Origin of the sequence: Salipaludibacillus sp. CF4.18, from assembly GCF_051262595.1 — a bacterium.
GTDB lineage: Bacteria > Bacillota > Bacilli > Bacillales > Salisediminibacteriaceae > Salipaludibacillus > Salipaludibacillus neizhouensis.
Genome location: NZ_JBIMEV010000012.1, coordinates 1 through 55476 on the forward strand (window position 1 = coordinate 1; position 55476 = coordinate 55476).

70 protein-coding genes and 1 riboswitch are annotated in these 55476 nt (G+C 35.4%); of the genes, 62 read left to right on the top strand and 8 right to left on the bottom strand.

The annotated features are described in order from the left end of the window. Window positions 1-252 precede the first annotated feature (252 nt). From ACHABW_RS09880 to ACHABW_RS10070, 39 genes are all read left to right on the top strand, one after another. Window positions 253-1221, top strand: a complete 969-nt coding sequence (locus ACHABW_RS09880) for a hypothetical protein (RefSeq protein WP_435755154.1) — start codon at window positions 253-255, stop codon at window positions 1219-1221. 12 nt (window positions 1222-1233) lie between these two features. Then, window positions 1234-1518 carry a hypothetical protein gene (locus ACHABW_RS09885; RefSeq protein WP_435755155.1) on the top strand — a complete coding sequence of 95 codons (285 nt, stop codon included), beginning with the start codon at window positions 1234-1236 and terminating at the stop codon, window positions 1516-1518. 55 nt (window positions 1519-1573) lie between these two features. Continuing rightward, window positions 1574-1828, top strand: a complete 255-nt coding sequence (locus ACHABW_RS09890) for a hypothetical protein (RefSeq protein ID WP_435755156.1) — start codon at window positions 1574-1576, stop codon at window positions 1826-1828. 378 nt (window positions 1829-2206) lie between these two features. Next, entirely contained in the window at window positions 2207-2353 is a 147-nt protein-coding gene (locus ACHABW_RS09895) for a hypothetical protein (RefSeq protein WP_435755157.1), read from the top strand. A 318-nt stretch (window positions 2354-2671) separates the two neighbouring features. After that, complete coding sequence (locus tag ACHABW_RS09900) at window positions 2672-3325, top strand: hypothetical protein (protein ID WP_435755158.1); 654 nt, start codon at window positions 2672-2674, stop codon at window positions 3323-3325. A 311-nt stretch (window positions 3326-3636) separates the two neighbouring features. Continuing rightward, window positions 3637-6423: an RNA dependent RNA polymerase gene (locus ACHABW_RS09905; RefSeq protein ID WP_435755159.1), complete on the top strand. Its 2787-nt coding sequence runs from the start codon at window positions 3637-3639 to the stop codon at window positions 6421-6423. A gap of 429 nt (window positions 6424-6852) precedes the next feature. Then, a complete protein-coding gene (locus tag ACHABW_RS09910) occupies window positions 6853-7401 on the top strand; it encodes an HNH endonuclease (RefSeq protein ID WP_435755160.1) in 549 nt (182 codons plus the stop codon). Window positions 7402-7979: 578 nt separating this feature from the next. After that, window positions 7980-8204 carry a hypothetical protein gene (locus ACHABW_RS09915; RefSeq protein WP_435755161.1) on the top strand — a complete coding sequence of 75 codons (225 nt, stop codon included), beginning with the start codon at window positions 7980-7982 and terminating at the stop codon, window positions 8202-8204. A gap of 736 nt (window positions 8205-8940) precedes the next feature. After that, complete coding sequence (locus tag ACHABW_RS09920; protein ID WP_435755162.1) at window positions 8941-9438, top strand: YfbU family protein; 498 nt, start codon at window positions 8941-8943, stop codon at window positions 9436-9438. A gap of 45 nt (window positions 9439-9483) precedes the next feature. Next, window positions 9484-9873, top strand: a complete 390-nt coding sequence (locus tag ACHABW_RS09925) for a hypothetical protein (protein WP_435755163.1) — start codon at window positions 9484-9486, stop codon at window positions 9871-9873. A 321-nt stretch (window positions 9874-10194) separates the two neighbouring features. Beyond that, window positions 10195-11751 carry a DUF4942 domain-containing protein gene (locus ACHABW_RS09930; protein ID WP_435755253.1) on the top strand — a complete coding sequence of 519 codons (1557 nt, stop codon included), beginning with the start codon at window positions 10195-10197 and terminating at the stop codon, window positions 11749-11751. Between the two features lie 180 nt (window positions 11752-11931). Continuing rightward, entirely contained in the window at window positions 11932-12408 is a 477-nt protein-coding gene (locus tag ACHABW_RS09935; protein ID WP_435755164.1) for a hypothetical protein, read from the top strand. A gap of 207 nt (window positions 12409-12615) precedes the next feature. Beyond that, entirely contained in the window at window positions 12616-12921 is a 306-nt protein-coding gene (locus tag ACHABW_RS09940) for an HNH endonuclease (protein WP_435755165.1), read from the top strand. Further along, complete coding sequence (locus ACHABW_RS09945; protein ID WP_435755166.1) at window positions 12918-13184, top strand: hypothetical protein; 267 nt, start codon at window positions 12918-12920, stop codon at window positions 13182-13184. Before ACHABW_RS09940 ends, ACHABW_RS09945 begins: the two co-directional genes overlap by 4 nt. A gap of 205 nt (window positions 13185-13389) precedes the next feature. Further along, entirely contained in the window at window positions 13390-13743 is a 354-nt protein-coding gene (locus ACHABW_RS09950) for a hypothetical protein (protein ID WP_435755167.1), read from the top strand. Then, window positions 13740-15428 (top strand): terminase large subunit, encoded by a 1689-nt coding sequence (locus ACHABW_RS09955; RefSeq protein ID WP_435755168.1) that lies wholly within the window; start codon window positions 13740-13742, stop codon window positions 15426-15428. The genes ACHABW_RS09950 and ACHABW_RS09955 overlap by 4 nt, the downstream gene beginning before the upstream one ends. Before the next feature lie 11 nt (window positions 15429-15439). Continuing rightward, a complete protein-coding gene (locus ACHABW_RS09960; RefSeq protein WP_435755169.1) occupies window positions 15440-15649 on the top strand; it encodes a hypothetical protein in 210 nt (69 codons plus the stop codon). 35 nt (window positions 15650-15684) lie between these two features. Next, window positions 15685-16938: a phage portal protein gene (locus ACHABW_RS09965; RefSeq protein WP_435755170.1), complete on the top strand. Its 1254-nt coding sequence runs from the start codon at window positions 15685-15687 to the stop codon at window positions 16936-16938. Next, window positions 16916-17563 (top strand): HK97 family phage prohead protease, encoded by a 648-nt coding sequence (locus ACHABW_RS09970; RefSeq protein ID WP_435755171.1) that lies wholly within the window; start codon window positions 16916-16918, stop codon window positions 17561-17563. Before ACHABW_RS09965 ends, ACHABW_RS09970 begins: the two co-directional genes overlap by 23 nt. 145 nt (window positions 17564-17708) lie before the next feature. Beyond that, on the top strand, window positions 17709-18866 hold the full coding sequence (locus ACHABW_RS09975; RefSeq protein WP_435755172.1) for a phage major capsid protein: 1158 nt from the start codon (window positions 17709-17711) through the stop codon (window positions 18864-18866). A 15-nt stretch (window positions 18867-18881) separates the two neighbouring features. Further along, complete coding sequence (locus ACHABW_RS09980; RefSeq protein WP_435755173.1) at window positions 18882-19157, top strand: hypothetical protein; 276 nt, start codon at window positions 18882-18884, stop codon at window positions 19155-19157. Between the two features lie 8 nt (window positions 19158-19165). Further along, window positions 19166-19453: a head-tail connector protein gene (locus ACHABW_RS09985; protein WP_435755254.1), complete on the top strand. Its 288-nt coding sequence runs from the start codon at window positions 19166-19168 to the stop codon at window positions 19451-19453. Next, window positions 19437-19736: a phage head closure protein gene (locus ACHABW_RS09990; protein ID WP_435755174.1), complete on the top strand. Its 300-nt coding sequence runs from the start codon at window positions 19437-19439 to the stop codon at window positions 19734-19736. The genes ACHABW_RS09985 and ACHABW_RS09990 overlap by 17 nt, the downstream gene beginning before the upstream one ends. Beyond that, window positions 19737-20189, top strand: a complete 453-nt coding sequence (locus tag ACHABW_RS09995) for a hypothetical protein (RefSeq protein WP_435755175.1) — start codon at window positions 19737-19739, stop codon at window positions 20187-20189. It abuts the gene before it with no gap. Between the two features lie 12 nt (window positions 20190-20201). Then, window positions 20202-20582, top strand: coding sequence for a tail completion protein gp17 (gene gp17, locus ACHABW_RS10000; protein WP_435755176.1), 381 nt, complete (start codon window positions 20202-20204; stop codon window positions 20580-20582). 5 nt (window positions 20583-20587) lie between these two features. Beyond that, window positions 20588-21088: a hypothetical protein gene (locus ACHABW_RS10005; protein ID WP_435755177.1), complete on the top strand. Its 501-nt coding sequence runs from the start codon at window positions 20588-20590 to the stop codon at window positions 21086-21088. 48 nt (window positions 21089-21136) lie between these two features. Further along, on the top strand, window positions 21137-21466 hold the full coding sequence (locus ACHABW_RS10010; RefSeq protein WP_435755178.1) for a hypothetical protein: 330 nt from the start codon (window positions 21137-21139) through the stop codon (window positions 21464-21466). 56 nt (window positions 21467-21522) lie between these two features. Then, window positions 21523-21765, top strand: coding sequence for a hypothetical protein (locus ACHABW_RS10015; RefSeq protein WP_435755179.1), 243 nt, complete (start codon window positions 21523-21525; stop codon window positions 21763-21765). Between the two features lie 2 nt (window positions 21766-21767). Then, on the top strand, window positions 21768-23849 hold the full coding sequence (locus ACHABW_RS10020; RefSeq protein ID WP_435755180.1) for a hypothetical protein: 2082 nt from the start codon (window positions 21768-21770) through the stop codon (window positions 23847-23849). Then, complete coding sequence (locus ACHABW_RS10025; protein ID WP_435755181.1) at window positions 23850-24704, top strand: phage distal tail protein; 855 nt, start codon at window positions 23850-23852, stop codon at window positions 24702-24704. A gap of 14 nt (window positions 24705-24718) precedes the next feature. After that, on the top strand, window positions 24719-25768 hold the full coding sequence (locus ACHABW_RS10030; protein ID WP_435755182.1) for a hypothetical protein: 1050 nt from the start codon (window positions 24719-24721) through the stop codon (window positions 25766-25768). Continuing rightward, window positions 25765-26031 carry a hypothetical protein gene (locus ACHABW_RS10035; protein WP_435755183.1) on the top strand — a complete coding sequence of 89 codons (267 nt, stop codon included), beginning with the start codon at window positions 25765-25767 and terminating at the stop codon, window positions 26029-26031. Before ACHABW_RS10030 ends, ACHABW_RS10035 begins: the two co-directional genes overlap by 4 nt. Next, on the top strand, window positions 26031-27245 hold the full coding sequence (locus ACHABW_RS10040) for a siphovirus ReqiPepy6 Gp37-like family protein (RefSeq protein ID WP_435755184.1): 1215 nt from the start codon (window positions 26031-26033) through the stop codon (window positions 27243-27245). Before ACHABW_RS10035 ends, ACHABW_RS10040 begins: the two co-directional genes overlap by 1 nt. Before the next feature lie 4 nt (window positions 27246-27249). Then, window positions 27250-27387, top strand: coding sequence for a hypothetical protein (locus ACHABW_RS10045; RefSeq protein WP_435755185.1), 138 nt, complete (start codon window positions 27250-27252; stop codon window positions 27385-27387). Beyond that, window positions 27374-27670 carry a hypothetical protein gene (locus tag ACHABW_RS10050; protein WP_435755186.1) on the top strand — a complete coding sequence of 99 codons (297 nt, stop codon included), beginning with the start codon at window positions 27374-27376 and terminating at the stop codon, window positions 27668-27670. Before ACHABW_RS10045 ends, ACHABW_RS10050 begins: the two co-directional genes overlap by 14 nt. 1 nt (window position 27671) lies before the next feature. After that, entirely contained in the window at window positions 27672-28298 is a 627-nt protein-coding gene (locus ACHABW_RS10055; protein WP_435755187.1) for a hypothetical protein, read from the top strand. A 1-nt stretch (window position 28299) separates the two neighbouring features. Further along, window positions 28300-28503 (top strand): hypothetical protein, encoded by a 204-nt coding sequence (locus tag ACHABW_RS10060; protein ID WP_435755188.1) that lies wholly within the window; start codon window positions 28300-28302, stop codon window positions 28501-28503. 111 nt (window positions 28504-28614) lie between these two features. After that, window positions 28615-29283: a hypothetical protein gene (locus ACHABW_RS10065; protein ID WP_435755189.1), complete on the top strand. Its 669-nt coding sequence runs from the start codon at window positions 28615-28617 to the stop codon at window positions 29281-29283. Between the two features lie 14 nt (window positions 29284-29297). Next, window positions 29298-29453, top strand: a complete 156-nt coding sequence (locus tag ACHABW_RS10070; protein ID WP_435755190.1) for a hypothetical protein — start codon at window positions 29298-29300, stop codon at window positions 29451-29453. Window positions 29454-29504: 51 nt separating this feature from the next. Here ACHABW_RS10070 and ACHABW_RS10075 read toward each other — a convergent pair whose 3' ends face one another. Next, complete coding sequence (locus tag ACHABW_RS10075; protein ID WP_435755191.1) at window positions 29505-30281, bottom strand: hypothetical protein; 777 nt, start codon at window positions 30279-30281, stop codon at window positions 29505-29507. 108 nt (window positions 30282-30389) lie between these two features. Here ACHABW_RS10075 and ACHABW_RS10080 point away from each other — a divergent pair, with 108 nt between their 5' ends. From ACHABW_RS10080 to ACHABW_RS10090, 3 genes are read left to right on the top strand one after another with little or no spacing between them, the layout of a single operon-like run. Beyond that, window positions 30390-30605, top strand: a complete 216-nt coding sequence (locus tag ACHABW_RS10080) for a hemolysin XhlA family protein (protein ID WP_435755192.1) — start codon at window positions 30390-30392, stop codon at window positions 30603-30605. Window position 30606: 1 nt separating this feature from the next. Beyond that, a complete protein-coding gene (locus ACHABW_RS10085; protein WP_435755193.1) occupies window positions 30607-30873 on the top strand; it encodes a holin in 267 nt (88 codons plus the stop codon). Beyond that, window positions 30866-31678, top strand: coding sequence for an N-acetylmuramoyl-L-alanine amidase (locus ACHABW_RS10090; RefSeq protein WP_435755194.1), 813 nt, complete (start codon window positions 30866-30868; stop codon window positions 31676-31678). Before ACHABW_RS10085 ends, ACHABW_RS10090 begins: the two co-directional genes overlap by 8 nt. A gap of 134 nt (window positions 31679-31812) precedes the next feature. Here ACHABW_RS10090 and ACHABW_RS10095 read toward each other — a convergent pair whose 3' ends face one another. Then, window positions 31813-32037 carry a helix-turn-helix transcriptional regulator gene (locus ACHABW_RS10095; protein WP_435755195.1) on the bottom strand — a complete coding sequence of 75 codons (225 nt, stop codon included), beginning with the start codon at window positions 32035-32037 and terminating at the stop codon, window positions 31813-31815. Between the two features lie 186 nt (window positions 32038-32223). On the opposite strand from ACHABW_RS10095, the gene ACHABW_RS10100 reads away from it, so the two are divergent. After that, window positions 32224-32655: a hypothetical protein gene (locus tag ACHABW_RS10100; RefSeq protein ID WP_435755196.1), complete on the top strand. Its 432-nt coding sequence runs from the start codon at window positions 32224-32226 to the stop codon at window positions 32653-32655. 166 nt (window positions 32656-32821) lie between these two features. On the opposite strand, the gene ACHABW_RS10105 is transcribed toward ACHABW_RS10100, so the two are convergent. Further along, a complete protein-coding gene (locus ACHABW_RS10105) occupies window positions 32822-33040 on the bottom strand; it encodes a helix-turn-helix domain-containing protein (protein WP_435755197.1) in 219 nt (72 codons plus the stop codon). 147 nt (window positions 33041-33187) lie between these two features. Between ACHABW_RS10105 and ACHABW_RS10110 the strand changes: the two genes are divergently transcribed. The 8 genes from ACHABW_RS10110 (at window position 33188) to ACHABW_RS10145 (ending at window position 37434) form a co-directional block, all read left to right on the top strand. Further along, window positions 33188-33391: a hypothetical protein gene (locus ACHABW_RS10110; protein ID WP_435755198.1), complete on the top strand. Its 204-nt coding sequence runs from the start codon at window positions 33188-33190 to the stop codon at window positions 33389-33391. A 278-nt stretch (window positions 33392-33669) separates the two neighbouring features. Then, entirely contained in the window at window positions 33670-35331 is a 1662-nt protein-coding gene (locus tag ACHABW_RS10115) for a recombinase family protein (protein WP_435755199.1), read from the top strand. 24 nt (window positions 35332-35355) lie between these two features. Beyond that, a complete protein-coding gene (locus ACHABW_RS10120) occupies window positions 35356-35529 on the top strand; it encodes a hypothetical protein (protein ID WP_435755200.1) in 174 nt (57 codons plus the stop codon). Window positions 35530-35534: 5 nt separating this feature from the next. Next, window positions 35535-35978, top strand: a complete 444-nt coding sequence (gene comGD, locus ACHABW_RS10125) for a competence type IV pilus minor pilin ComGD (RefSeq protein ID WP_110936614.1) — start codon at window positions 35535-35537, stop codon at window positions 35976-35978. After that, window positions 35965-36309: a hypothetical protein gene (locus tag ACHABW_RS10130; protein WP_435755201.1), complete on the top strand. Its 345-nt coding sequence runs from the start codon at window positions 35965-35967 to the stop codon at window positions 36307-36309. Before comGD ends, ACHABW_RS10130 begins: the two co-directional genes overlap by 14 nt. Next, window positions 36269-36766 carry a competence type IV pilus minor pilin ComGF gene (gene comGF / locus ACHABW_RS10135; protein ID WP_435755202.1) on the top strand — a complete coding sequence of 166 codons (498 nt, stop codon included), beginning with the start codon at window positions 36269-36271 and terminating at the stop codon, window positions 36764-36766. The genes ACHABW_RS10130 and comGF overlap by 41 nt, the downstream gene beginning before the upstream one ends. Beyond that, on the top strand, window positions 36763-37143 hold the full coding sequence (comGG, locus tag ACHABW_RS10140; protein WP_435755203.1) for a competence type IV pilus minor pilin ComGG: 381 nt from the start codon (window positions 36763-36765) through the stop codon (window positions 37141-37143). Before comGF ends, comGG begins: the two co-directional genes overlap by 4 nt. An 87-nt stretch (window positions 37144-37230) precedes the next feature. Beyond that, entirely contained in the window at window positions 37231-37434 is a 204-nt protein-coding gene (locus ACHABW_RS10145; RefSeq protein ID WP_435755204.1) for a YqzE family protein, read from the top strand. 170 nt (window positions 37435-37604) lie between these two features. Here the strand turns inward: ACHABW_RS10145 and ACHABW_RS10150 are convergent, their stop codons facing one another. Together ACHABW_RS10150 and ACHABW_RS10155 are read right to left on the bottom strand one after the other, a co-directional pair. Further along, a complete protein-coding gene (locus tag ACHABW_RS10150) occupies window positions 37605-38399 on the bottom strand; it encodes a YqhG family protein (RefSeq protein ID WP_435755205.1) in 795 nt (264 codons plus the stop codon). Continuing rightward, window positions 38386-40062, bottom strand: a complete 1677-nt coding sequence (locus ACHABW_RS10155; protein ID WP_435755206.1) for a DEAD/DEAH box helicase — start codon at window positions 40060-40062, stop codon at window positions 38386-38388. Before ACHABW_RS10155 ends, ACHABW_RS10150 begins: the two co-directional genes overlap by 14 nt. A 187-nt stretch (window positions 40063-40249) precedes the next feature. Then, window positions 40250-40356: riboswitch (glycine riboswitch) on the top strand. Window positions 40357-40555: 199 nt separating this feature from the next. Here ACHABW_RS10155 and gcvT point away from each other — a divergent pair. From gcvT to gcvPB, 3 genes are read left to right on the top strand one after another with little or no spacing between them, the layout of a single operon-like run. Then, entirely contained in the window at window positions 40556-41650 is a 1095-nt protein-coding gene (gcvT, locus tag ACHABW_RS10160) for a glycine cleavage system aminomethyltransferase GcvT (RefSeq protein ID WP_435755207.1), read from the top strand. Between the two features lie 22 nt (window positions 41651-41672). Continuing rightward, the gene (gcvPA, locus tag ACHABW_RS10165; protein ID WP_435755208.1) at window positions 41673-43019 is read left to right on the top strand and encodes an aminomethyl-transferring glycine dehydrogenase subunit GcvPA; all 1347 of its coding nucleotides are present in this window, start codon (window positions 41673-41675) and stop codon (window positions 43017-43019) included. Next, entirely contained in the window at window positions 43016-44503 is a 1488-nt protein-coding gene (gene gcvPB / locus ACHABW_RS10170) for an aminomethyl-transferring glycine dehydrogenase subunit GcvPB (RefSeq protein WP_435755209.1), read from the top strand. The genes gcvPA and gcvPB overlap by 4 nt, the downstream gene beginning before the upstream one ends. A gap of 200 nt (window positions 44504-44703) precedes the next feature. Here gcvPB and ACHABW_RS10175 read toward each other — a convergent pair whose 3' ends face one another. Beyond that, window positions 44704-45078, bottom strand: coding sequence for a rhodanese-like domain-containing protein (locus tag ACHABW_RS10175; RefSeq protein ID WP_110937674.1), 375 nt, complete (start codon window positions 45076-45078; stop codon window positions 44704-44706). 452 nt (window positions 45079-45530) lie between these two features. On the opposite strand from ACHABW_RS10175, the gene ACHABW_RS10180 reads away from it, so the two are divergent. The 3 genes from ACHABW_RS10180 (at window position 45531) to ACHABW_RS10190 (ending at window position 49977) form a co-directional block, all read left to right on the top strand. Then, window positions 45531-48086, top strand: coding sequence for a vitamin B12-dependent ribonucleotide reductase (locus ACHABW_RS10180; RefSeq protein ID WP_435755255.1), 2556 nt, complete (start codon window positions 45531-45533; stop codon window positions 48084-48086). 248 nt (window positions 48087-48334) lie between these two features. Next, the gene (mntR, locus tag ACHABW_RS10185; protein WP_110936605.1) at window positions 48335-48760 is read left to right on the top strand and encodes a transcriptional regulator MntR; all 426 of its coding nucleotides are present in this window, start codon (window positions 48335-48337) and stop codon (window positions 48758-48760) included. Window positions 48761-49086: 326 nt separating this feature from the next. Next, complete coding sequence (locus ACHABW_RS10190; protein WP_435755210.1) at window positions 49087-49977, top strand: patatin-like phospholipase family protein; 891 nt, start codon at window positions 49087-49089, stop codon at window positions 49975-49977. A gap of 23 nt (window positions 49978-50000) precedes the next feature. Here ACHABW_RS10190 and ACHABW_RS10195 read toward each other — a convergent pair whose 3' ends face one another. Together ACHABW_RS10195 and ACHABW_RS10200 are read right to left on the bottom strand one after the other, a co-directional pair. Beyond that, window positions 50001-50810: a hypothetical protein gene (locus tag ACHABW_RS10195; protein WP_435755211.1), complete on the bottom strand. Its 810-nt coding sequence runs from the start codon at window positions 50808-50810 to the stop codon at window positions 50001-50003. A 68-nt stretch (window positions 50811-50878) separates the two neighbouring features. Next, window positions 50879-51262, bottom strand: a complete 384-nt coding sequence (locus ACHABW_RS10200) for an SA1362 family protein (RefSeq protein ID WP_435755212.1) — start codon at window positions 51260-51262, stop codon at window positions 50879-50881. A 249-nt stretch (window positions 51263-51511) separates the two neighbouring features. Here ACHABW_RS10200 and ACHABW_RS10205 point away from each other — a divergent pair, with 249 nt between their 5' ends. The 5 genes from ACHABW_RS10205 to spoIIIAB all read left to right on the top strand — a co-directional run bounded on the left by ACHABW_RS10205 (window position 51512) and on the right by spoIIIAB (window position 55475). After that, entirely contained in the window at window positions 51512-52009 is a 498-nt protein-coding gene (locus ACHABW_RS10205) for a YqhR family membrane protein (RefSeq protein WP_435755213.1), read from the top strand. 126 nt (window positions 52010-52135) lie between these two features. After that, window positions 52136-53206, top strand: a complete 1071-nt coding sequence (locus ACHABW_RS10210) for a M24 family metallopeptidase (RefSeq protein ID WP_435755214.1) — start codon at window positions 52136-52138, stop codon at window positions 53204-53206. Window positions 53207-53229: 23 nt separating this feature from the next. Then, complete coding sequence (efp, locus tag ACHABW_RS10215) at window positions 53230-53787, top strand: elongation factor P (RefSeq protein ID WP_435755215.1); 558 nt, start codon at window positions 53230-53232, stop codon at window positions 53785-53787. Window positions 53788-54051: 264 nt separating this feature from the next. Continuing rightward, window positions 54052-54966 carry a stage III sporulation protein AA gene (spoIIIAA, locus tag ACHABW_RS10220; protein ID WP_110936598.1) on the top strand — a complete coding sequence of 305 codons (915 nt, stop codon included), beginning with the start codon at window positions 54052-54054 and terminating at the stop codon, window positions 54964-54966. Next, window positions 54963-55475 carry a stage III sporulation protein SpoIIIAB gene (gene spoIIIAB / locus ACHABW_RS10225; RefSeq protein ID WP_435755216.1) on the top strand — a complete coding sequence of 171 codons (513 nt, stop codon included), beginning with the start codon at window positions 54963-54965 and terminating at the stop codon, window positions 55473-55475. The genes spoIIIAA and spoIIIAB overlap by 4 nt, the downstream gene beginning before the upstream one ends. The last annotated feature ends 1 nt before the right edge of the window (window position 55476 follow it).

Below are 55476 nucleotides of genomic sequence, written 5' to 3' on the forward strand. Positions count from 1 at the left end.
TTTTACATCTATTTTTGACGATAGTCTTATCATGAATAATTATAAATGTAAGACTTTGATTAACGTTTTATTTAAAGGGGGATGGAGAAGCATTGATATAAATAAGGTCTCATATTACAACTTATTTTATCAGACCCACCAAATTTAACGAAGAATCAGGAAATGGCGAGTAATAAAGGTTGTGACGCAACAATTGATATAGTAAGTAACATAAACAAGTTAAGTTAACGGAGAGCAAAGGGGTAGGCAGCTATGGAGAAACTAAAGCGTGTAGTAGTTAAAGAGGAGTTAGTCGGCCTTACTGGTAAAGTGAATCATGCCATCGTTCTCAATCAGATGGTTTACTGGAGCGAACGTGTGAAAGATGCAAAACAATTTGCTGATGAGGAGGTTAAACGAAAAAAAGAATACACTGATCAATCACCTGAAGAATTAGAGGATTTTGCTCTAAGTTTAAAATCAGGGTGGATATATAAAACTTCGGATCAGATGGTTGAAGAAACAATGAATGTTGTAAGTCGTAAAACAATCGATAGAATTTTTAGCAGCTTAGTTGAATCGGGTTGGCTACTCAGAAGAAAGAATCCTAACTACAAATGGGATAAAACTTACCAATATCGAGTTGATTTGATGAAGATACAACAAGATCTACATAAGCTTGGCTATTCTCTTGAAGGCTATTCACTAATCAATGATGATACTTCCAATGGTCAATCTGACGATTCGGAGAACACAAGCAGAGGTCAGGATAGACCAACGAAGGGACATAATGACGATTCGGTGCGACAACCTGACGATTCACAACGTCATGGCGACCAAGCAATAACAAAGACTATACACAGAGATTACAATTCAGAGATTACAAAAGAATCTATCAATCTATCTCAAATAGAGGAATTAAATGGATTACAACTACCGACCAAGATTAAACAAATACTAAAACAAAATCTTCATAGATTGATAGATGATTCAGTTTCAACTTTGGAAATCGATTTATTTTTTAACTCAAAATCCAATCAATTAGCAGACAATGACTTTGCAATCATGCTTAATAACGTACTTAGCAAGACTAAAGGCAAGATAGGGGATATAAACAGTCTATTAGCTTCGTCTAGCTACAACTACTACATGAATAACATAGTTGCTCAACAGGGTGTAGACGATGAGGAAGATAGTGGTACAACGTATAACATCAATAGTTACGACTGGTTAAATAACTAAGGGGGATTTCAAATGTTTGAACAACTTAGCAATTCAATTAAGGAAACCATTGACCGTGTGGACGGCTACAAAACCGGTACACTCATTGTCGAACGTGACATTGAGAGAGTAAGTATCTTGATTGATGACATCCTAATTCCACTCTCAGACAGTGACTACATCCAGATAAGGAACGATAAGGTATACGAAACCATTACAATCACTCAAGCGTTAGAAACATCAGATAGCGTTGCAGGGTGGCCGTTGTTTGCAGGGTTCTACTGCAGGATGAAAAGGGGGCGGTACAATACTTTTTAAATCAAACTTTACGCTAATAGGAAAAACTGAAAATATTAATGATTTGGAAATTGATATGCTTATTCATGAATTGTATACAGTTTGTAAACATGCAGTTTTAACAAAGCTAGAAGCGATTGGATTTAATAGCTTAGGTAATGCAAATTACTACTTATTCAAAATATACGATGCTGAGTTTGCAGGAATACGAACAACATTATCGATTTTAGATATAGATGTTCACTATCGTGGTGAGAGAATATCTTCAACTTCTTCAGTTATCGAGGGTTTTCTTAATTCACTGGAGCAACAAGAGGAGAGTTTCCGATGAGAGAAGTAGTCATATCAGTATTATCGCAAAAGGGAATTAAAAAGGAATTTGTACAAACAAGCCTAGCATTCAGCTATTTTACAGTTGTGTGTTATCTAATTACAAATGTATTTTAAATAAAACGTTCACAAATTTGTCACATTTAAAAAGAATACTTATTTTTATTCAATAATTTTTAAAAGTGTCCTATAACCCTGGAGCATTTATAGGGACAGTTATAACGTATATTAATATCATATTTATGAATAAGTAATTAAAAACTATAAAGTTTAAATAGTGTTAGAGTACTTATATACCAACGTTTATACTGTTTTTTGTGTTAGTTTCTATATGCATCAAATAAAAAGACACTTTTATTCAGAAATGGAGGTGGAATAAATGTCTGAGTTTCAAAAGGAATTCATAAAAGATTATGAAGAAATGTCTAAAGAGGGTTTCAACCAGCAAACCAAAGTTGAGGGTGATTTTATACATTGTGATTTATCATCATTAGATCACTATGTTAATAGCTTCCTGAAAGATTAATAGTCTTGTAGGTGTATTTACCCTATGTAGGTATTGCAGTTGCTCAGAGCCTACTTGTAATCAAGGATATTCATAAATAATAGCAGTATGAAGGGAGGTGAGAAGATGAATAAAAGTGATCTAGTCTTTGTGTACGATGTGCAGCTACATCGACTATTAAAACATAAGAATGTTGAATACATAACCAGTGCCATTTCAAATCAGAATCGCAGATTTTGGCTCTACTTTAGAACATCAGAGGTCAATTCAATAGTTGAGCAATTTAATAATTAAACACTGTAAACATTTAAGCAATTAAACAAATGAGGGGGAACATAGTTGAGTGATGAAAATAAAAAGAAATTACATGTTCGAATACCTACATACATAGTTCGAAACGAAGAAATTTTTTTATCAAATAATGAATTCTTGTTGTATGCCAGATTGTGCTTTCTGTATTTCAGAAACTACAAAGAGGAAGAGATAGTTATAGATCATAAAAAACTAATGAATTTCATAAATGTGTCTGATACCAGGACATTTAAGAGCAGGTTAAATAAACTACATAAGATTAACTTAATTAAAAACAAGGTCGATAAGTTGCCGACCAAAGGAAGTCTAACAATTGAATTTAACTCTGATGCCTACGATAAAGGTCATTTTACCATGTTGGATTCAGATGTATTTAATTATTATAAGAATGAAAAGATCGATACATATGCTTTTAGACAATTATTTTTATTTAAAAGTTACATAAACATGAGTGATAAAGAGAGAGACAGGAGTTTTTGTTTTGTCGGTGTAAATACGATTTCTAGCAAATTTAAAATATCCAAGACATCGGTAACAGATGCTAATGAACAATTGAGAAAGGCTAAACTTATAAAAATTGTTAAGCACAAATTGAACACGGAATATGAGTATGACGAGAATTCCGAGATTGTGTTTGACCGATGGAATAACCATTATTACGTACATAGATCACTACATTGAAAACGTTGATAAAACAAGCTTTTAACCTAAGTACAGAATTTGCAGAGGTAGATTTCAAATTGCAGAGGTGGGTACAGAATTTGCAGAGGTAGATTTCAAATTGCAGAGGCAAAGTACAGTTATTGTCGGCAATGGGAGTACAGTATATAGTAATTACTTAATATAAATATACAGTTTAAAGATACAGTTAAAAATACAAGTAAAGATACAGTATTTTAGAAAAACGAAAAACCCACTTCGTTTTTTCTACATAAGATTAGTTTTAGTTGTAAGGATGAGTTAAACATTTAAACAAAATGAGGAGTGGTTATTTGACTAGCAATCTGAGTAAGCAAGTATACATATATTCATTAACAACACATAGTTTTTACAATGAAACAGAGAGTGGCATGAATAATGAAAAGCAGAGTATCAGCAGAGGTAAGGAATACTGTAAAAATGCAATTAGTAAATTACATAATAAAAAAGTGATTAAGCAAAAGGATATAGATGAATATTATAAAAGTTTATCATTCGGACAATTAGCATATAAATTTGATGATGGGTTGGCTGGATTTGTTTTAAGATACATTGATCAGGAAATTGAGAGTGAGTTAATTAACCTCATAGTAAATGATCGAAAGAAAGTAAAAGAAATCAATAATCTAAAGTCAAAACTATTCAAAAAAGCATCTGACAGAACAAAACAGCTTGAGGCCATGTTGGATAATGAAGCTGATAATTATAATGGCCCTAGAAAATTGACAGTAGATAGCATTAAAGATTCTAATAAAGTATCTCAATTTGATTCTGTGCTATCGAGATCTCTTGATATTGATAAAAGCAATACCACAGATGATATTTTCATGATTAAAACATATCGCTATAAGATATTTAAGCAAATGATGGATGAAGGGTTTACTTACAACAATAAGACTTACAAGTATTTCACATCTTCTGCTGGAGCAATACGAAATAAAAAATGTATCTTTATCGAAGAAGATAAATTCACTGATATTGAAAATAAAATGTTTGCAGGTTTAACAAGAAAGAAGATCAATGACAAAGATTCTCTTAATCCTAATAAATTTAACGCATATACAGCTTTAACCATGACAGCATCTATACCATGGGAAGGGTTTGATATTGACCGGTGTGTTGTAGTTGATGATTTTGAAACGAATGTAAATAGCTGGGTTGATCATATTGACTCAGATACATATGAGGTTAAACCTGTTAAGAAAGATGTAACTATTCCTCATACAGATGGAGCTGGGATGTGCTTACCTGGTATAAGTGATAAGAGTCTTCAATTCAGAATGCCATTCTTTAAAGGGTTATTGATTCCGTTTGAGTATGATAAATTTATTAGTAGACACAAGAATTCCAGTCCATTTATTACTGACATTTGGGGAGAAACATATGATGTTATTAAAGATGACATACAGATTATTTTTACGAAAAGTCAATTTAAAGCTGCTAAGTTTTTCGATAGTTGGATGGAGTACAAAGTTGCTTTTCGAGACTATGAGTGTGAATCGTCTATAGTGTCTGTCGAAATGGATGAAAGTAAGTTTGAAGATAAAACACTTTCGTACCAGGTGCTTCAAACGCTCACTAGTGCCACAGATGAGGAATTGAATAAGATAACCTCTCATACAGTCAATAACATTAATAGCATAGCAAATAACGCTGATACAATGCTCTCTGTTGTAGGCGCTACCGATGACAATGAAAATAAGAATAGTTTACAACAAGCCTTGAGCATTTACCCTAATTTATTGAATGATAATCATAGTAAAAAGGTTATTAAGGATACGAAAACATCATTGGTCAAACGTGCTAAGTCAGGGAAGCTAATACTGGAAGGGAGCAAGAGAGCATTTATAGCACCTGATTTATACGCATTTTGCGAGTGGTTATTCATTGGGTATAAGAACCCTATAGGATTGTTAGCTAACGGTGAGGTCTACTCTGGACTGTATAAAAACGGTGAAAAATTGGATGTGTTGAGAAACCCCCACTGCTATAAAGAGCACGCTGTAAGAGAAAATATAGTAAATGAAGATACAAAAGAATGGTTTATTTCAAATTGCATCTATACAAGTACACATGATCTAATATCGAAAATACTACAGTTTGATGTTGATGGAGATGAAGCAATTATCTGTAATGATGAAACATTGGTAAATATTGCTGAGAGGGAAATGAAAGACGTTTTACCTTTGGACTACGAACTATCCTCAGCAGAGGCTAAAGAGATCACAAACAATAATTTATACAATAGCTTAAAATCAGCCTATAAGATGAACATTGGAGAATCAAGTAATAAAATCACAAAATGTTTCAATGCAGATGTTGTGGAAGAAGAAGCAATGAAAGTTGCTAAGTGGCTAACATTTGAGAACAATGCCACAATTGACTATGCTAAAACGTTGTGGATGCCGAAAAGACCTCCTTATGTTGATAAGATTATAAAAGAGTACACTGGTGCAAAACTACCTTATTTTTTCTTGGATGCAAAAGATAAAAAGGAAACACAAGTTGAGGGAAGAAATGACAGTGTAGTAAATAGAATTAGTAAAATTATCGATGATCAGAACAAGAGGATTTACTTTAAAAAAGTGGTTGGGGAAGTTGATTTTAAACAATTGTTGTATAATCAGAGCATTGACATTGAGACGGATTTAGCAAAAGAAATTATCGCAACATATAATAAATTAAATGCAACGAAACACTTCAACATGAAAAAACAGGTCAAAGAAAACAAAAACACTACAAAGAAAATTAAGTTTTACATTATCAAAAAAATAGGTGAAGTACTAGAAGAGGTGGGGAAAGATCCTGTTTATGTAACAGATGTATTGGTCAAATACTTATATAGTAAGGGCAGTGTTAATAAAGATACTTTGTGGGATGTGTTTGGTCATATTATTGTATCTAATTTAAAGCGGAATGTGCTGGGATTAGTTGATTGTATAGAGTGTAGTAAAGAGATTGATAAGACAAAACAACGACAAATTAGATGTAAAGAGTGCCAAGGTAAAAGAAATAAACGAAATAATAAAATTAGACAACAAAAAAAGAGACAAGAAGAAAAACTTGTCACGATGAGTTAATAGTTACATATTTATAAGCGCTTAGACTTGCCTGTAAACAGGTGAAAACTAAGCGCTTTTTATTTATGGAGATAAACCTCTCTAGTGGAAAGAGAACGATACAAGGAAAGCTAATAGATCAAACAAAGCAAGAGAAATCGTTTTCTTTCTAAAATTAATTTATACGGTTCCGTAATTATACTATATCAAGAAAAATTAAATTAGTCAAATATATTTTTTAATAAGCATTCAAGCGGCAATATAACAGGTGATAGCGTTGCGTTGTTTGTGAGCTTATTAAAGGATATACGGACAGTGCCGATGTGGGCACTTTAAGAGTACACATGACTACCTCCAGTTTAGTTGAGATGAGCAAATAAGGAGCCACCACCTGTTAAAGGTTGAAGGGGGTTTTTTGCTTTGCCATAAAAATAAGGGGGAGTTTATGAAATGGAAAATGTAATGGAAAAGGAATCGGTATTAGTGCCAATTCCAGGGTTTAAAGATTATAAGGCAGATGTAATAAATGGCAAGGTTTATTCGTCCAGGTGTAAACAAGGTAGATGGTTAAATCCTAAAGCAAGCAAACGTTTTAAATATGTAATAACAACTCTGACAGATAGTCAAGGAAAGGCAAAAGCTCAATCATTGCATGCATTGATCATGAGTGCTCATTTAGGGGTTAATCCAAGTTGGTGGATAAATCAAGGATTGGAAATCGATCATTTAGATGGAAACAAATCGAATAATGGAATACATAATTTAAAGTTAAAAACAAGAAAAGAACAATATAATGAAGGTGTAATAGCGTCAATTACTACTGGAAGAACAAGATTAAAAGAATCAGATGTTCTTTTAATTCTAGAACAGTGGAAAACATGGGAAGAGGATGGAAAGCGGAAGAGTACATTTTGTAATATGATGTCAGAGGCGTACGAAAAGACATATAGCTGCATTGAGAATATAGTAAATAAAAAGACGTTTAAGAAATTAATATAGACTTTTACATACGTACGCTATCTTTAAATGAGCAAGATAAAGTTGACCGAAGGAGTGAGATAGTTGCAAAAATTAAATAGTGAGATCATAGGTTACATAGGTGGACTGTTATTTTTATTGATTATGTGGTTATTTCTAAGTATTAGTGGAGTTCAAGCAGTTGTTATGTTTGTTGTTTATACAGCAACTTTTCTTACTATATCGACTATTGGGTATTTTAATAAAAGGAAGATAATTAAGTAAGTAAAAATCTATTAAGTCGTATAAATAAATACATTGCTTGCCGTCCTACCGTCAAGGAAAAACCGGAGAGTTTAACCCTGACTCAGTAAAATTAACTATCTAGGATAAGATCGATAATGTTTTCTAACATACTCAAGACTACCGTGACGGAATCTTTTGTATGATCGGACAAAAACAGACTTATGCATCATAAGCTTTCACCTCCGTCAATTAAGACGATAGGACAACAAGTAAATTATACCATAATTTTGTAGATTAATAGAAAAAATTAACATAAATTAAGGAAAAAACCTCTTTATCTGTTAAAATGAGTAGGCAGATGGGAGGTGGAAAATATGAAAATTGAATTTAGAAATGCAGATGGTGGAGATGTTTTTCATAGAATTGAGAAAGAAGATGTTGAATCATTTTTATCATTTCTAAAACAAATTGATGAAATAAATTTATACATTGCTGATGACTATTTTTTGCATGGTAAAATTTCATCGACCATGTATGAGGTAGTTTTCCCTGTTGACGAAGAACCAGAAGAAGTTTTACAAGTATTTATCCAAAAATAGAATGAAATCTAGAAAGCCGCTCATTTGAGTGGCTTTTTCTTTTTGATAAATAAGGGAGGGTGAATGATGTATAAAACCATGATAAAGCTTACTATTATATTGTTTTGTAACCATTATAAAGAAATAAGTCATTTGTCACTTTTGAAGAGGTTGAAGAGTACTTATAAATTTACAAAAGAAGATATATTTAATCTGAATAAAGGCAATATCACAAATAAGTATTTTGAAGATTTATCTGAAAGATGGAATACTATGTTAAGTAATCCATCGAGTACAGTTGGAGATATAGTGAAACTTGAGAGAGAATATTATAGGCATAAACCATTAATAAATGCAGGGATCAGATTGTCCAATAATTTAATTTCAGTAAATAGATAGTTCAGTCACTCATTCGAGTGGCTATTTTTTATGCGTAAATTTAAAACAAAACAAGGAGGGAGTATAAACGAATATGGAAGAAATTTTATTTTTTACATTGACTATATTATCAATCTCATTGCTTTTAAACTTAATAAATTTAACGGATTATCTCATGGCCAAAAGGAGAGAAAGAAAAACATTTACTCAATCTTATTTTATACCTGAATTTAAGTCTGATTCACCAGAATCAGTAAAGCCATTAACAAATAAATGTATTTGTTGTTTAAATAATGATTGAAGCACAATAGAATAATTTGTAAGAAAAGAAGGAATAACCTTCCAATATGTAGAAAGTTGGTATATTGGGGGTGATAATATGAAACTAACTAAACTTGAGCGTCTAAATTTGATAAATCAATATCAGATATTAGAAAAGCTAGATCCAAATGAAAACTATTCTTCTTTTATAAAGGCTTTACAGGAAGGGTATGAAGCACACTATTCAGATTTAGTGGAATGGTTGTATGATGACTTTCCTAAAGATAAGTCAGACTTTGTAGTTGACGTGTTGGAAATGTATAGAAGAATCATTTTTTCTTACAACGCCTTAGACGATAAAGGCGATTTAAATGAGAGTAGAATTAAATTTCATGGATTCGATGGCAATAATGAAAGTAGTTATTTAGGCTATGCAAGCTATTTTATTAACGATTTAGGAAGATATGATGAAATAAGAAACAACACGGAATTTAGGGATTTAAATAGCCATAGACCCATGATAGATAATTATATGAGGAAGCTAAGTGTGTGGAAATCCTCTTTAGACGTTGACAACCTTACTTTAGAAGAAATCCAAAACATATTAAACACTTAAGTTAAAACATCCTTCGGGGGTATAGAAAAAAGGGAATGATTTGATATGGAAAGAATGAATAGAAAAAGCTCATTTCACTTTAATGTAAACACTGAACAATATAACTTTGCTCTAAGCTATGAATTTAATACTGAAGTCAAAAAGTTTGATGTATTTGTATTGGGAAATGGCATGGTTAGTATGGAAGTGAATCAAATATTTGAAGTTAAGGGAGATCCAGACTTAGAGTGGCATGAAAAACAAGATGAGAAAGGTCACGAAATAGCAGAGTTGATGTATAAAGAATTTATTAATTCTGATCTCTATAAACTTAATGAGGATAAAATTAGAAAGCCGTACTCTATTTATGATGATGTCAAAGAAAAAGAAAATCTAAATTCACTATTTGAAAAGTGGATGTTAAAGCATGCTGATAAATTTGTTTTTATAAAATAAGTACGATACAAGGCACTCACTAGGTGGGTGTCTTTTCTTATGAAAGTATAAGGGAGCGTGTGAATAATGGCAGACAATGAGTCAAGCGAAGATAAGATAACAACACTTGAATGCATGGTATGTGGTTATAGAGAGGTATTCACAAAACGTCAATTTAAATTTACTGATGGATTATCTTGCTATGTTTGTGATAGTCCAGTTAACTCAACTATGACTAGACCAGGTGAGAAGATTAGAAATAGACGAATGAAATAAACAGCATCCATTAAATTGGGTGTTTTTATTTTTGTCTAAATAAGGAAGTGATTGTATTTGTTTAATGTGGACTTTTATCCGACACCCAATGAATTAATAAAGGAATTATTAGCTTTAAGTATAAAAGGTAATTTACCTAATATGAAAGGAATTAATCGGTTTACATTGAGAGGTCGTGTGCTTGAACCATCAGCAGGTAAAGGGAATATCGTTAATTACATTCGTGATAACGGTAGATTGATAAAAATAGATACAATCGAAAATGATCCCGAACTAGCAGGTTTTTTAACGGCTGCAGGACACGCAGTTGTTTGGTCGGATTTTTTAACCTTTGAAACATTTCGAGAATACGATTCTGTTGTCATGAATCCTCCGTTTAGCGCTGGTGATAAGCATTTATTACACGCACTAAAGCTGTCTAGTAAGCAGATCACGAAAGACTGTGAAATATACGCAATAATTAACGCAGAGACTATTAGGAATCCGTTTAGTACGACTCGTAAAGAGTTGGTGAGACTACTAGATATACATAACGCAAGAATAAAGTTTGTTGACAATGCCTTTAGTGATGCCGAACGAAAGACTAATGTTGAAGTAGCGCTTATTTACTTAAAAGTTTGTCGAGATGATTTTAGTGAGGACTTGTACAGGCGTACAGTTGATTCAGTAAAGGGAACAAATAAAAAACACGAACAAGCTAATGAAATAACTAATGCTTTAAGCACGTTTGTTAAAAAACAAGAGGTGCGAGAGCGTGTAGACGATATTACACGGCTAATAAGTGAATACGAGGAGGCTATTAAGTTAGTCCGTAAATCATACGAAATAAACAAGCGAAAGACGGATTTTTTGAATTATGTTTCTAACGTGAATAATGGTAAGTTGTTCGTTTCAAGTGAATATCCATCAAAAGATTATGAAGAAGATTTACAACGACTACGTATAACGTATTGGGGATTAATACTTCAAACAGATAAATTCATGGAGATGTTAACGACTGAGGCAAGGGAGAAATTAAACAGACAACTTGATTCAGCTTCGGAATTGGAAATTAATTCGACTAACATTTACATGCTACTACATGCTATTATGGCCAATTCTTCTGATATGTTGATTAGTAGCGTGGTGAGTATGTTCGAAAAGATAACCTCTTATAGTCGCCGTGATTTTTCAACGAATATTCATTACTACAACGGGTGGAATACGAATGATGCGTATAAGATAGGCAAGAAAGTCATATACCCGTTCTTTACAACATTTGAAGATTGGGATATGGGTACACGAAATGACAGTTTTGGGGGCGTTGACTACCGGATAAAAGGATTTATATTCGACTTGTTAAAGGCATTTGAACCGTTTCGAGATGTAGATTACGACTTTGAAATGATAGGAAAAGGTGAGTTTGCGACCGATATATTGCGTTTTAAAATATTCAAGAAAGGTACTGTTCATGTTTGGTTTAAAGACTTAGAAACGCTTAACAAGATTAACTATGTTTGCGGTCAAAAGTTTAACTGGTTGCCAACAGAAGAAGAGTTACGTAAAGACCCGAAAGCTCGTGAGTTTATTGCTGAAGAGTTTGGTGATATTGTAACAGATGTTGGCCAATTGCTGAGCGCATAGTGAAGAGTTTATAGCGTATAGATACATAGTTTGGATATCGACTCAGTTAGTCCAATTTAAGCGTGAGAATGGACTAGGTGTTCGGTGGTTTAGGGACTCTCACAATTTTATAAAATATTTTTCAGTCTTTGGACTCCTAATATGTTAACCTTTTAATAGGACATGTTAGGAGGTTATTTATTGGAAGTTACAACTGATCATATTCAAGGGTTATTTACTGGTGCAATCATCCCGATTTTACTATTTGTAATTCTTCACTACTTTATTGATAAAGGTAAGTTAAACATTAATAAAAAAGAGTATTATATAAGAGCTTACGAGTCCGACGGTGGTGGAGGTTATATTGAAACAGAGTTTTCTAAGCGCGAAAATGCCTTTGTGAAGATTAAATTAACCCTTAAACTTCTTCTCAGTAATAGCGGTAAACGTAAGCTTTCAATTAATACTTTTCAAATTGAGAGTGATAAGCTAGATCAGCCAATTATACTTACTGCTGATATTGTTGAACTGGATGTAGGTGTAAGTAAACCTGTATCATTAGAAATACTTGTAAGTTATTATGAAGCCAATATCATAATAGACAATAATTCAACATTAGTAACTGTAGACAACAAAGGTAATAAAAAGAAAATTAAATTAGGTGAAGCGACTACTTAACCCATCCAACTAGGATGGGTTTTTATTTTGTCTAATAAAGGAGGAATGAGATTGCTAATAACTTTTAAAATACTGTTGATGGTAATTATATTATTGTTCTCAATGGGAGCGATTGGATCACGAACGAGTGAAGGTAGGATTCAGTGTACTGCTATTACTATAGCGAGTATATTGAGCATGAGTTTCTTGTTGTGGACAGGAAACTAAATGGCTAAGGAATATGCAATCAAATTTTATAATTCTAACGCTTGGCGCAAATGTCGTCAGGCTTATTTTCTGTCTCATTATGGATTATGTGAACGGTGTTCTAACTCAGGGAAGATAGTTCATCATGTGGTTTATATTAGTCCTGCTAACATTAATGATCCAAGTATCACATTGAACCATGAGAACCTAGAGCTGTTGTGCCAAGACTGTCACAACCGTGAACACCATGGGAGTGGTGAGGAATTAATAAGGGATGATGTGATGTTTGATAGTGAGGGTAATTTAATTGAGAGGTTGGTGGAGTGATGGATAAACAATGCAATCACAAGTGGATAGACATGGAAGATGGTAGCCTAGATACATTCTGTGTTCGATGTAGAAAGAAGGGTATGCAATCGGTAATGGTTATGCCTGTTGAATGTGAATCAATTGTACCTAATGCTATTCCTATTATGAGAGAGACAATGAGCGTACATACTCCAGTAGGAATGATGGAAGTAGACAAAGAGAATTTGGTAAAAGAATTTCAAAAGGATATGAGAATAGGAATGCAAAATAATATTTTATAGATAGAAATGATTTTAAGGAAGGTGATACCAATCATCTTTCTATTTTTGTGGAGAGAAAAGAAATGTTATGAGTGTGCGTGTTGATCCCCCCCGAGTTGTGTCAGAATCAAACACAATTAGAATACCGATGGGAACTTTTGCGTAATAAATTTGAATTTTTTGTATAACCCCACCCCTAAAATAAATATGAAAGCAGGTGAATGAATTGAAAGAATTAACAGAAACAGAAAAACAAATAAAGAAAGAAGTAAGTAGACTCAAACGAAATTTTAAAGAATTAGAAAAAGATAAAAAAGATGGGATGGAATCTCTTATTCATGAAGCTGCTTTCATGAGGGTGACGCTGGGTATACTCAAAGATGATATTAATTCTAATGGTGCTGTTGATGAAATGACTCAAGGCGACTATACAATTATGCGTGAGAGTCCGGCAGTTAAAACCTACAACACAATGATACAAAGATACACTGCCGCTATGAAAGAATTGAATAGTTTTCTTCCAAAGTCCTCACCTAAAACAGTTGATGACGGCTTCAATGAGTTCGTGAATAACAGATGAGAGTACAATATCCTTTAGCCTACAATCCAATCATAGACTACTACAATCAGATTCTATCAGGTGAAGTTACTGTAGGCGATAAAGTTAAACGTGTCTATAAAAAATTAGTTGATGATGTTTATGATAAGACTTCTGAATATGAATTCAGTGTCAAAAAATCAAATCATGTTATTGAATTTATCGAAAACTACTGTAAACACTCAAAGGGTAAGTGGGGCGGTCAACCAATTGATTTAGAGTTGTGGCAGAAAGCTTTTCTTGCTGCAAGTTTTGGATTTATACATAAGATTGATCAAATAAGAAAATACCAAAATATATTCTTAGTTGTATCAAGGAAGAATGGGAAATCAACGATAGCTAGTGGAATAGGATTGTATTTACAAGTTGGTGATGGAGAACCTGGTGCAGAGATTTATGCTGTTTCTACTAAAAAAGATGCGGCTAAAATTGTTTGGTCGGAAGCTAAACGTATGGTCAAAAAATCACCTGTATTGTTGAAACGAATAAAACCATTGGTTGCTGAACTTGTTTCTGAATGGAATGATAGCTCATTCAGACCACTTGGAAGTGACAGCGATACACTTGATGGACTCAATGTTGCTGGTGCAATTTTAGACGAGGTTGGAGCATGGAAAGATCAAAACCTAATGGACGTTATCGTAGATGGAACATCGTCACGAGAACAACCAATGATATTTCAGATTTCTACTGCTGGAACAGTTAGGGAATCTGTATATGATCAAAAATATGAAGAAGCAGAGATGTTATTAAATGGTTTCGATGATCCTAATGGTTATAAAGATGATAGATTCTTACCAATAATCTATGAATTAGATTCAAGAAAAGAGTGGACAGATTCTAAGATGTGGCAAAAGGCATCTCCAGGATTGGGTACGATAAAAAAACTTGATCAACTTGAAACGAAAGTAAACAAAGCAAAAGCTAATTCAATGTTACTTAAGAATTTATTAACCAAAGAATTTAATGTTAGGGAAACGAGTTCTGAATCATGGTTGTCATTTGAGCAAATTAACAATGAAGCAATGTTTGATCTAGCGAAACTAAAACCTAGATATGGAGTGGGTGGAGCAGACCTGTCTTCTACTACAGACCTTACAGCCGCTAAGGTTCTTTTTATGGTTCCAAATGATGAAAACATTTATGTTCTACAAATGTATTGGTTACCAGAAGATTTGTTAGAACGAAGGACAATAGAAGATAAAATCCCTTATGACAAATGGAATGACTTAGGATTATTACGAACAACCCCTGGAAATAAAGTACACCACAAATATGTAACAGAATGGTTTGTAGAAGTACAAAAAGACTTTGATATTTACATTCCTTGGGTTGGATATGATAGTTGGTCTGCAACTTATTGGGTTGAAGAAATGAAAGGTATCTATGGCAAGGATTCGATGATACCAGTTATCCAAAATAAGAAAACTTTATCATCTCCTATGCGTTCGCTTGGTGCAGATTTAGAAGTAAATAAAATCAAATACAACAATAATTCAATCGACAAGTGGTGTCTATCCAATACATCTGTTGATGTGGATAAAAACGATAACATTCAACCAGCAAAAGGAAAACAACAACGGAAACGTATCGATGGAACCGCTGCTTTATTGAACGCTTATATCGTGATGCAGGACAATATGAATGACTATCAAAACTTAATTTAGGAGGGAATCACATGAAATTATTTATACAAAAAGAAAATGTAAATGTGGAAGTTAGAGAAATTCAATCTCTTAGCAAAGACTCAGAAATTCTATTTTTCTTTTTAAACGGAAATATCAGACCTCAAGAAATTGATGCATTAGAACAAAGTTTATCTTTAAAAACAGGTAAAAAAGTTATTGTACTTCCATCCATACTGAAAGAAACCATTAAAAGTTTATAAAACTACATTCAGTTTTAAGGGGGAGGTGAATAATTTTGAGAGAGAAAAGATCAATGTATCAACGAATTTTCGGAAAGAAGAATATAGATCATATTAATGCTACCCAATTACAAATGTTGAATGGATTTAATGCAACATTTAATACATTCTCAGGGGATTCTTATGATTCGGACGTTGTTCGTTCGGTAATAGATTCGATTGCTAGGAATGGTGCAAAGCTAACTCCGAAGCATATGTTTGATAAAAAAACTACAACCAGTAAACCAACAGACGTTGAAAAGTTACTGAAGTACCAACCCAATCAATATATGGACGCTTATTCGTTTTTCTATAAAATAATAACGGCATTGTACGTAAAAAATAACGCATTTATCTTTATAGACAAGGATAAGTTTGGTACTGCTAAAGCATTTTATCCCGTGGATTCGTCAAGTGTAGAGTTTGTTGAAGCAGAATTAGAAGGTCAGACAGAAATATTTGCTCGTTTTAGATTCTTAGGTGGAAAAGAAGTGACATTACCCTATAGTGATTTGATTCATTTGCGAAGATTCTTTTATAAGAATGACCTATATGGTGAGACATCTGATAAAGCATTGAACCCAACACTCCAATTAATCCAAACAACTGATGATGGAATAGCCAATGCTGTTCAATCATCAGCTTATTTGCGTGGATTATTAGTCTTTGAAGGTCAAATAAGACCAGAAGACTTAAAGACACAAGCAGACGAATTTAAGAAGAGTTTTATGAGCATAAGTAACAGTGGTGGTGTAGCTGCAACTGATGCTAAAGCAAAATTCCAAGAATTAAACAACGATCCTAAAATGGTCGATGGGGAACAGATGAAACTGATTCAAGAGAAAGTTTATAAGTACTATGGAATAAATGAAAACATTGTGAAATCAGACTACACTGAACAACAGTTTAATTCTTTCTATGAATCAATCCTTGAACCATTAGCCATTCAATTATCTTTAACTTTCACCAACGCTTTGTTTACTAGAAAAGAGAAAGATGCTGGTCATCACATAGTATTCAGCACAGATAGAATACAATATGCTTCTACTCAAACTAAGCTAAAAATGGTAGAAATTTTAACTGACAGAGGATTGCTGACTGATAACGAAGCAAGAGAAATATTTAACATGTCTCCTCTTCCCAACGGTGATAGGAAAATAGTGTCCTTAAATTATATTGATAAGGACTTAGCTTCCAATTATCAAATGGGTCGAGCACATATTAAAGATAATTCTAACGGAAAGGAGAGTGACGAAACCGATGACGATTGAAAAATTAAAAGATAAAGAAGTTCGTAGATTTGCAGAGTTTGAATTACGAGCAGTGGCAGAAAACTTAGCACAAGATGAGAAAGAAGAATTGTATGTAGAAGGTTATGCTGCAACATTTAATTCACCAACTGTACTATATGAGGTAGATGGAATTGAACATTTTGAAAAAATTGATGATAAAGCATTTGATGAAGCAGATATGTCAGATGTTATTTTTAATTATAATCATCAAGGTAAAGTAATGGCTAGAACGAGAAACAAAACATTACAAATAACTACTGATGATAAAGGTTTATACATACGTGCAAGGTTAGACGGTACTGACGAGGGTAGGAAATTATATGAAGAAATCAACGGTGGTTATCTTGATCGTATGAGTTTTTCTTTTATTACTCGTGAAGATAGTTATGATATGGCAAACCATACACGAACTATTCAAAAGGTAAAAAAATTATATGACGTGTCTAGTGTGGATATCCCAGCTTACGATGACACTTCAATTAGCGCAAGGAGCTTATTTGAAGCTCAACAAGAACTAGTAGAACAAGAGCAAAAACTAATAGATGATCAAAAACAGATGGAACAGGAACACCGTAAAAAGTTAATACTTATGACTTATTTGTAAACAAAGTATCTGGTTAGATGCTTTTTTATTTTGTCTAAGTTTAGTTGGACTGGATAGAACAACATCACGCTGGATAGTGTGCGACTTGCAATAGACAAAAGTATAGAATTAAAAATTTTAACAAAAAAACAGGAGGCTATTAAAAATGAACAGACTAAACGAAATTGAAACACGAAAAGCAGAGATTAAAGGACTATTGGAAAACGGTGGCGAGGTTAATTTAGAGGAAATGGAAACTGAAATCAGAGGTTTGAATGAAGAAAAAGAACAAATTGAGAAACGTACAAAGATGGCCGAAGCAATTACAGCTCGAACAGTTGAGACAAAAGAAGTAGAAGGTGCTACAAATCCAGAAAAAGAGGAGCGAGAGAAAATGGAAAAGCAATCAGCAGAACAGCGTGGAAAAGAGTTAATGGAAAACAGAAGTGTAACAGTAGGTTCAAGCGATATTGTATTACCTAAGCATCAAGCAACAGATATTAAACGTACATTTAATGAGGTTTCTACACTAATTGACCGAGTACATGTTAAAAACTTAATTGGTGGAGAGTCATTTACACAACCATACTTAAAAGGTTATGGAGAAGGCGACCATGTATTAGAAGGAGCAGATTATGCTACTGCTGAACCAGTATTCGGTTATGCAGACATTGGTAAGTCAAAAGTAACTGCTTATGCAGAAGACAGCGAAGAAACTACTAAACTTCCAGCGGCAGATTATGATGCAGTGGTAGTAGACGGTATTACAGTTGCTACTCGTAAGAAATTGACTAAAGAAATCCTAGTAGGAACAGGTGCAACTAACCGTTTAACAGGTATTTTCTCGGCTAATGCAACGGCAATTGATCCCCTAACTGACAAGGGTATTGAAGTTATCGATGAGACTACACTTGATGAGATTGTTTATTCTTACGGTGGGGACGAGGATGTTGAAGACGTAGCAGTTTTAATCCTTAACAAAAAAGACTTGAAGAAATTTGCAACATTACGTGATGCTGATGGAGACAAAGTATATGACGTAGTTAATAACGGTAACACAGGTACTATTGATGGAGTTCCTTTTATCCTTAACAGTGCATGTAAAGCTATTTCTGACTCAGCTACAGTTGATGGCGAATATGCAATGGCTTATGGTTCACTATCTAATTACACAATGGCTGTATTCAGTCAGATGGATGTTCAACGTTCTAGTGACTTCAAATTTAAGCAAGGAATGATTGCACACAAAGGTGTAGTATTTTCTGGTGGTAATGTAACTGCTATGAATGGTTTCCTACGTGTATCTAAAGTAGTACCAGTTTAATAGGAGTTGATGTAAATGTCTAAAGTAATAAAACCGTTTACAGATAAATGCACACGTAAACGTTATCCAATAGGTTCGGAGTACGAGGGATCATCCTCTCGTACTTTTGAGCTTCATTCATTAGGATTTATTGAGAAAGAAGTAGAACAAGAAAAAGTTTTTGTTAAAGAAAACACGAAAAAAGAAACACCTAAGTTAAATCACTTGGGTAGTGGTTACTATCTTTTGCCGAATGGTGAAAAAGTCAGAGGTAAAAAGAAGGCAATCGCACGAATGGAAAGTGGTGAGTGACTATGGCTATGATTGAGAAAGTCAAAACAAATTTACGTATTAGTTCCAGTGTATTTGATGCTGATGAAATTCAAGAATTGATTGATAGCGCTCGTGATGATTTAAAACTTGCTGGTGTTAGTCCTGAGAAGGCTGATGCGGAATATCCAGATAGTCTAATAAAGCGAGCAATTATAACTTATTGTAAAGCTAATTTTGGATATGATAATCCAGACGCTGAAAGATTTGAGCAGTCTTATTTGATGCTTAAGCAACATCTAACGTTAGCAGGTGATTATCGTGACACGGTGGGGTGAACAAGTTGATCTTATTACAACTACGTACACAGAAAATGCTATGGGTGACTCAATTGAAGCTGAAACATCTCGGACTGTTTTTGCAAATAAGAAATCAATTCGTCAATCGGAATTTTATCAAGCTGCTATGAGTGATTTACGGCCTGAACTAATGTTTGAGATTAGAGCCGAGGAATATGCAGATGAAACAAAGTTAAAGTTTAATTATAAAACCTATGACATCATTCGAGCGTATTCAAAAAATGGCGAGATAGCTGAATTAACCTGTCAGGGGTTGGTTTAGATGCCGATGCCTAAAACAGTTACAAAGGTAACAAAAGATGGCGTTAAATTTACATCAAATGTGGATAAGATTCAGTACTCTCTAAAAGAATTGAAACGAGCAGCATTGAGAGATTGTGCCAAACTAATTAGAAAACGTATGATCCAAAAGTTAAAGAAACTACCTGGCATGAAAAAGTCTAAACGTATCTATAAATCCACTCAATATTGGGTTCGAAAGCGTGAAAATGATCTTTTAATAGGTTTTCGTCATGATGCTTGGTATGGTGCTAAAAGTGAATTAGGAGAAAAGGGACAACCTGCAAGAGGAATACTAAGAGGGACTGCATTTGAAAATATAGATGAGATGCAGAGGATTCAAGGAAAATATTTATCAGCAATTGAAAATGAGAACAAAGTAAAAGGTTTGATAGATGAAGATGAGTACACAAGCAATGACAAAGCTGAAAAGTGAGGATGCTAGACAATGATAAAAGTTATAGAACTAAGAAAAATAATCAAAACGGCTCTCAAGTCTATCCATCCTCACGTACATTATCAGTCTGCACCGGATGGATCAGACTTCCCTTATTTGGTTTATGATTTGCCGAATAGTATTGATGATGGAAGCCTGGAACAATTTGTTTTAGATGTAGATGCATGGGATGTACCAGCAAATGGTGATACAACAGCGATTGAAACATTAATAGATAGTGCTGATAAAGCCTTACATCGTAAAACGATTACTGTAAACAATGAATTATCTGTTACGTTTTACCGAGAAAATAGGTTGCCGCTAACAGACGATGATCCAAAAATTAAACGAATAAAATATACATATGAAGCACGAACATTCGAAAGGAGATAGTTAAAATGAATGACATTATTTTAGGTGATGGCGTATTTAGTATTGGTGTTACAGATGTAGGACTAACAAGAGGTGGCGGTATGCTTACCATTGAACGAGAGTACCGTAACATAGAAGCAGATGGGGATTACGGGCCAGTTAAGGGACGTATTCGAAAAATTAGAAGTGTTGCTAAATTATCGATGAACTCTTTAGAAATCTTAGCATCGACCCTTCCAAAAATGTATCCAGCCGTAGAAAACACCACAGACCTTACCACAGATACGATCACAGCCAAAACAGACATAGAAGATGCAGATTACAACGACACAATCACATGGACAGGTAAAACAACCTCTGGACGTAGTGTTGTAATTACTCTCGAGAATGCACTTAATCTAGAAAGTATTGAGTGGGATCTTAAAGATAAAGAAGAAGTTGTACCTGAGACAACGTACACGGCAACGTATTTAGAAGGAACAACAGATGTAGAACCATGGAAGATCGTATTTACAGACGCAGTATAAGAGTCCTTTAATTAGGGCTCTTTATTTTATTATATGGAGGTATAAATCATGTTAAAAACTAAGCATTTTTTTCCGTTTATCAAAATGGTGAAGGCACTTGATATCAAAAATGAACTGAAGGAATTTTATCAAAAGACTCAAGGGAAATCAGAAAAGGAATTGGAACAACTCGATGATACGGAAAGCTTCGATTACTTATACATTTTTATTGAAAAACTACCAAATGCAGAAAAAGAAGTGATGTCTTTTCTCGGTATATTCTTAGAAAAGAAACAAAAAGAAATTGATGACATGGAAATCTTAGAAATGTTTAATGTCTTAAAAGACGTTATTAAAGACCCTAGTTTCAAAACTTTTTTTCAAACGGCTGTGAAGTAAACCCTGTTGAACTTTATGATCTATTACTTCACAGATACAACGATATGAGTTTTATTATGTCTCTAGATGTCGATGATTTTTTGAGTTTGATAAAGAAAGCATTTGAAAAACAAGAAGAAGATAGAGCTCGAAATATGTGGCTGATGAGGTATCAAAATATGGACGATAAAACGTTTATACCATTTAGTCAGTTTTTCAAACTGCAAACAGAACCGGATAACATTCGACCAAAAGAAGACATTTTACAAGAAGTTGAAGAAATAAGGGCTAAAATCCGCGACAAGAAAGGCGGTGAATAAATATGGAATTGTTCAAATTGATGGGATCTATCCTTGTCGATAATGATAAAGCCGATAAAAGCATTGCAAATACAAGCAAGAAAGCAGATGGTTTATCCAAAAAGTTAGGAAAAGGAATCAAAGTAGCAGCTAAATGGGGCGCCGGATTGCTTGCCGGAGCTGGTGCTGCAATCGGTGGGATGGTAGCACTTGGTGTAAAAGTAGGAAATACCGCCGATGAAATACTAGATTTAAATTCTACAACTGGGATGACAACAGACTCTTTACAAGAATGGCGAAAGGTAACAGAAGAAGCAGGTGTTGCCACTGATGCAGTTGCCGATGCTTCATTAAAGCTTACAAAAAACCTAGATACAATGAGCGTAGAAGGGCACAAGGGGCAAGAAGCACTTGGTAAGTTAGGTTTATCACTTAGCGAAATTGAAAACATGAGTGCTGATGAACGAATGGATGTACTCACTAAAGCTTTATCAGGTGTTGAGGATAAAACAGATAGAGCTAAAATAGGGACAGACTTGTTTGGTGGCAGTTGGAAAGAGTTGGCTCCAGTTGTTGATTTAGGCGCTGAAGCGATGGACAACGCAAAAGATAAAGCAAACATAATTTCAGAGGATAATCTTAAGAAAGCTAATGACTTCAGAATAAAAGTGGAAGATATGAAAGAGAAATTAAGCTTTTTTGTAACAGAGATTGGATTAAAAGTGCTACCAATTTTAACAGTAATGTTTGACTGGTTCGAAAGTCAGATGCCCAAAATACAGGCGTTTGGAGAAAATGCTTTCAATCTAATCGAAACGGCTATGAGTAATGTAAGCAGTTTTGTTACAACTCATATTTTACCTAAATTTCAGGAATTGCATGGTTGGGCACAAACTCAACTACCCAAAATAAAAGAGTTTTTCTTGAATGCCTTTGAAAGTGCAAGAGAAGTTCTTGTTAATTTATGGGAGTGGATAGAGCCTAATCTACCACTAATTCGAGAGTATTTTGAAACAGCTTTCAATAAAATTGTCGAAATATTACAAACGTTTAATGACATAATACAAGATAAAATACTTCCGGCGCTTTTGGAATTTTGGGAATGGCTGGAGCCACATTTACCAATGATCAAAGAAGCCTTTGAAACAGCTTTTGATAAAATAAAGGATTTGTTTCAAAATGTTATCGATATTGTAGGTGAGTTAGCAGACAAAATCGAGGAACATTGGGCGTTCGTACAGCCTATTATTATTGCTTATGCAGCGTTAATCGCTACTAGTTTGATTATCCAATGGATAAAATTAGGGATACAAGCTACCATATCTGCGGTAAAACAAGTTGCAGCATGGGTAATGACACAAGTCGCTGCACTCTCAGCTAGAGTTACAATGGTAGTAACGGCAGCGTTAATGGTTGCGAAATGGGTTTGGATGGGCGCACAAGCTATGATTCAAGCAGCACGAATGGCGGCAGCTTGGTTTATTGCTATGGGGCCTGTTGGCTGGGTGATTGGGGCAATAGTAGGATTAGTCGCTCTCATCATTTTAAACTGGGATAAAATTGTAGCTGCTACACAGTGGCTAGGTGATAAATTGACAGAAATATGGAAGACAACCGTTGAATGGGTAAAAGGGAAAGTAGATGACCTTGTAACTTTCTTTGGAGGTTTAAAGTCAAAATTTACTACCGCAGCATCAGGAATGTGGGACGGTTTAAAAGATGCTTTTAAATCGGCTGTTAACTGGATCATTGGAAAGTGGAATGATCTACAGCTAACAATTGGCGGTGCGAATATAAAAATCCCATTTGGGCCTGACTTTAGCGTACCTTCTGTTTCTTTGAAAACACCAAACATTCCGATGTTTAAAGACGGAGTAAGAAATTTTGCTGGTGGTGCTGCAATTGTCGGTGAAGCAGGGCCGGAATTAGTTAATTTGCCAAAAGGTTCAAACGTGTATTCGAACGGAGAAACAAAGGATATGTTCGGCGGTGGTGGAATCACACAAAACATTACAATTAACAGTCCACAAGCCTTATCGCCAAGCGAAATAAAAAGAAAACAATTACAAGCAAGCCGTCAATTGGCTATGGAATGGGGGGTATAAATGGAGAAATTAACATTCACAAATAACCGAGGTCAAGCTATTGAATTTTCACATAAACCCCCATTTCTTCTCCAATTTATAGATGGGATGGGTGGTTCAGAAACAAATATACAGACACAAAAAAGCCCGTATCAAGACGGTGAAACCTTTATAGATACAATGTTGGAGGGTAAAGCGTTAGATATTAGAGTTGCTATCATGGGAAATATTACAGAAAAAAGAAGTTATATGTTAAACGTCCTTAACCCTAAGCTGGGTGAGGGCGTTTTGCGTTATGAAAACGATGATGTAATTAGAGATTTAAAGTGTGTTGTGGATCAAACTCCTTCTTTCCCAAGTGGAAATGATAATAGGTCGGTAGATTTTCAGCAGGCTTTCTTCTCTATCTATGCGTCTAATCCTTATTGGCAATCAATAGAGAAAATAACAAAACCATTAGCAGCATTTATTCCTAAATTTTCTTTTCCTTTTTCTTTTCCGGTCAAGTTCGGTGAGCGTGGATCAGAAGCTACTCTATATAATGACGGTCATGTACCTTGCCCAATTGAGATCGAGTTTAATGGGCCGGCAACAAATCCAATTGTGACGAGCCTTACTACAGGCGAGTTTATTAGAGTGAAACGTGAATTATTTGAGGGTGACAAACTCATCATTAACACAGCTTTTGGTAATGAGAGAAAAGTAGTTACTGTGGATCAAAATGGAAATGAAAAGAGTGAGTGGGGATATATCGACATTTGGGAATCAACTTTTCTCCAATTGGATGTCGGGGAGAATGTTATATCATACAACGCAACAGCGGGTGGCACTGCATTAGTAAATATTAGTTTTAAAAAATTATATACAGGAGTTTAGAAAGGAGTGAGAACATGGCAGAATTAGGACGTTTTTTTGATGGTGGTGGTGATTATGGTGCGCAAGACTTCGCACAGTTTTTTTCCAACTTTTTAGAAACGGGTTATTTTAGCGGATTAAAGGTTACTGCAAATGACACGATGGAAGTAAGTGTGTCGATAGGAAGCGCTTTTTTGGAAGGTTACGAGTATCGCAATACATCAGCCTTAAATAAAACAGTAGATACAGCTAATGCAACAAACGATAGGATTGATAGACTCGTTGTGAGACTAGATAAGTCTCCCGATGCAACGAATCCTGTAGAGACATTGATTAGATTAGGCACAGCTTCAACTACTCCAGTTGCACCAACGCTAATAAGAGACACATCTATTTATGAGATTAGTTTGGCACAAATATTAGTAACAGCGGGTAAATCATTTATAGATTCTACTCAAATCACAGACGAACGTGAGAACCTAGATGTTTGTGGTCCAGCCTTACCTAACGGGACACTTAAAAAAGACGATGCCTTAACCGAAACATCCACGTTAGAAGGCTATGACTTTGGTGTATCAGTCATGCGAATAAATAATTGGCAAGGTATGGAATATGGTGTCGTTACGACTATAAGAGCCATACAAACAACAGGGTTTCAAATACTTAAAAATACTGGTTCCCCTACTAGCCGGATGTTAGTAAGACATACGAGTTTAGGAGTTTGGCAGGGTTGGGTAAACATGGTTTCCGAAGAAGGAAGCAATACAAACGGTTCTTATAGAAAAAGTGGAAATAAGACGTTAGAATGTTGGCACAAAGGGACAGCAACGTTTGTAAGTGCATCGTCTTTAGAATTCAACTGGACTTTCCCAGCCGAGTTTGTAGACAGTAATATTGTCATAACCCCAAACAGAGGGAATGCCACAGCAACCAATTTAAGCAACTCGCAAATTTTAAACGGCTACCCTACTCCAAACACAAAAAGTGGAGTTACAATAATAATAAACCGGATACAAGGTATGTCTGACTTTGTTTCGGGCGATACAGCAACAGTACACCTTCTAGCAAGGGGGAAACACGCATGATGATATTCCTTAGTCCTTCTAACTCAAACAAAGAAATAGATTACAGTTATGATGGATTTAACGTCACTTGTATGCTAGATGGCGAGTTATGGGGCACATTCGATGCGAGAGACTACTTAAATGTTTCTCCATTTAGTCCTGATAACGACACTCCATTTTTATCGGTTAAAGAAATCGATGGAGTATATCATGTGGAGCTGATTAATTACATTAGCGATAATGCAAAAGAATCAGAAAAGTATCCTGATTGGATTGAGGTCTAATGAAAACAGTAAAAATACTCTCTAAAGATTTAGAACCATTAGGAGATACAAGCGACTATTTAAGCATGATTTACACCAACTCTTGGCACACATTAGGTGATTTTGAGTTAGTTATACATAGAGAATCGAACGGGACATCCAAAATAAAAAAAGGGTGTCTCATAGCTTTGTCTAAAGAGAAAATAGGTATCGTTAGAAAGCGAGAAATTCAGCTTGATCAGAATGGAAAGGCTTCGGAAAATTGGTTATTTACAGGTCACTCGTTAAAGGGTTTAGTTTCACAACGTGTTACCTTGCCTCCAACTGGTACGGTTTATGACAATATATCAGGTGATGCTGAAACGGTAATGAAACATTTTATCAATAATAACCTAGTCAACCCAGCTGATCCAAGTAGGGCTATTCCAAATCTTGTAATCGCACCTAATCAAAACAGAGGTGAATCTATCAGTTGGAAATCACGCTATAAAAAGTTAGATGAAGAACTTGAAGAGATTAGCCTTATCAGTGGATTAGGTTGGGATATTACTCTAGATACAGTAAATAATCAATTTGTGTTTGATGTGTATGAGGGAAAAGATTTAAGTGTAAATCAAACTGAAAACAGTCCCGTTTATTTTGCTCCAGAGTTTGGCAATGTTAAATCACAGTCATTTAGTGATAGTGATATCGATATGAAAAATGTTGGTTATGTGGCTGGACAAGGTGAAGGTGCAGATAGGCTAGTTGTTGAATCGGGTGAAAGTACTGGAGTAGACCGCTATGAAACGTTTGTGGATGCAAGAGACATAGGCGATGAAATTTTAACAGAACAAGAAGAAATAGAGTTACTTAAAATAAGGGGTACACAGAAAATGAAAGAGCTAAAAAATGAATTATATTTTGAAGCTGAGATTATGAACCCTTTAACAAAAACTACATATGAAGATGAGTTTGAATCGTTCGTCAGTCATTTACAACCAACTTTTAAGCGAACAAAGAAAACCGAAATGGTTGGGCCGTTTGTTTATGAAAAGGATTATAACCTGGGAGATATAACAACCCAGATGAATCGTGAGTGGGGAGTAATTGTAGATCAGAGAATTACAGAATTTACAGAAGTTTATGAGGCTAGTGGATTTAATCTTGAAGTCATATTCGGTCAAAAACGACCTACTCTCATAACTAAGATTAAAGATGAATTTAAACAATATGAGAACGAATTGAAGAGGTGATGTCATGAACAAAGTCAAAATTCTTACATATGAAAGAAAGGCAATCGGTCAAGTTGTGAGGATTCAATCAAATTACACGTTCTTGTCACATTTTCAAGTATTAGAAGAAAATAAGGAGCGTGGTTCAAATGTTGTATCTTAAACAGAATGATACAGGGTTAGGATTAAAGTTTGAACTATCCACAGAAAATGGAGTGTTAACGACCACTGATGTTGATAGAATACATTTTATCATGAGTGATCACACGATAGATACAGACATAATTGATGGTAATGTGCTTGTCACATTTAACAAAATCCACACGGAAAAGGTGGGTTTTTTTAATTGCGAATTTAAAGTGTTTTACATAGATGGTCGGATCGAAACATTTCCGAATGAGGGTTATTTAAAAGTCAACATTGCAAGAGAATTGAGGAGGGATTAGATTGGCACAAAATATAGCAGCAGATTTGATACTAGCTAACGGTAAACCAGCACCGCAATACTTTAATCCAGATACAGGGGAATTTGAAGTTGTTACAAAAAGCATGATGGAAGAAATCATTGCTAAAGAAGTACAGGGAAATGTAAATGTCAGTGATGTAAATGCTACATCAAGATTGCAAGCAATCGAGGATAAACTCAATGGAACGCTGGATACAAACTCCACGCTAACTGGGAGTATTGTTGAGTATGCGTGGGAACAAAGTAACCTAGATTTCTTCCTGACAATGGCTGCTGGGTTTTTCGGGCAAAATCAAACTCAATCAACAAACAGCGTGATTCCGATTGACGTTAGTGGTTATAATAAAAGAAGTATCTATATTAAAAATAATCACGATGTAGCGATTGATATCAGAGGTATAAAATTATATGAAAAATCGAGTGGTGGCCACATGTTAGATTACAACATTACTGCGGGGACGATTGCGATTCCGTCTGGTGCTTCTAGAATAATAACAGACGCTGATATACCTCAATTAAATTCATTAATTAAATACATGGCAATTTATTTACAAGCAAGTAATGCAACAACAGGCAGTTTCAACTTCAAAATTATTGGAGGTAGGTAATATGTTATCTTTTTTAAAATCTTTAAATGTATTGGACATTATTAGTCTACCTGGTGGAAGCAGTGTTCCTGTTAGTGTTTTTAAAGATATTTTTAAAAATGTTCCTGAAATCCCTACTTATGAAAATTTCATGGAAATTGATAATGAAAAGAAGGGATACAAGTTGTTTTTTGAACAATGTAGGGAACAAGGCATAATCAACTAACGGATGTCTATAGTTTTATTTCCCATGCTAACTGAACAGCGTTAGTTTGGGAAACTAAATACTTTAAATTCTGTTAAGATGGGGGTATAAAAAGACTAAGGAGATGGAAATATGTCCAGACAAATCGTTGTAAAGCATTTATCAGTTAATCATAATCTTAGTGTTAATAAATTCCCCCATCAATGTGGTTTATGCCACAAAAATATAGACCCGATTTTTATCTCATCTGTTTTTGTTAGAGGTGGTAGTAAAACGAATTTTATGGAGTCTTCGTTTCAATGCACCAATCTAGATTGTCACAGTTTAATAATTGGATACTATACAAGAAATTCCCCGGCAGAAATGTTTTCACTTGAAAAAACAGCTCCAAATAAACCTATTGCAAATGAATTTAGTGAGGAAATAAAAGAGGTATCGCCATACTTTGTTAATATATACAATCAATCGTTTGAAGCAGAACAAAATGAATTAACTTTAATTTCTGGGATAGGTTATAGAAAGGCGTTAGAGTTTTTGATTAAGGATTACTTAACTTATCTAAATTCAGACGAAGATGAGAAGTATACTAGAATGCCTTTAGGTCAATGTTTGAATCAACTAGATAACACTAATATAAAAGAAATGGCCAAAAGAGCAAGTTGGATTGGAAACGACGAAGCTCACTATACTAGGAAGTGGGAAGATAAAGATGTAACTGATCTAAAAAGACTAATTGAAGTAACTGTTTATTATATTTCTATGGAGGTATCGTCTAACAAGTATTTAGAAGAAATGAAATAGAAAGGAGGGCGGGTATGAGATCTCCTTGTAAAAAAGCTGAGATGATTGAAGTTATAAAGTTAAGAGTGGTTAAAGGTAATGGAAATGATGTTAACGATCCTATTAAAGAAAAAGTTCAATACTGGTCAAAGGATGGAATATTTTTATTTGAAGAAGATGAAAATTCATAAGAAAAAAGAGCTCACAGATCATTCTGAGGGCTCTTTGTTAGTTATGGCTATTTATCTATCACTTTGCAATTCTCTATCTAATTCGTTAAATTTATCTAATAATTTATCACGATTGCAAATATATTCTTGAAGAGGTTTTTCTATATTTTCTTCTTTTTGAATTGCTTCAAATCTTTTTATTAGATCAGGGGTCAATTTGTTTAAATGAAAAAATCTATTTAGTTTATCAATATTGACACCAGACAAAAGACCGTAAAAAGGGGCTAAATAATGTGAGTAATTTAAGGAGTCATGATCTTCTATAAGTCTGTTTGTGACTTTCGCATCTAAGTGAGAGGCGGATTTTACATATCGGCGATAAAGTTCTAAAAGTTTTAAACAGGTTCCTAACTCTTGGTTTTGTGATTTTTTTAGGTTACTAATCCAATAAGCGAGAGGATTCTCGTTAATATAGAGTATCGTCTTGTATGTATTAGAAGGTAGAACTTCAACTGGATCTTCAGATATAGTTATAGCTGGGGAGTAATTTACTTTTTCTTTGAGGTTTTGGAGAAATATATTTGCTTCTCTAGTGCACTCCCTTTCAATTTGTTTTTTTCTGTCTTTACTTTGGAGTTTCCAAATAATAACGCCTACTATTATCCCAGTGAAGACACCAGATATTATTCCTGAAAATAAATTCGAATAAAAATTCACATTAAAATCTAACCATCTACTTTCAGGGATGAACGGACTATATAAGGTAGTATAAAGTAATATTTTAATCACCACTTTCCATTGACTAATTACATTGTAATACAAATTTTGTATTATTTTATCATGTAACATCAAAAGAAATTATTAATTATTAGAATTAGAAGGTGCAAGTACACAAAAGTATTTTTAAGCTCGCCAATCGGTGGGTTTTTTGTTATGTCAAAGAGTTGGAGGTTCAACATGGAAAATAATGATTTCATTTCGCGAAAGGAGTTTAATCAACTAGACAGTCGTGTCGATGATTTAGCAAATAGGCAGACTCGTACTGAAACAAGGACAGATCATCTAGAACAAAAACTAGATAAAATTGATAGTAATACTACATGGATACTGCGCCTTATCATAGGCGCTTTTATTATGGCAATTTTAACATTTTTACTACAAGGAGGTATGTGAAATGGAACAAATATTAATTTTAGCAACTGTCATTGCACCGATAGCAACAGGTTTAGTACAGGCTGTTAAAAAGTCAATTAACATAAAGAAAGAATACATGCCAATGATTGCAGTTGTTATTGGCTTGGCCTTAGGTGCAGCCTCATTTCCATTTGCTGATATCGGATTAGCAGAAAGACTGTGGGCTGGTGGAGTCTCAGGTTTATCATCAGTAGGACTATTTGAGTTGGGAAAGAAAAAGAAGATTGAGGTGGAAGATAATGAGTAAACATTTAATAATTGCAGGTCACGGATTACAACCGAATGGAAAAGTTGATCCAGGTGCACACGGAAGTGGGACAAACGAATCTGAATTTTTAAGAGAGAAGTTTATTCCGGCTATGAAGAAATTTGCACCTGATAATATGGATTTTCATACGAAAAATAATTTCTATGGTCATCAATTAGCACCGAGTTTAAAAGGTTACGACCAAGTAACAGAATTACACTTAGATTGGGCAAAGAACGCTTCTGGAGGTCATGTGATCATTTATAAAGATTATTCTCCAGATGACATAGACAAAACTATTCGTGATGTTGTAAAAAATAATGTAGGTTTACGCAGCGGTGATGGTTTTAGCTATCGAAGTGATCTATACAATTTAAATACATTTGCAAGTCGCAACATTACATACAGGTTAATAGAGTTAGGATTTATTAACAATGCTGATGACATGCAAAAGATTAAAGAAAATGTGGACGAATATGCAATACAGTTAGTCGAGGCAATTACTGGTAAGGAAGTTAAAGCATCTTCTAAATCAAGTAAAAAAAATACAAGACCTTCACCGTCTGACGAAGGCAGATACCGATTACGTACAGGATACTTTGACAGTGCCGAAAAATATAATAGTGCAATCAAAGAACTAGAAGCAAAATATTCGTGGATACTGCACGAAAAAGCTAGTCACACTGACTTCAACCCTCGCTATCGCATCGTGACAGGGTTGTTTACTGGTAAGAATGTTGCAGAGTTCTACGCTAAAGAGTTGAAAAAAGAGTTCGGCTGGTTGATCCATATTGATAAACAATAATTAATATGTTTGGATAAAGATGGACAGACTACCAATAATCCAAGAAAGTAATAAAAAGAGCAGGGGCGATATGTCTCTGCTTTACTTATTGTCTGACCAACTTTTCCCCTCTAAATACTTTTCTTGTAACATTCTCAATCATTCACCTCTTCATAAATATCATCCAACTCACAGCCTAAGACACGAATCATCTTTAATACATAACCCACAGACGGCTGAGAGACAACAACGCCATTTTCATTCTTACTCCAATTGTTCACTTGAGCACGACTCGCACCGATCCGTTCAGCAAGCCACGCTTTTGAAGTTCCTCTACTATCTAAATATTCATTTATTTTACTTTTGGACTTTGCCTTCATTGTTATCACTCCAAACTTCAACTATATGTAGCACCTCCTTGTATTATCACTTATTTATTATAGTAAAACAACTAATATAAAATAAACAAATTATTGTTATAAAATATGATAATTAGTTTGAATAAAAACAACACCTCTTAAATACAATTTATTAGGTGACACCACCAAGTTTCAGAGGGGGGAATTATGTACCGACCAACTGTAAGGATGGATGATGTTTACAGAGATTGGGTTGAATCTGTTCAAGAATCAACTGGGTTAGATCGTGCTCAAATTATTAGACTCGCTATTTATGCAGCACCATTTTCTGATGTGTTTAAAGAACAGATCAGTCAAAGGAAACAAGGTGACACCACCCTCCCTCCTCCCGCATGGGAAAGGGTTTCAGACGGTGGAGCGTGGCGGAATAGCACCTGGAAAAGAGAAGAGAGGGAGGGTGACACCAGTGAATCTAACAAAGCAGGAACAAGAATTAATAAAGAATTTAGCTATGAAGTTGAGCGAACAACCAAAGGTGACACCACCAAAATTCAGAGACGAGAAAGGACGATTCACCAGCCGAAAATCTTTAAGCCAGGATCAACCCAAAAAGGTGGAATCAAAATTAACTTCGGTTGAGTTTCTTCCTATGAAGGATAAGCCGAATATTTTGGAAAGGAAAAATGTGTGGACGAATGAAGCGAAGGATATTTTAATATTTGTGGTGTTTGTTTTCCTTTTAGCAATCGTCACATAAAAATAAAGCAGGGTATAAAAACCTCTGCTTTATTTTTTAGACTCATGATTATTCCTTCTTACTATCTTTTTCCACTATTTCTAATAAATCTTCAATTTTACAATCTAAAGCTATACATAGTTTTTCTAGCGTATCGAATCTTATCCCTTCAACCTTTTGATGATATAGATTTGATGCACCATTACGATGTAAACCTGTCTTTGTAGCTATTTCTGCAATATTTACTTTTTTTTCTTCCATGATTCTAGCTAGATGTAATTTAATCATTATTATTCCACCTTTTTCTACAAATTGTTAAATATGTATTGACTTTAGCATAGTTTACTGTGTATTATTAGAAGTAGGAAATGCACACCATACTATATATTAATACCACAACATGACGTGTAAATAAACCTTTGGGGGAAATTGATTATGAAAAAGCACACAGTATCATTGGAGTTAAAGTTAGATGTAGAGATTGATTCAGAAGGAAAAAACAATACAGAGTCTGCATTAAATGCTAGTGCAGAAATGGATATGCTAAAAGAAGGTAAGATAGTTTTGAAAAAAGAAAACGGTGAAGAAGTAGAATTGTATATTCACCATATAGAACATAAAATAGGTGAGTTAGTTTAATAACTGCCACGTGGCATATTACATATATCTACTCTTAGCCTACTTAATTGTTGGGCTATTTTTTCTTTTTTCAGGTGACATAAGCGTTACTTGAAAGGTGCTTCACGGCATTCTAATGTCTTTGAATATAAATACACCTGAAAGACATTAGAATTCTGTTAAGTATTGTTTGACTCTAGATATTTGGCTTAAACATGATATTTATAATTAAAATGGTTGATTACATAGGCAAGTTAAAATGGTATAATTGTTTTATCTATTAAAATGAGGTGGATTAAGTGGGAAAAGTAAAAGTAGCAGTATATACGAGGGTAAGCACTACACATAAAGACCAGTTAACATCTTTTGAAAATCAAGCAGATTACTACCGAAAATATTGTGATAGAAAAGGATATAATTTATTCAATTTATATGCTGACAAAGGATTAAGTGCTACAAGCCCAAAAAGAAAGCGTTTCTTGGACATGCTCGAAGATTCTGGTTTAGATGTAAATAAAAATCCAAATACAGGAAAATTAACTTTTGATATATCTTCAAGAGAACCAAAGTTTAAGTACATAATTTGCAAAGACCCTTCACGTTTTGCGAGAAACATTGATGCTATGAGTATTGCTAAAATGCTTGAAGAAAAGAAGGTCTATTTGGTATTTGAAAATGCTGATTTTACTACCGAAATGTCCGATTGGGAAATGAGATTGTCCATGATGCTTGTGTTTACACAGCAAGAGTCCTTAGATAGATCCAAAAAGGTGAGTTGGAGCTATTTACAAAGAGCAGACAAAGGCATATTTCATATGTCTAGGCCATTGTACGGTTACGTCTATGACGAAGAATCCAAGGGATATGTGATCAATGAGGATGAAGCCATAATAATAAGAAAAATATTTGATATGTATGTTAATAAAAATATGGGTTGCCGAATAATTGCAGATGAGCTAAGAAATAAAAACATCCCAACTAGGTCAGGGATAGATTGGCGAGCAGATGCGATAAGAAGGATCGTAACCAATGAAAAATATAAGGGGCAACTTGTTGCAAATAGGTACGGTAAAACAAGTGTAACTTCATCTAATCGCAGAATTATAAAAGATCGATCTGAATGGATCGTCAAGGATGATGTTATTCCTGCAATTGTTGATAAAGAATTGTTTGACAAAGTTGATATTTTAATGAAAGACAGAACTAATCAAAATGGCAATAAGAATAAATACGGAGCAAAAATAGTTCAAAATGTTTTTCACCAAAAAATCCAGTGTGGTAAGTGTGGTTCTGATTTTATAAGAGTATCAGGCAGCAAAGTTAGAGGTGGGGAAAAAATAACCGAGTACAACTATTTTTGTAAAAATCGTAGGCATTATAAAAGTTGTGACATGAGAGGTATTTCACACGGTGTTTTAATGCGTTTAATGGATAAATTTATGGAAGGTGAGCTTCATGAATTAATTAATATAAACATGAATAAAGAAAAGAAATATTCTGCAATGATATTTGAGGAGTTAAATAATAAGAGGGAAAATGCTGAAAAAATCATCTCTGAAATCGATGAAAAAATAGAAAAATTAGAAAATGAAATAAACTCATTAGTCAAAGGATTTCTTTCAGGAAATCAAGATAAAACAGTTGTGGATATCATGAGTGAGCAAGTCAAAAAGTTGGGCGAAGATAAAAAGCAATTAGAGTCAGAAAAATTACAATATGATTTGTTAGAAATAGAAAAAGTAGAAGATGAAATGAAAGGGAAATTATTACAAATGGAAAAATTATCAAAAAAGAAAACATTTACTTTTGATGAAACGTTAAATCAGATTATTTCAATTACTAAAACTAAATCAAGAGAAGTTGAAGTGAGCATACAAGCTCCGACTGTTATTATATACGCATTACAGGGTGGAGACTTAGCCACACAATACACTCAAAAATTTTTTAAATATCCATATTAATTACTCAAATAAAAAGACTTGCTATTGTCGCTAACAATTGAGCTTCTTAAAACGCAAGTTGTTGCTTATGAAATTGAACACAATAAACGTCCAACGTCGTTAAACGATCTACAAACCGAGAACTATGTAAAGAGTGTAACTTGCCCTGATGGTACTAGTCTAACATTAAATGGTGACGAAATTACGAGAGATGAATAGGTGAAATGGTATATAATTCGATGAAAAATGGTTTTACATTCATAGAAATGCTCATTGTCTTAGTGATCATATCGCTTTTACTTTTAATAAGCTTGCCAACTTTTCAAGGAGCTATGGAGGAAACTGAATTTGAGTATTTCCTAAAGGAAATGGAACAAGATCTTCATTACTACCAAATGTATGCCATGACAAATGGAAAGGGCATTCGCTTTAATTTTGCAACCGATGGTTCAACTTATCAAGTCATGGACGGGTTAAATGTCTTATTTAAAAAAGAAACTCCTGATGGAACAGCCTTTCTACCTCGAACTTTATTGTTAAATGAACTAAGATTTCTGCCTAATGGAAATATTTCGAAAGCAGGAATAATTGAGATTCAGTTTAATGATGAAAGGTGCCATCTGATTTTTCAACTAGTTCGAGGGAGGTTCTATTTTGAAAAATTCTAGTAAGGGATTTCTGCTTTATGAGGGAATGATCGCACTTCTGATTCTGATGGTAATTACGATTTGTTTTCTTCCTTATTTTGTTATTGTTCAACACGAGAGATTAACAATTAGAGAACAGCAAGAGGCGATGATGCTATTGCAAGAATTTGCATTTCTTCATATGTATGAGGATGCCTCAACTTTTCCATCTCAAATAACGAGTGAGCAGCAAGAATATACGCTCTCGGTTACTGCATCGAACTATGGTAACGCTAAAGATCTTTGTCTTTCTTGGGAGGGGAGTAATCATCGTGAGCAAAATTGGTGTATTTCAACGCCAAATAAGGAATAAAAGTGGTTTTACATTGATTGGTACGTTGATTAGTCTAAGTATTTTTCTGCTAATAGTATCACTGGTCCCTCCTATTTCAGGATTGTGGGCTGATACAATACCAGATCAGAACTCATTTTCTTATGAGGAATTCGTAATATTCACTACCCAACTGCAAGTAGACTTTAGAAAAAGTACAGTTTTCTCATTAAATAACCAAGGCAACAAAATTTACTTTGACCGTCCTGAAGATCAAAATATTGTACATTATGAACAGTATCAAGATAAAATCCGTCGTCGGGTAAGTGAGGGGGGGCATGAAGTTTTTTTACAGCGAATCAACTCCTTTCATGTTCAGGAGATACCATATGGAGTGATCATTGAAATTGAAGCAAATGAAAATACGTATAAAAAAGTTTTAACTCATCCGTCTACATATATTCCGATGGTTACTTATGAAGAGGGGGAAAAACAGTGAACGAAAGAGGTTTTTCACTCTTCCTTGTATTAATGGTTCTTTCTTTATCGTCAATGTTATTTATTCATTTTTTGGTGTTATATGAGAATGAAAAAAGATTTCTAGAGATGGAACAAGATCAATATAGAATGGAGCAGTTAATTTTCAATGGCGTGGTGGAGATTCAGAAACAGATTGATGAAGTTGAGGAAGTAACACTAATGAAAGGCGAGCTTTCTTATTTAGAGGGGGTGGTTAAGTATGAAATAGAAGGAAGCAACACAAATATGGAAATTATACTTGAAGTAATTACTAACAGAAGTCGACAAAAAAGAGTGAAGTATAATTATGATAGGAATACTAAAAATATTAGCGGCTGGATAGAAGGAAATATTTAAAAACACTTTTATTAGATGCCACAGTAAGAATAAAATGTTTGAAGTTCGTCTATCCTAAAGCTAAGTATGGATAGAGAGGAAAATTCGATGAAAACTAATGATTACGTAAAGTACATGACAGAGCAATTGGTTTCTTATGTTGATCAACCAAGAGATGTACGCAAAGCGATAAAAGCGGAAAAAAAAGAATACAAAGCTCCCATGTCATTTCGATTATTTGGGTTGATACCCATCGCTTTCAGTATAGCTAAAGAACGGAGAAGAAGCATCAAGGGTGAAAAACACTCATGATGCTTTTTTTTAGCATAAGAAAGCATAAGATGACAGACCTCTTAAGCCACGCGCATAAAAGGAAGGGTAGCACTTCCAGTTTGAGTAGGCACCTACACGCAATTTAAAGGTGCTACTCCGGGTTGCGAAGAGCACGCTTTAGTTAAGAAAAAAAGTGAATAGTATTTCGGTTAGTTTAATGGATGACTGTTTAAGTAAAACATGGCGCCATTTTCAATGGATAAAGTGACATAGGGCTGAAATTGTTCACTAATCGTTTGTTTTTCTTTCTCATAGGTTTCATTACTTGATGTTTCACTAGTGTAAAATTGTTCAAGAAGTTTTAAATCAACATTCATTTTTGTTATGGCCTCATCTGCCCAATGATGTGTTTCTTTTTCGACACTGGACACAAGATAGTGCTGTATTCGCTCAATGCCAGAAGATTCTTTAACCAAAGGTGATAAAGTAAATGTGTAATGAGGCAACTGACTGTCAATTTTCCAATTCTGAACTAGATCATGAAAGTCGTTTAACATTTCTCCCGTAATTAAACTTAATCCGATGGAAAAAAAACGATTTTTTTTGAGATGGCTGTGATAGTTGATAAATCCGTTCAAACAAAGCCACGGTTTCAAAGGAACAGACTGTTGTTCCGGCTGCACTTGTTCATAGAAACGGCCAAATTTCCCCTTTTGGATGGCAAGTGTGAATAGCTGTCTAAGCCTAGGGGAGCCATAATGTATAAATTCAGTTTTTTTATCATCGTTCATTTTTGAGGAATCAGTTTCAATCTTTAGTTTAAAAGGACTCGGTTGACCGTTCATTTTTTCAATGTAATGCCAGTAAAAAGGACGATTCATTATTTCTTTATCAATTTCATTCGATAACTGCACCTCAAAAGCTGTGGAGGAGAGGGGCTGAATGGAGCATCTGTTTTCTTGAAAAAAGTCAGATAAAAATAAATGGATATCAGCTTGTTGCATGGCGATTCTCTCCTTCATTTTTTTCTAGCATTAAAGAAGCAAGATGTTCCATCTTTATCCGTATTTCTCCTTCCGTCTCGGAGGAAGAAAAGGTAGATGAAAGGTACTCTTGAACACTTTGCTGATTAAACTTCTCTAAAATATGATCTAATTCTCCAATAACACCTTCGAATAATCCAATTTTTTTGTACAGTAACTGTAAAATATGATTTTCTATCGTATTTTGGATGGCAAGATGGTAAATGTATACATCACTCTCTTGTCCTAAACGGTGTAACCTTCCTATTCTTTGTTCAATTCTCATCGGATTCCATGGGAGATCGTAATTAATAATTCGGTGGCAAAATTGAAGATTGATCCCTTCTCCACCGGCTTCTGTTGCAATTAAAACTCTTGCATGGTTTTTAAAGAGTTGTTTCATCCAGTCTTTTTTCCCTCTTTTAAAACCACCCCGGAACGGCACAGAAGTGATACCATTTTGCGATAAATACCATTGAAGATACAGTTGCGTAGCTCGATATTCCGTGAAAATGACGACTTTTTCATCCTCTTCCCATGAGTTAATTAAATCAACGACTTTTACTGCTTTAGGGTGAGCCGGAAGCTCATGTAAAGCGACCATGATGGATTGCATTTCTTCTACAATAGTTGGCGAAGGAGAATCCATTTTTTCTAGTGTTTGTTTGAGTGTCATAAAAGCAGCCTCTCTACTTGAACAGAGTTCCCTTTGCATCGTTAACGTGAGCAAACCACCCTGTAGCGGATTGGATTCTTCTTTTAACGGTGTTTTCAAATTCGTAATCGAGTCATAAACCTTTCTTTCTGCTTCGGAAAATTCAATAGGGATTGTTTTTACAATACGTTTTGTCCACTTCATATTGGTTGTTTCACGTCTGTTACGTACCATTACTTTCTGAATAAGCTGCTGGAGCTCATCATTTTTATTGCCAGATTTATAAAGAGAAGAAAACGTTTCTTCGGAACCTAAATAACCTGGTTTTAACAAAGAGATCAAATAGTAAATTTCCGACAATTTATTTTGAATCGGAGTTGCTGTTAACAATAGGCAGAATTTATTATTCAGTTGCCTGGCAAATTGGTAATTTTTTGTGCGTTTATTTTTCAACTTATGAGCTTCATCAATAATAATCATATCGTAATCAATTGTTTTGATCGTTTCAGCATGTGGTTCCTTTTTCGCTGTGTCGATAGACGTCACCATAACATCTACGGATTCCCACTGAGGTTTCTTACGTTGCTCCACAGCAGGAATGAAAAATTTTTCATTTAATTCCTGACACCATTGTGTCACAAGGGAGGCTGGAGAGAGAATGAGTACCTTTGATACTAGTCCTCGAATCATATATTCTTTAAGAATTAAGCCAGCTTCAATTGTTTTTCCTAACCCTACTTCATCAGCAAGAATAGCTTTTCCATGCATCTCTTCCATCACTTTTTTGGCAGTCTCCATTTGATAGTCATGAAAAGTAACATGAGGAAGGTGCTTTGGAGTAACTAATCCTTTGAAATCGGAAATAACCATTTCTTTCATTACTTGTACTCCCATATTATAGTGTTTCCAAGTAGAAAGTGACCCTGGCTGAGAAAGGGCTTCAGAAAATTGTTCGCCCCATTGATTGTCTCGCTGTATCATTACGTCCATAGTAATCTTCCTTTCTCATATAAAGTACCTATTTAAATGTGGTGAAAAATTGTAATATTATAATGACTATTGCCATGAAAAAAAGAAAAGTGTTAATATAGAGTAAAGTTATTGAAAGAAAGATGTCTGTTTCCTAGTATGAACAAAATGTGTTTGTTTCATGAATCATACAATCCAATAATTGCGAATGAAAATATGGGGAGAGAATGTTCCGTACGTAAATGAACGGACCATCGCCGAAGGAGCAAGCGTCTTTGACGTGAATCTCTCAGGCAAAAAGACTCTTATTGGACGCAGCTCTGGAAAGAATCTGCTCAAGGCAGAACACCCATGGGGACACTTTTATAAGCCGTGTGCTAGTACGTTTCTAGCACACAGCATATTAAATAAAACGAAACTCTCAGGTACACAAGACAGGGACATGTTGCTAACTGGCATGTTTCTGTCTTTTTTTGTATGTTTAAATTTTAAGAATTAAATGGAGGTGCTAGCATTGGCAGGAAAACAAACGCCGCTATTTGCGGTGTATAAAGAATCAAATGGAAAGACAATTGATTTTGGGGGATGGGATCTTCCAGTTCAATTTTCCAGTATTAAAGAAGAGCATCATGCGGTGCGTTCAAAGGCTGGTCTTTTCGACGTTTCTCATATGGGAGAGATTCGCGTCACAGGAAAAGGAACCATGGACTATTTGCAAACAATCTTAACGAATAATGTGAAAAGAGCGAAAATTGGTGCTTGTCAGTATAATGCCATGTGTTATGAAGATGGTGGGACGGTAGATGACCTTGTTATCTATAAGTTTTCCGAGGAAGAAGTTCTGCTCGTTGTGAATGCTTCTAATATTGAGAAAGATTTTGAGTGGCTGAAGCAACATGCTAACACTGATGTAAAGGTGGAAAATGAATCAGAGCAATTTGCCCAGTTAGCGATTCAAGGGCCACTCGCAGAAAATGTTGCTCAAAAGTTAACAAAGACGGATTTATCCGAGATAACATTTTTTAGGTTTAAGTCAGAAGTAAGTTTTGCTAATAAATTAGTTTTGATCTCCAGAACCGGCTACACAGGTGAAGATGGATTTGAAATCTATTGTTCTCCAAGTGATGCCGTCCACTTATGGAGGAGTATTCTAAGCGCCGGGGAGTCAGAAGGGCTTTTACCTTGTGGACTTGGAGCTCGGGATACATTGCGTTTTGAAGCAAAGCTTGCACTATATGGTCAAGAATTATCGAAATCGATCACGCCTGTAGAAGCTGGAATAGGTTTTGCAGTGAAAACAGATAAAGAGGAAAACTTTCTCGGTAAAAACGTATTGAAAAGGCAGAAAGAGCTAGGTGCTAAAAGAAAACTGGTTGGACTTGAGATGATGGATAAAGGAATTCCAAGAACGGACTATGAGGTATTTTATAAGGATAAAAAGATTGGTTTTATTACAACTGGAACACAATCTCCAACGCTTCAGAAAAATATCGGCTTAGCCTTGATTGACTCTGAATATAAAGAATTAGGCACAGAAGTGGAAGTACAAGTAAGGAAGCGTCGTTTAAAGGCTAAAGTTGTAAGTACGCCGTTTTATAAACGGTCTTAATATAACGAAGGGGGATAAGAAGATGGAAAAATTTCGTTATTTACCAATGACGGAGAAGGATCAGCGCGACATGCTTGATACAATCGGTGTTAGTCAAGTGGAAGAACTTTTTCAAGATATACCGGTAGAAGTGCGATTTAAAGGTGATTTAAACATTGAAAAAGGCTTGGATGAAACAAGTTTAATCAAAGAAATGACAAGATTGGCAACTAAGAATTTAAATATAAAAGAATATCCATCTTTTTTAGGAGCAGGCGTATATGAGCATTATATTCCGACCGTCGTTAACCATATGCTCCTTCGCTCCGAATTCTATACTGCTTACACACCATATCAGCCGGAAATTTCACAGGGAGAACTTCAAGGGATTTTTGAGTTTCAAACGATGATTTGTGAGTTAACGGGCATGGAGGTGGCGAATTCATCGATGTATGACGGCCCAACAGCTTTAGCTGAAGCGGCGATGATGAGTGCAGCGCAAACAAAAAAGAAGAAAATACTTGTTTCTAAAACCGTTCATCCCGAAGCACGTCAAGTGTTAAAGACAAGTGCAAAAGGACAAAACCTTGAAGTAATTGAAATTGATGACAAGGACGGAATGACGGATTTAGAGCATCTAAAAGCAGAATATAATGACGATACTGCATCAGTGATTGTCCAATATCCCAACTTCTTTGGGCAAATAGAAGATCTTGAAACGATTGAAAAGATTAGTCACCAGAAAAAGGCATTGTTTGTTGTTTCTTCCAATCCATTAAGCTTAGGTGTTCTTCAGCCGCCTGGCAACTACAGCGCGGATGTTGTTGTAGGGGATGCACAACCGTTCGGAATTCCAACACAATTAGGTGGTCCTCATTGTGGATATTTTGCGGTAACAAAGAAATTAATGAGGAAAGTTCCTGGGAGATTAGTCGGTCAAACAACGGATGATCACGGGCAACGTGGTTTTGTACTTACCTTACAGGCTAGAGAGCAGCATATAAGACGTGATAAAGCGACAAGTAACATTTGTTCAAACCAAGCATTAAATGCGCTTGGAGCTTCGATAGCAATGAGTGCAATCGGAAAAAAAGGAATCAAACATATGGCGACTCAGAATGTTCAAAAAGCCCACTATGCTAAAAATAAGTTGCAAGAAGAGGGAGTTGAGGTGATAACAGACCAACCTTTCTTCAATGAGTTTGTAATTAAGCTACCAAAAGCCATAAAAGACGTAAACAAAGAACTTCTTGATCACGGTATCATCGGTGGTTTGGACTTATCCAGGTTCTATAAAGAGAAAGAAAACTTGATGTTGGTGGCTGTTACAGAGTTAAGAACGAAAGAGGAAATGGATCAATTTGCGTCAGTATTGGGGGGAGTCAAATGAACAACAAAAATCAAGCATTGATTTTTGAATTAAGTAAAGAGGACAGAATTGGGTACAGTCTACCCGAGCTTGACATTGAAGATATAGAACTCGATAAACTCATACCTCAAAAATTTCAACGGCAAGAAAGTCCTGAATTGCCTGAGGTTTCCGAGCTGCAAATTGTTAGACATTATACAGCACTTTCGAAACGAAATCACGGGTTGGATTCAGGTTTTTATCCACTAGGATCATGCACAATGAAGTATAATCCTAAAATTAATGAAGATGTAGCCAGGTTCCCAGGGTTTGCACATTTACATCCATATCAGGATGAGTCTACAATACAAGGTGCATTAGAACTCATGTACAAGCTCCAACGCTCCTTAGAAGAGATTACAGGCATGGATCAGGTGACATTACAACCAGCAGCAGGTGCTCATGGTGAATGGACAGGTTTAATGCTCATTAGGGCTTATCATGAAGCTAATGGCGATCATAAACGGACAAAAGTCATTGTACCTGATTCTGCCCATGGTACAAATCCTGCTTCAGCAGTAGTGGCTGGATTTGAATCGGTCACAGTAAAATCTAATGATCAAGGTCTTGTAGATTTGGATCATTTACGAGAATTGGCTGGGGATGATACTGCCGCCCTGATGCTTACTAATCCTAATACGCTTGGATTGTTTGAAGAACAAATCGTTGAAATGACAGGAATCATTCACGACGTAGGCGGTAAAATTTATTACGATGGGGCAAACTCGAATGCTATTTTAGGAATAACACGACCAGGTGATATGGGATTTGATGTCGTACATTTAAATCTTCATAAAACGTTCACTACACCTCATGGGGGTGGTGGTCCGGGATCAGGCCCAGTGGGAGTTAAAAGCGATCTCGTTCCTTATCTGCCAACACCATTAGTAATGAAAGATGGGGAAACATATCGTTTGGAGTTTGACATTCCTGAGTCGATCGGGAGGGTGAAACCATTCTATGGTAATTTTGGAATTAATGTTCGTGCCTATACGTATATCCGGACGATGGGACCTATAGGATTAAGAAAGGTATCTGAATATGCGGTTCTTAACGCAAATTATATGCTTCGAAGACTTGAACCTTATTTTGAGACGCCGTATAAGCAACATTGTAAACATGAATTTGTTATATCTGGTAAGCGTCAGAAAAAACTAGGCGTAAGGACGTTAGATATCGCTAAAAGATTGTTGGATTTCGGATATCACCCACCAACTATCTACTTTCCGCTTAACGTGGAAGAGTGCATGATGATCGAACCTACCGAAACGGAATCGAAAGAAACACTGGACGAATTTTGTGATGCAATGATCCAAATTACAAAAGAAGTTGAAGAAACGCCGGAAGTCGTTCAAGAAGCTCCACATCATACAGTCATTGATCGTTTGGATGAAACAACAGCAGCAAGAAAACCAATTTTGAGATATACCACTGAAGCTTGGAGAAGTAATAGTCAGGAATTTTAGAGCGGGAAGCTCAAACAACAACTGAATGTTTCGGTGGATGGTCGATTCAGCGTCGATGGCGGGGGGAAGAGACATGGCCTTTTCCCGAGGAATCTAAAGAGTCCCTCTGTTTGAAGGAGTATATACGCTATTCTATTAAAAAAGACCGGCTACCTGGAGCTTTAGCACCTTGAGTAGCCGATCTTTATATAAGCCGGAAGTTATTTTTTAATTTTTCCGGTCCATTGACGAAATCCACCTTTTAATTGGTTGATATCTTCTGCTCCACGTTTTTTACGGATAATTTTTGCTGCTTGAGCTGTTCTCGTTCCATTCTGACAATAAAGGTATACTGGTTTATCAGGACGAATCTCCGTTACTCTTTGACGCATTTGGGACAGTGGAATATTTCTTGCGCCCAATATGTGTCCGCCTAGAAATTCTTTCTCTTCCCGGACGTCAATTAATTGCGCTTTTCGATAGTTTTCTCTAAATTTTTCTTGATCGAGCGTTTTTAGGTACTTCGGTTTCTTAGTACGAAGCACTATGATTACTACTAGTACAACAGTTACTGCAATTAATAGCCAAATACTCATATCCATGTTAAAATTGCCACTCCTTTTAGTTCGCTGGATGGTTTCCTTTATAAATGATAAACGTAATTTGGTGAATTGGCAAACGATTCCGTTTGATTTTAAGAAAAAGAATAAAAGTATAACTTGTTAGAAGGTAAAAGAATGCAAACCCCAAATATTTTGGTTATTGTCATATTATCGAATATTATGTCTCGATAGCTTAAGTTTCCTCTTTTTTATAGAGTTTTATAAAGTTGACAAAATGAATATAACAAACCCTTACGTCTATATATGGTGTTGTCTATAAATTAAACCACACTATATATTGATAAAATAAAGATGCTATGATATATTGAAAAAAGCAAAGAACGAGGTATCTGATTCTGGATACCTCGTTCTTGATTGAAGTAAACATCTAGATGTATACATACATTGCATTATATATAAAGGAGCGAAAGCCTGTGACAACATTTATGTCGAACAAAGGGATTAATGTGGAGGAATTGAACCGTGATATCGAGCAATTTCCACAAGTTTTCCCAATTACCCCTGACATGAAATTAAAACAAAGCGGTGTCTCACGTTTAGTCATGTTAGATCGTTACACATTCAAAGATACAGAGAAAAAGACGTTGAAAGTAGGAGATTTTGTTGTTTTAACAGTGAAAGCAGATCCAAAGTTTCCAGCAAGAGGTTATGGATATGTTGTCGAGTTAAACTGGGAAGAAAGCCGAGCTAAAATTGCAGTTGAAGAAGAATTTTTAGGTGTCTTAGATGAGGAAGAAAAACAAACCGGAATTGTGGACAGGTCGTTAGATACGATTGATAAACCATTGGAAGTATATTATGAACAAATAGCTAAGAGAAATGCGCGCGGCCTCTCTAATGTAGAAGTCGATCCTCAAAAACGGGATGAATCCTTTGAAAAGTTTTATTACGAGTTAGTAAATATGAATTTTGTTCCAGCAGGCAGAGTTTTGTATGGTGCAGGATCTGGCACAGATGTAACTTACTTTAATTGTTACGTTATGCCATTTGTAGCGGATTCAAGAGAAGGTATTTCTGAACACCGGAAACAAGTGATGGAGATTATGAGTCGCGGAGGCGGGGTTGGGACGAATGGTTCCACATTGCGCCCTCGTAATACATTGGCCAGAGGGGTAAATGGAAAATCTTCAGGATCAGTCTCATGGTTAGATGATATCGCTAAGCTGACACACCTTGTTGAACAAGGTGGAAGCAGACGTGGAGCTCAAATGATCATGTTGTCTGATTGGCACCCGGATATATTGGAATTTATTATCTCTAAGATGCAAAATCCACGGATTTTACGTTATTTGTCTGAAAATAGTGAAGATGTGCAAATAAAACGTCTGATTCAAGAAAAATTAAAATTCACACCTTTATCCGAAATAGAAGAAGCGATGTATCAAAGTATTGCTAATTATAAAAATATCGAAGGCCAAGGTGGTTTCGACCGTAAAATAATTGCTGAAGCTGAATCAAAGCTGCGCGCAGGCGGGAACTACTCGGTGAACAATTCCGAATTCCTGACAGGTGCAAATATTTCTGTTTGTATTACAAAAGAATTCATGAAAGCTGTTGAGAATGATCAGGAATATGAACTGCGTTTTCCTGACGTAGAAAATTATACTAAAGATGAGATGGAAGCCTATAATCGTGATTGGCATGAATATGGTGATGTTAGAGAGTGGGAAGCATTAGGTTTTGGTGTTCGTACGTACCGAAAAATTAAAGCAAAAGAGCTTTGGAATCTAATTAACATTTGTGCCACTTATTCTGCAGAACCGGGAATATTCTTTATTGATAACGCCAATGAAATGACAAATGCACAGGCATACGGGCAAAAGGTAGTCGCTACTAATCCATGCGGAGAGCAACCACTTGCTCCATATTCCGTGTGTAACCTTGCAGCTGTGAACCTTGCAGAGATGGCCGATATAGATCAAAAAGTTGTCGATTTCAAGAAACTTGAACAAACAGTAGCTACTGGAGTTCGAATTCAAGACAACGTGATTGATGCAACCCCTTATTTTTTAGAGGATAATACAAAGCAAGCTAAAGGTGAGCGTCGTGTTGGTCTAGGGGTAATGGGGCTTCATGATTTACTTATCAATACGGAAACAGTTTACGGTTCAGAAGAAGGTAATGCTTTGGTTGATAAAGTTTTTGAAACAATTGCTACCACTGCTTATCGGACAAGTATCGAGCTTGCAAAAGAAAAAGGAAGCTTTCCGTTTTTAGAAGGTTCTTCTGAAAATGAAACGAACTTTTTACGGCAAAAGTATACTCAAACTGGCTACATGAAAAAAATGCCAGAAGATATTCTTGAAGGGGTTAAAGAGCATGGAATTAGAAATTCTCATCTTTTGACAGTAGCTCCAACTGGATCAACAGGAACGATGGTCGGAGTATCAACTGGACTGGAGCCATATTTCTCTTTCTCCTATTTCCGAAGTGGACGTTTAGGAAAGTTTATTGAGGTAAAAGCAAAAATTCTTGAAGATTATTTAGATAGACATCCGGAGGTGGACCCAAACAATTTACCGGAATGGTTTATTTCCAGTATGGAATTGAGTCCCGAAGCCCACGCGGATGTTCAGTGTATCATTCAGAAATGGGTCGATAGTTCATTAAGTAAAACAGTAAATGCGCCTAAGGGTTACACTGTTGATCAAGTGAAAAGTGTTTATGAACGACTTTATAAAGGCGGAGCAAAAGGTGGTACTGTATACGTGGATGGTAGCCGAGATTCACAAGTGCTGACTTTAAAAGCTGAGGATAACGATGATTATACAGTTGATCTCACTGGTGGCGAAGCTGAAGATGAACAACATAAAAAACCGGTTGTTTTAGTAGAAACAATCTCTGATTTACGATCTACTTCTGTAACATTTGGAAGTGAAGTCGGGGATACTTGTCCCGTATGCCGTAAAGGGACAGTAGAAGACATCGGCGGTTGTAATACGTGTACGAATTGTTCGGCTCAACTCAAGTGTGGATTATAAGGAAAAAATAAAGGTTCTAAGGGTTAAATAAAACCCTTGGGACTTTTTTTTGCTAGAATTCTTTCAAACCTTAATAATTACAAAAACAACAGAATAGATAAAAAAATTCATCACGTGTATTTATTATGTATTCTCTAGCAACGTGAAAAGCACCTTTTTAGGGGTTTGTATGGAGAGTCCGTTTTATTTATAGTATAATTATCTTAGCTTTAGAGTATATCGCAACTTAAGATTTTGGAGGGACCTTAATGCCAACGCCTAGTATGGAAGATTATTTAGAACGAATATATATACTAATAGAAGAAAAAGGATATGCTCGAGTGTCCGATATAGCAGATGCCCTTCAGGTTCATCCTTCGTCGGTAACGAAGATGGTGCAAAAATTAGATCTCAACGAGTATTTGATCTATGAAAAATACCGAGGATTGGTGCTGACTGCTAAAGGAAAAAAAATCGGCAAACGCCTTGTGTACCGCCACGAACTATTAGAGGATTTCATGCGGGTTATCGGTGTGGATGAAAAAAACATTTATGGCGACGTAGAAGGAATTGAACATCATCTAAGTTGGGATGCTATTGACCGTATTGGAGACTTAGTACAATATTTTGAAGAAAAGTCAAAGCGGGTAGATGATTTAAGAAGCATTGAAAAACAAAATAATGAGATTAAATAACGAGACTGGACTTATTGAAGTGAAACATTCAATAGTCCAGTTTTTTTGAATGATAAGAATTTGTAAGTTGACAGCTATCTTTACGCCACAAGCATCAAGGGAAGTTCGCCTCTTTTCGAGTAGCACCTACACGCACTACGTAGGTGCTACTCGGGGTGGCTTTAAAGATCACGCTGTATTTAAGAAAAGACGGCTTTGCCGGTTTTTTTAATTTCTAACGAGATGTTGTACCAATTCAAATTTAAAATTGCATTAGGAACCTCAAGTTTTTTTGTCATATTATTCACTTAATAAAATACACTTAAACTAAAAGGAGGAATCCTCCAATGACTCAAGTAGACGCAGTTTTTGCTGGTGGCGGTATAAAAGCAATGGCTTTTGTTGGTGCATTAGGTACATTAGAACAGAAGGGGATACACATAAATCGGGTTGCTGGAACTAGTGCAGGTGCTCTAACAGCAGCGTTTATTAAAGCTAATTATACAAATGATGAAATGTATCAGCTCTTTACCCAATTGGATATGAACCAATTTCTTGACCAAAATCCTATTAGCACCGTCTTTCCATTTCTACGGTGGATTCAGTTATACAAACGTATGGGTCTATATAAAGGGAAAGTATTTGAAGACTGGGTCGCTAGTGCTTTATATGAGAAAGGAATTAGAACTTTCGGTGATCTGCCATCGGGAACTTTGAAGTTGGTTGCCTCTGATTTAACAAATGGAAGATTTATCGTTTTGCCAGATGATTTGCCGCGTTACGGGATAGACCCGGTAACGTTTTCTATTGCAAAAGCTGTGAGAATGAGCTGTAGTCTGCCTTTCTTTTTCGAACCAGTTAAACTAAAAGGAGAAGACGGAAAAGAATCGTTAATTGTAGACGGAGGAGTATTAAGTAATTTTCCGTTATGGTTATTCGTGAGGAAAGGGAAGAAAGCTGAACGACCTGTATTAGGCATGAAACTTTCTCCTGAATTTGATCAGTCGCCACCTAAAGAAATACCAAACGGTCTATCTATGCTGACTTCAATGTTTGATACGATGAGAACGGCCCATGATCAACGATATGTTTCTAAGTTTCATGCAAAAGATATTATATTTATCCCGGTCAATGAAATAACGGCAACACAATTTAAAATGTCCGATGAAGAAAAAGACAGGTTAATTCAGCTTGGAGCTGAATCAACCCGAAAATTTCTGGCTAAATGGTCGTATTAGAAGAAATCAGTTTATAAAAAGGCTTAGGCAGTATCTCCTCTCTTACTTTGCTGTCCGTAAAGTTTTGTGCTAAAAAGGAGGAGTGGAATGAGAAAAGTTATCCATAATCCTGCTAGAAAACCTAAGAGTGAATAATACAAAGTGAAAATAACAGGATTGAATATAAAAAATAAGTGAGACAAAATCAAACCTGATGATCCAATCATTAACGCAATCAGTTTGCTCATCCCTGAACTGGTTGTAATGCTAATTCTTAATTTATATTGTTCCAGAGCAATCCCGATGCCCGACCCAAGAAGTAAACCGGGTAATATAAGAAAATCATTCTGCGGATAAATCAGGATACCTATAAAGATAGGAACAATAATAGCGAACCCAAAAACATATCGTTCAGGCATTGCTTCTATCCAATCAAAACTTCGGTAATACATATAACTAATAAAACCGCCTATTAATATTCCTCCTACAATGGAGAACACTGGAGTACCTTGAAGAAGCAAATAGATGACACTAATGAACAAAGGTGGTATTAAACACATAATTATCTCCACTTGTCTTCTCACTAGTGGAATAAATATCGAGAATAATGTCATAACTGCTTGTATGTGCGGGTGAGTTAACGGGAGTAATTGGTCATTAGTATACAAGTAAGGGAGATACATCGTGATGATATAACCCAGCGAAAGCGAGAATATAGTTAAATATAAGGCTTGAAAACCGATCTTTTTACTTATTGTCCAATATATAATACCTACCAGTACAAGAAAACTAATCAATAACCACTCAGACCAGACACTGTGAATTAAAAAAGGGCTTGAAAATGGAGGAATCATTTATCCCAGTCCCCTTTCCAATAATAATTTGCGAAAAAATGAAAAATGATAAAGAAAAAAACCAAGCATTAAAATAAAGCTCGGCTCTTTTTTTTGTTCTTTTTACCTTCAATAACAGTTAACTTAACATCAGACTGACGTTTAACTAACGGGCGAGAGATGGACTTTTTCTTTTCTTTTTGCTTCTTCTTGAAGGACGCAGTTGGTTTACGGCTTTGGGTTTGCTTTTGCTTGATTTGCTGGCTTCTTTGTTGCGTGAAAGAAGCTTGGTTACCCATAAGTCTTGGAATTATAAATTTCTTCATCACTAGGAGAAGTATTGCAACAATACCGACCGTCACTAAAATTTGAGTGAAAAATTGAGTTGGATTTGTAAATAGTTGCATTCCTATACCAAAGATGGCAAACCCAATAATCACTAGGATGATCGGATGAAAAGAACGACGGAACATGTCTCAACACCTCCATTCAATATTATGGATGAAACTTTTCTTTATTCTATTCCTCGTTGCTTTCGACCGCTTACACTTTCTTTCTATTTTACATTAGAAAACGAATTCTAACCATCTAAATATAAAGATCTTATTAAAAATATTAATTATTATATAACTATTCCCATATTGAAGTTGAATTACACCTAATATTGTTTTTGCTGATAAATTATTCCCTAAATGGATACACTAATTTTCGAGGTGAAGTCAATGGGAAAATTAGAACAAAATGAACAAGAAGCAAGTCAATCTTTTATTTCTACAGTTGCTGTAATAGGGTTTGTAGGTGGAGCATTATGGAGTTTAGTGGCTTACTTCGCCTATACGTTTAAGTTTATTCCATTCGGACCTGCAGTCATTTTAGAGCCGTGGGCATTAGGTGAATGGAAGACTGGAACTTTAGGACAATGGTTGGGTATTTTGGCCATTGCTATAATATCGATTGGTGTAGCATTTTTATATAGAGTTTTACTTGCAAAATTTAATTCTATATGGCCTGGAATCGTTTTTGGTTTTGTCTTATGGCTTGTTGTATTTGTAGTATTGCATCCTTTGTTTAATACCATAGACCCTATTACCGAAATGAATCGTAATACTTTAACAACCTCTATATCGCTTTATGTAGTCTATGGCTTGTTTATAGGGTATTCCGTTTCATACGAGTACCACGAACGCACAGTTCATGAGGGTGAGTCTATCCAAGAATAAGCTCCTGTGGTAGAATGTTCTATGGGACATTCTATTTTTTTGTCTAAAAAATGCCTGTATGCTCAGGTCTTTCGATGATTTACAATTTCTTATCAGAATCGCATGGTTTGCAAGGAGGACGAAAGGATGAAAAAACTGGATCAATTACGAAATCAATTTTCTGAGAAAAATATAGACGGTTTAATCATTGCCAGTGACACGAATCGTCGTTACCTTACTGGCTTTACCGGGACCGCAGGAGTAGCGGTCATTTCAGAGAATAAAGCAACTTTTATCACGGATTTTCGATATGTTGAGCAAGCAGAAAGTCAAATTAATGGATTTAATATCGTTCAACATACAACCCCGATACACGAAGAAGTAGCGAATCAAGTCAAGGAAATGGGAATTACCAGGTTAGGATTCGAAAAAGATCAACTTACCTATAGTGAATATGATACATATAAAAAAGTGCTAGGATCAGCAGAATTTATACCTGTAAGCGGTATGGTCGAGCAGATGCGCTTAATTAAAGATTCCAAGGAATTGAGCATTATTCAAGAAGCTGTTGATATTGCAGATGCAGCATTTTCACACATTCAAGCTTACCTTCGTGCCGGTGTAAAAGAGATTGATATTTCAACTGAACTTGAATTTTTTATGAGAAAACATGGGGCGGTATCCTCTTCATTTGATATAATTGTAGCATCTGGACAACGTTCTGCACTTCCCCACGGGGTTGCAAGTTCTAAAGTTATTGAGAAGGGTGAACTTGTAACGTTAGACTTTGGCGCTTATTACAAAGGATATTGTTCTGATATTACTCGAACAGTAGCCATTGGTGAACCAAATGAAGAACTAAGAAAAATATATCAAACAGTGCTTGAAGCGCAAATACGTGGTGTAAATGGAATTAAGCCGGGTATGACTGGTAAAGAAGCAGATGCATTAACCCGTGACTATATAACAGAACAGGGATATGGACAGTACTTTGGCCATTCCACTGGTCATGGCATGGGTATGGAAGTTCATGAAGGACCTGGTTTATCTTATAAATCAGATAAAATATTAGAGCCAGGCATGGTTGTCACCGTAGAGCCTGGTATTTACGTTGCGGGTATCGGTGGCACAAGAATTGAAGATGACATTGTTATTACTGAAAGTGGAAATGATATTTTATCAAAATCTACCAAGGAACTACTCATTTTAGGCGAGTAGCTTAATACTCTAGGAGGAAAAAAATGATCTCAGTAAACGAATTTAAAACAGGATTAACAATTGAAGTGGATAATGATATTTGGTCAGTAGTAGAGTTCCAACATGTGAAGCCAGGTAAAGGGGCAGCATTTGTTCGTTCGAAACTTCGAAGTATGCGAAGCGGTAATATTCAGGAAAAGACATTCCGTGCGGGCGAGAAAGTTGAAAAAGCTCATTTGGAAAACAGTAAAATGTCGTATTTATATTCAAGTGGAGATGTTCATACATTTATGGATACATCTTCTTATGAACAGTTGGAATTATCATCAGATCAAATTCGCCATCAGTTAAGGTATTTAATAGAAAATATGGAAGTGCAAATTCTAACCTATGGTGATGAAATCTTAGGTGTGGAAGTTCCTAATACCGTAGAATTAAAAGTTACGGACACTGAACCTGGAGTAAAAGGCGATACAGCTTCGGGCGGTACAAAACCAGCTACTGTAGAAACAGGACTGACGGTTCACGTACCATTCTTTGTAAATGAAGGTGACACGTTAATTATTGATACACGTGAAGGGAAATATGTTTCAAGAGGTTAGTTAACAGAAGCTGATCTTAGGCTTCCCCTATTGTTTTAGATAGTAAGAAAACAAAATTAGGAATAAGATAAGTTTTCAAAAGACTGCGTATCCGGCTTAAACGCCCTGGATACGCAGTCTTTTTTTTGTTGTCTGCTACTCAGGCAGACAAATTTCTTGTAAATAAAGTTTGTGTTTTTATTGTTGTAATAATTAGGACAAGGATTCATATATTTCATTATAGACACGAAGGAAAACTTTTAGGTATAGAAAGGAAATGTCGCAATGAGAGAAATTTTTCATATTCTACCAACAATCATAAAAGATTATGTGGAAAGGTATCCTGCGGAAGACAGAGAAAATATGGAAGAAATTCGCTTACGAATAGGCAGACCAGTTGAGATTGTGGGTTTGAAAAGTAAAACTAAGAATCATCCTCCAATTTTCACAGAAAAGGATGCTTCTCAAATGATGTCTTTATTAAGTCAGCACTCCTTATATCGATTAGAGGAAGAATTAAAAAGAGGCTATATAACTATTCCCGGAGGCCATCGCGTTGGAATTGCCGGAAGAGTGGTCATGGATAAAGGACATGTAAAAGGATTGCGTGAAATTGGTTCCTATAATATTCGAATTGCAAAAGAAAAGCAAGGTGTGAGTGATGATTATATCCGTGAATTATACAGGAGAAATCACTGGACAAACACGTTAATAATAGGGCCTCCGAAGACTGGAAAGACAACATTATTACGAGATTTAGCCAGGAAAATAAGTCTAGGCATGCCTCAAATAGGGATTCCAGCTAAAAATGTTGCCATTGTTGATGAAAGATCTGAAATAGCTGGTTGTATTCATGGTATTCCACAACATCATTTCGGTACGAAAGTAGATGTGTTGGATGCGTGCCCTAAAGCTGAAGGGATGATGATGATGATTCGCTCCATGAGTCCGGATGTACTGGTTGTAGATGAGATAGGCAGAGAAGAAGATGGAAGAGCAATGATGGAAGCTATTTATGCAGGAGTCACTGTTATTTCAACTGTTCATGGAACGACGTTAGAAAATGTTAAAAAACGTCCTACTATAAAGGCCTTGTTGGAAGAATCGGCTTTTGAAACAATTATTGAAATTTCGGCGGTAGGCAAAAAAGGTGTATTCAAATATCTAGATAAAACGGAACCTGGAGTCATCTCAAGATGATATGGATAGGAGCAATATTTATTGTTTTGGCTTCAGCACTGATAGGCATGGAACTATCAAAAAGGTTGGAAAGAAGAACGTTGTTACTAAGGCATATGAAGGTTGCTTTAGAAACCTTTGATACAGAAGTAGCATTTGCAATGATGCCACTATCTGAAGCGCTTATTCAAATTTCTCGGCAATTACCAGACCCCGCGAGGCAATTTTTGTTTAGTGTCGGCGAACGGATAGGCGAAAACAGGGGATCTGTTGTGGAGATATGGGAAGAAGAACTTGATTTATGGAAAAAAAATATTGATCTAAATAACCAGGATATTGAAGTAATAAGGCAATTCGGTCAGACATTAGGAAAACAAGATTTAGAGGGGCAGCGTAAGCAAATTCAGCTTACCCAATCTTACTTGACGCATAGAGAGCAAGTGGCAGTTGACTCTCAGAAGACATATCAGTCTATGTATCGGAGTTTAGGGTTTTTAGGCGGATTACTGTTAGTAATTATGTTGCTGTAAT

What these genes read in the sequence shown, in the direction of transcription:
- ACHABW_RS09960 (WP_435755169.1), top strand. Translation starts at nt 15,440, where the DNA reads ATGAAATTATTTATACAAAAAGAAAATGTAAATGTGGAAGTTAGAGAA.
- ACHABW_RS10100 (WP_435755196.1), top strand. Translation starts at nt 32,224, where the DNA reads ATGTACCGACCAACTGTAAGGATGGATGATGTTTACAGAGATTGGGTT.
- ACHABW_RS10070 (WP_435755190.1), top strand. Translation starts at nt 29,298, where the DNA reads ATGAGATCTCCTTGTAAAAAAGCTGAGATGATTGAAGTTATAAAGTTA.
- ACHABW_RS10040 (WP_435755184.1), top strand. Translation starts at nt 26,031, where the DNA reads ATGAAAACAGTAAAAATACTCTCTAAAGATTTAGAACCATTAGGAGAT.
- ACHABW_RS10180 (WP_435755255.1), top strand. Translation starts at nt 45,531, where the DNA reads ATGTCGAACAAAGGGATTAATGTGGAGGAATTGAACCGTGATATCGAG.
- ACHABW_RS10105 (WP_435755197.1), bottom strand. Translation starts at nt 33,040, where the DNA reads ATGATTAAATTACATCTAGCTAGAATCATGGAAGAAAAAAAAGTAAAT.
- ACHABW_RS10200 (WP_435755212.1), bottom strand. Translation starts at nt 51,262, where the DNA reads ATGTTCCGTCGTTCTTTTCATCCGATCATCCTAGTGATTATTGGGTTT.
- ACHABW_RS09880 (WP_435755154.1), top strand. Translation starts at nt 253, where the DNA reads ATGGAGAAACTAAAGCGTGTAGTAGTTAAAGAGGAGTTAGTCGGCCTT.
- ACHABW_RS10155 (WP_435755206.1), bottom strand. Translation starts at nt 40,062, where the DNA reads ATGGACGTAATGATACAGCGAGACAATCAATGGGGCGAACAATTTTCT.
- gcvPA (WP_435755208.1), top strand. Translation starts at nt 41,673, where the DNA reads ATGGAAAAATTTCGTTATTTACCAATGACGGAGAAGGATCAGCGCGAC.
- ACHABW_RS09995 (WP_435755175.1), top strand. Translation starts at nt 19,737, where the DNA reads ATGCCGATGCCTAAAACAGTTACAAAGGTAACAAAAGATGGCGTTAAA.
- ACHABW_RS10010 (WP_435755178.1), top strand. Translation starts at nt 21,137, where the DNA reads ATGTTAAAAACTAAGCATTTTTTTCCGTTTATCAAAATGGTGAAGGCA.
- ACHABW_RS09975 (WP_435755172.1), top strand. Translation starts at nt 17,709, where the DNA reads ATGAACAGACTAAACGAAATTGAAACACGAAAAGCAGAGATTAAAGGA.
- ACHABW_RS10195 (WP_435755211.1), bottom strand. Translation starts at nt 50,810, where the DNA reads ATGATTCCTCCATTTTCAAGCCCTTTTTTAATTCACAGTGTCTGGTCT.
- comGD (WP_110936614.1), top strand. Translation starts at nt 35,535, where the DNA reads ATGGTATATAATTCGATGAAAAATGGTTTTACATTCATAGAAATGCTC.
- ACHABW_RS09915 (WP_435755161.1), top strand. Translation starts at nt 7,980, where the DNA reads ATGAAAATTGAATTTAGAAATGCAGATGGTGGAGATGTTTTTCATAGA.
- ACHABW_RS10095 (WP_435755195.1), bottom strand. Translation starts at nt 32,037, where the DNA reads ATGAAGGCAAAGTCCAAAAGTAAAATAAATGAATATTTAGATAGTAGA.
- ACHABW_RS09890 (WP_435755156.1), top strand. Translation starts at nt 1,574, where the DNA reads ATGCTTATTCATGAATTGTATACAGTTTGTAAACATGCAGTTTTAACA.
- ACHABW_RS10145 (WP_435755204.1), top strand. Translation starts at nt 37,231, where the DNA reads ATGAAAACTAATGATTACGTAAAGTACATGACAGAGCAATTGGTTTCT.
- ACHABW_RS10030 (WP_435755182.1), top strand. Translation starts at nt 24,719, where the DNA reads ATGGCAGAATTAGGACGTTTTTTTGATGGTGGTGGTGATTATGGTGCG.
- ACHABW_RS09925 (WP_435755163.1), top strand. Translation starts at nt 9,484, where the DNA reads ATGGAAAGAATGAATAGAAAAAGCTCATTTCACTTTAATGTAAACACT.
- ACHABW_RS10080 (WP_435755192.1), top strand. Translation starts at nt 30,390, where the DNA reads ATGGAAAATAATGATTTCATTTCGCGAAAGGAGTTTAATCAACTAGAC.
- ACHABW_RS10015 (WP_435755179.1), top strand. Translation starts at nt 21,523, where the DNA reads ATGTCTCTAGATGTCGATGATTTTTTGAGTTTGATAAAGAAAGCATTT.
- efp (WP_435755215.1), top strand. Translation starts at nt 53,230, where the DNA reads ATGATCTCAGTAAACGAATTTAAAACAGGATTAACAATTGAAGTGGAT.
- ACHABW_RS10205 (WP_435755213.1), top strand. Translation starts at nt 51,512, where the DNA reads ATGGGAAAATTAGAACAAAATGAACAAGAAGCAAGTCAATCTTTTATT.
- ACHABW_RS10075 (WP_435755191.1), bottom strand. Translation starts at nt 30,281, where the DNA reads ATGTTACATGATAAAATAATACAAAATTTGTATTACAATGTAATTAGT.
- ACHABW_RS09955 (WP_435755168.1), top strand. Translation starts at nt 13,740, where the DNA reads ATGAGAGTACAATATCCTTTAGCCTACAATCCAATCATAGACTACTAC.
- ACHABW_RS10005 (WP_435755177.1), top strand. Translation starts at nt 20,588, where the DNA reads ATGAATGACATTATTTTAGGTGATGGCGTATTTAGTATTGGTGTTACA.
- ACHABW_RS10065 (WP_435755189.1), top strand. Translation starts at nt 28,615, where the DNA reads ATGTCCAGACAAATCGTTGTAAAGCATTTATCAGTTAATCATAATCTT.
- ACHABW_RS10025 (WP_435755181.1), top strand. Translation starts at nt 23,850, where the DNA reads ATGGAGAAATTAACATTCACAAATAACCGAGGTCAAGCTATTGAATTT.
- ACHABW_RS09980 (WP_435755173.1), top strand. Translation starts at nt 18,882, where the DNA reads ATGTCTAAAGTAATAAAACCGTTTACAGATAAATGCACACGTAAACGT.
- gp17 (WP_435755176.1), top strand. Translation starts at nt 20,202, where the DNA reads ATGATAAAAGTTATAGAACTAAGAAAAATAATCAAAACGGCTCTCAAG.
- ACHABW_RS09920 (WP_435755162.1), top strand. Translation starts at nt 8,941, where the DNA reads ATGAAACTAACTAAACTTGAGCGTCTAAATTTGATAAATCAATATCAG.
- ACHABW_RS10175 (WP_110937674.1), bottom strand. Translation starts at nt 45,078, where the DNA reads ATGAGTATTTGGCTATTAATTGCAGTAACTGTTGTACTAGTAGTAATC.
- ACHABW_RS09985 (WP_435755254.1), top strand. Translation starts at nt 19,166, where the DNA reads ATGATTGAGAAAGTCAAAACAAATTTACGTATTAGTTCCAGTGTATTT.
- gcvPB (WP_435755209.1), top strand. Translation starts at nt 43,016, where the DNA reads ATGAACAACAAAAATCAAGCATTGATTTTTGAATTAAGTAAAGAGGAC.
- ACHABW_RS10020 (WP_435755180.1), top strand. Translation starts at nt 21,768, where the DNA reads ATGGAATTGTTCAAATTGATGGGATCTATCCTTGTCGATAATGATAAA.
- ACHABW_RS10150 (WP_435755205.1), bottom strand. Translation starts at nt 38,399, where the DNA reads ATGCAACAAGCTGATATCCATTTATTTTTATCTGACTTTTTTCAAGAA.
- ACHABW_RS09910 (WP_435755160.1), top strand. Translation starts at nt 6,853, where the DNA reads ATGGAAAATGTAATGGAAAAGGAATCGGTATTAGTGCCAATTCCAGGG.
- ACHABW_RS10060 (WP_435755188.1), top strand. Translation starts at nt 28,300, where the DNA reads ATGTTATCTTTTTTAAAATCTTTAAATGTATTGGACATTATTAGTCTA.
- ACHABW_RS09940 (WP_435755165.1), top strand. Translation starts at nt 12,616, where the DNA reads ATGGCTAAGGAATATGCAATCAAATTTTATAATTCTAACGCTTGGCGC.
- ACHABW_RS10090 (WP_435755194.1), top strand. Translation starts at nt 30,866, where the DNA reads ATGAGTAAACATTTAATAATTGCAGGTCACGGATTACAACCGAATGGA.
- mntR (WP_110936605.1), top strand. Translation starts at nt 48,335, where the DNA reads ATGCCAACGCCTAGTATGGAAGATTATTTAGAACGAATATATATACTA.
- ACHABW_RS09895 (WP_435755157.1), top strand. Translation starts at nt 2,207, where the DNA reads ATGTCTGAGTTTCAAAAGGAATTCATAAAAGATTATGAAGAAATGTCT.
- ACHABW_RS10035 (WP_435755183.1), top strand. Translation starts at nt 25,765, where the DNA reads ATGATGATATTCCTTAGTCCTTCTAACTCAAACAAAGAAATAGATTAC.
- ACHABW_RS09885 (WP_435755155.1), top strand. Translation starts at nt 1,234, where the DNA reads ATGTTTGAACAACTTAGCAATTCAATTAAGGAAACCATTGACCGTGTG.
- ACHABW_RS10045 (WP_435755185.1), top strand. Translation starts at nt 27,250, where the DNA reads ATGAACAAAGTCAAAATTCTTACATATGAAAGAAAGGCAATCGGTCAA.
- ACHABW_RS10190 (WP_435755210.1), top strand. Translation starts at nt 49,087, where the DNA reads ATGACTCAAGTAGACGCAGTTTTTGCTGGTGGCGGTATAAAAGCAATG.
- ACHABW_RS10085 (WP_435755193.1), top strand. Translation starts at nt 30,607, where the DNA reads ATGGAACAAATATTAATTTTAGCAACTGTCATTGCACCGATAGCAACA.
- ACHABW_RS10210 (WP_435755214.1), top strand. Translation starts at nt 52,136, where the DNA reads ATGAAAAAACTGGATCAATTACGAAATCAATTTTCTGAGAAAAATATA.
- spoIIIAB (WP_435755216.1), top strand. Translation starts at nt 54,963, where the DNA reads ATGATATGGATAGGAGCAATATTTATTGTTTTGGCTTCAGCACTGATA.
- ACHABW_RS10110 (WP_435755198.1), top strand. Translation starts at nt 33,188, where the DNA reads ATGAAAAAGCACACAGTATCATTGGAGTTAAAGTTAGATGTAGAGATT.
- spoIIIAA (WP_110936598.1), top strand. Translation starts at nt 54,052, where the DNA reads ATGAGAGAAATTTTTCATATTCTACCAACAATCATAAAAGATTATGTG.
- ACHABW_RS10050 (WP_435755186.1), top strand. Translation starts at nt 27,374, where the DNA reads ATGTTGTATCTTAAACAGAATGATACAGGGTTAGGATTAAAGTTTGAA.